Source organism: Neolewinella aurantiaca, from assembly GCF_008014675.1.
In the GTDB taxonomy this organism is placed as follows: Bacteria; Bacteroidota; Bacteroidia; order Chitinophagales; family Saprospiraceae; genus Neolewinella; species Neolewinella aurantiaca.
Genome location: NZ_VOXD01000002.1, coordinates 115,085 through 172,755, shown reverse-complemented (window position 1 = coordinate 172,755; position 57,671 = coordinate 115,085). Strand labels below are relative to the sequence as shown.

Below are 57,671 nucleotides of genomic sequence, written 5' to 3'. Positions count from 1 at the left end.
ACCCTGAAGAACCTCGCCTGGGAAGTAAGGCCGGAGGATGCCCCCGAAACTTCCACTACCCTACGGAGACTGCTCCTGCAGGATGACTTTGACCGGGCAAAATCCACGCTCAGTACCCTGAAGGGCAATCCCGGACTGACGTCCTTACAGTTGGCTTTTCAGGAAATGGAAAACGGCAAGCAGCAATCCCGGTTGCTGCTACCTTCCTTCCACTGGCACGGCACCAATAATCAATACCATGCGTGGATAAGCCGGTTGCTGAGTGGCGATCCCGGCGTTTCGCTTACCGACCGCAGGCCGGTGGGCTCCAAGATCGGCCGCGCCCTGAAGTGGACCGCCCTGCTGAACGGCCTGGCCATTTTGCTGGTCTACCTCATCTCTATCCCAACCGGGCTATACATGGCCGGGTACCGTGGCGGGTATTTCGACACCATCACTACCATTGGGCTTTTCCTCCTTTTCGGGATTCCTTCCTTCTGGGTAGCAACCTTGCTCACCAACTTCTTCACCACTCCCGCCTTCGGGATGGATTACTTCCCGAGTATGGGCTTCGGGGAAATTCCGGATGGATCGTCCTGGTGGCAAATCATCAGTATCCGGGGTGCGCATCTTTTTCTGCCGGTCCTCTGCCTGGCCTACCCCAGTTGGGCCTACGTGAGCCGCCACCTGCGCCGCTCGGCCAGCCACGAGCTCGATCAGGCTTACATCAAGACTGCCCGCCTGAAGGGTCTGTCACGATCCGCGATCCTCTGGCGGCACGTACTGCGCAATGCCTCCTTTCCCATCATCACTTTACTGGCCGGTATCTTCCCGGCCATGCTGGCGGGGAGTGTACTAATCGAGCGGATCTTTAACCTTCCGGGAATGGGCCAGCTTCTGTACGATGCCGCGCTTACCCGCGACTGGCCCGTTGTCATCATCGTCGTACTCCTCAACGGCCTCCTGACCGCTATTGGCCTGCTGCTGGCCGATCTCGCCTACGCCTTTGCCGATCCGCGCGTCCGGCTCAACGGCACTAAACCATCCGCCTCATGAAGAAGAAAGGATGGTTACGGAAGGCAGCAATCACCTGGCTGATCGGATTGTTTTTGATCGCCGTTTTCGCAGATTTCATAGCGAACGACCGGCCCCTCATCGCGAAGGCGGAGGGGGAACTCCGCTTCCCGGTACTCCACGAATACGGATCTGCGCTCGGCCTGACCGCTCCGTACCAACCAGTCGTCCGCAACTGGAAGCGGGTCGATACTGAATGGGCGTTATGGCCCGTGGTTCCTTACTCGGCCGGAGCAACCGACCTCAAAAACAGCAACTTCAAATCTCCGTTCGACGCGCAGGAGACCGGGCCCCGGGCCCGGCACTACCTCGGAACCGACAAGCTGGGGCGCGACGTATTGGCGGGCCTGATTGCCGGCTCGCGGGTAGCGATTTTTGTCGGCATTGGCTCGTTGCTGATCTCGTTGCTCATCGGGGTTCCGATGGGGGGCGTAGCTGGCTTTTTCGGCAACGATGGCTTACGCGGGTCCCGGGCGCGCTGGTGGGGCAGGTCTGTGGGCGGCCTTCTCGGCGTACTGTACGCATGGATCAGCCTGCTGCCCTACTTCCGGGTGGAAAGCTTTGGGCTCACCGTTGCACTGCTGATTACAGGATTCATCGTCGGTGGCTGGCTGCTCAGTTTGCTGCTCAGGTTGGTTCCGTTTTTTCGCAAGCCGACCAGCTTCCCGGCCGATTCCATTTTTCTGCAGGTGGTCGAACTCTTCGTCAACATCCCCGGCCTGGTTCTGCTCATTGCGTTGCTTGCGGTCATTAACCAACCTTCTTTGTGGATTGTGGTCCTCGTCATTGGGGTACTGCGCTGGCCGTACGTGGCCCGGCATTTGCGGGCCGAACTCCTCCGGATTCGCAGTCTTCCGTACATCGAAGCGGCGCGGATCAGCGGCCTCGGCAAGTGGCGAATTCTCTTCCATCACGCGCTGCCCAACGCACTCGGCCCGCTAATGATCGTGAGCGCCTTCGGGCTCGGAGGAGCTATCCTTCTGGAAGCCTTTCTCTCCTTTCTCGGCATCGGCATCCCAACCGATCAGGTAACATGGGGCAGTTTGCTGCGGGCGTCCCGCAGCCGGCCCGATGCGTGGTGGCTGGCGGTTTTTCCGGGAGTTTTGCTGACGTTTACGGTTCTGGCAGCCAATATTCTCGGAGAACGGAATTAGGGCGCGGTCGCAGGTGCAATGAAAGTTTTGGGGAAAATCGGTATGCCTGCGGGTTGAGCGTCTCCGGCGCGAACGGTGTTAATGCGATCACACCGGAGGGGCTCAACCCAGGCTTTCGACTTATTTGGAAACCTCCACCCATTTGCCCTTGACACCGGCCTTGATATCATCTGCATACATCGCTTCGCTTACCTGCGAAGGCAGGTAATAGCGGCCGGGGTACGTGGCGGTCATCCGCAGCGAGAAGGTTTTACTTTCGCCCCGGCGCAGGTTAAAGAAGGTGTACACACGGTCGTCCCGGAAATCGCGGTACTCGTAGTTGGCCTGGTTGTTGCCAGCATCAGCGCTGAGGCGGTCGTTGCTTACTTCCCAACCGGAGGGCAGGAGGCTACGCAGTGCAAGTTGCTGATAGTTCATCCCCAGAGAGCCGGGGTTCTTGACGGTATAGTTGGCTACAAAATCTGTTCCCGAACGAAGCGAGCTTACGTCGATCGCATTGCCGTCCTCATCGGTATACCGGACACTGAGGACAAGGTTTTCGTTGGTGGTTTGTTCTTCGCCCGGGCGGGGTTTTCCGCTGGTAATCACCGTTGCGTACAGCGTAGCGGAGCCCGTGTTTTTAACGACGAAGGAGGCACCATCGGCATCGGCGGGTAATTCGATCTGATAAACCCCGGTATTAGCTCCTACGGCTGATTTGCCGCCGGAAGGCGAAGTGAAATCGGCTTTCAGTTCCCGGTCATCGGCAACGCTCATTTTGCCGATGGCAACGAAGGCGAAGGCGGCTTCCTGCGTACTGAGCCAGCGGCGCTGGCCGATGCGCTCGGCGAGGCGAAATACCTGCTTCCCGGCCGCAGACTGGTCTCCCGCCGCAAGCTGAGATTCGAGGATCATGGCCATATCCCTGATGTCACTCCCGAAGGTATAGCCAAGTTCACGGTAAGCCTTCACGGTGGTTTCCGACCCACTCATCAGTTCATCGGCGGCAGATTTCTGGCCAACGATCGCGTAAGCCGCAGCGAGGTTGTAGATGGCTGGCGTCGGGAGCTCACTGGCTTTGCCACGAAGCCGGTTCATCGCTCCGATTTCGGCTTTACCCGCCAGGGCGAGTCCGTAAAGCCGGTAAGCCTGATCGAGTGAACGCTGCCGCTTGCTCGAGTAAAAGGGATCGTTGGACTCGCGCCAGTTGGCAGCGACCTTTGCCTGGAAACTCACCAGCTTATTCTTGAGATCGATGGGAACACTGAAGCCCGCCCGTTCCGCTTCGGTGATGAAGTGTAGCACGTAATTGGAAGCCCAGGGATGGGGATCGCGGTTACCGGGCCAGTAGGCCATTCCTCCGCCGCTTGTCTGGAAATTACGCATTTTCTCGAGGCCGGCAATGACGTTGTTTTTTCGCCGTTGCTCCTGCTCCGGGGTCAGTTCTATTACCTTATCGAGGTACAACTGCGCGAAGGCCGGAGAGGTGGTCTGCTCAACGCATCCGTACGGGTAGCGGAGCAGGTAGTTGAGGTGGCGCCCCAACTGCATCGCGGGCAATGCCGTTAACTCCAACATTGCATCCCGCGTGCCCGCCACACCGAAATTGCTGTAGGCGATCCGCTGCTCCTCGCCCGGAGCGATAGCGACCGTAGTGGAGCGCGTTACCGGTTCGTTGGGATGCCGCACGTCGATTTCGACTTCCTGGCTGGTGGAATTTCCGTTGCCGGAGCCACTCACCGCAAAGCGCGCGATTCCCGCCCGGTTGCCTACCTGAAGGGGGAAATAGGTCGTTTGGTTACCGGCTTTTGTGAACGCCATACTCTGCTGCGGGGCGGCAATGGTGACCAGTCCTTCACTCTCCTTTACGTCCAGGTTAACGTTCTTCACTTTATCGTTCATAGCGAAGACATTGACGGGCATTTCCACCCGTTCTCCCGGCCCGAGCACGCGCGGTAAAGTAGGCAACAACATCAGGGGTTGTACCACGGGAATACGCTCGGCGGCGCTGCCGTAGGCTTTGTCACTACTGCCCACTACCATTACCCGAACGGCACCGATGTAGTTGGGCAAATCGATGGCGTGACGCCCCGTTTTGCCACCCGCCAGTTTAAACGGTCCGAGGTGACGAACTACCGGTTCGAAACGGTTGGCGGTCTGGTCTTCGTTTTCTCCTTCCGAGGCATCACCGCCAATCGCAAGAACTTTACCGAAGTCACCGTTCAGGCTGCCGATTACGTATTTGTAGAGATCGAAAGTCCGGACACTAAGGGCTTCCTTAGCGAAAAACCGATCGTGCAAGTCGGGCGTCTGGAAGCGGGTAAGGCCTAGCAGACCTTCGTCGACAACGGCCAGCGTATAGGTCATCGGTTTTCCGTTCTGTTCGGTAATGCTCACCTCCACCCTTTCTTTGGGGCCCCATTCCTTGGCGGCGGTGATTTCTGGCTGAAGGACCGTTTCCGGGTCAGTAACGGTAACCGGTACCAGACCGTAGAGGCGAACCGGACGGTCGTTGGTGGTTTGCTCGTAAGGCTGCAGCAATGTGATGTTTGCGTAGACGGTCGGGACCATCCGCTCGTCGGTTTTAAAACTAACGGTTGTTTCTCCTGCTTTTGCATCAACCCAAAACTGCTCGATTGATCCGGCGGAGGTTTCGAGGCTTACCAACATCCGCCCTCCGGCACTGGTGGGCAGTTTGATGTTCACCTCTTCGCCAACGGAGACTTCATCCTGCTCGGCCACAGGCCGCAATAGTGATGCGGACTCCCGGTCGGTATCGTCCATATTGTAACCGGCGTAAAAGTACTGTCCGGTACAGTGCCCACCATCGTCGCAGACCCGCAGCAGGTAACGCCCCCAGTCGTCGAGTTTCACATCGATGCTTGCTGAGCCGTCCCCTCCGGTGGTAGCGGTAAAGGTTTCGAGGGCCTCAGTGTGGCGACTTCCCGAAAAGCGGGCAATGTTGTCGTGGTTGTCTTGCCACCAATAACGCCAGTTCACCCGGTAGAGACCAACGGAAAGCTTGCGCCCGCCGACGCCTTCACCTTTAGTATTTACTGCGGCCAGCTCCACCGTGGAAGGGGCCTGCATACTAACCCTGCGGGAACCCCAATCGTCTTTGGGGATATTAACGCCTGCATACACACTGTAGGGGTCGAAAGGGATTCGTTGGTTATCGATACTGAAATTACCGCCCTCTTCGAAGACCTTGGTGCTTACGCCGGCCGAGGCCGGCCCGGGGAGGGCGTCTCCGTCTACCGCGAGCGTGAAGCTCGCTCGCCCTTCGGCGTTGAGTTGGCCGTCGAAGACTTCTTCGGCCGTGACATGGTTAATTCTGCGGGACGGATCACTGAAGGTGTAATCGGACCATTTCGGGAAATCGGCCCGGCGCTCAGAGATGAGCGCGGAGACCGTTGCTCTGAGGTTGGAGGCCGGGGCGCCGTAAAGCCATTTACTGACCAGAGTAACGTTGCCGGAGCCGGGGCTCAGACCTCCCGCCGGGAGTTCAAGATCGATGGACAGGCGGTTGGGCTTGACGGTCTCGATCATAAGGGGGCAAAAGTATTGTTCTCCACCAGCTTTTATGGTAGCGACCCAATTGCCCGTTACATCTTTTTTGGAAGTCTGAAAGGTGAGTGGGTAAAGCCCGGAACCAAAAGCCGGCAGCACGCTGCGTCGTTCAACTACCCTGCCCTGGGCATCGGCAAGGGTGAACTCCACCGGGTAATTATCGGGCAAACGCTGCTGCTTGTCCTCGAGGACAAAATTGAGGAATACGGAGTCTCCCGGCCGCCATACTCCCCGTTCGGAGTAAAAGGCTCCTTTGATGCCTCCGGCCCCGTCTACCCCACCGATGCTGAAGCGGGAAAGCGGAAGAGCTGTTTCGCCGTTCAGGTTGAGGTAGGCTGCATCTCCGGCAACCGAGGTACCGACGATGATGGCGGGTGCCTCAGTGGTGGTCATCGTAACCCGACCATCGTGGTCGGTAGCTCCCGTGAAGATTTCCTGCAACTGTTGGCTGTAAGCCTTAATCGTTACTCCCGACCGACCGGTGGCGTTGAGCAGATCGGTAGCGAACACGACGGTAGAACGATCGGGATTGCGCTTTGCGATTAGCCCCAGGTTGGAGGAAAGGAGGTTCTGCGTAATGAAGTGGCTCCGGTTGTAATACGCCGGCGTACAGGGGTTGTCTTCGTCCCGCCAATTGAAATCATCGTAGTAACCGTGGATGCCGTAATAGTCGCCGAGACCAGTTTGGTTTTCTTTGAAGCCGAGCACAAAGTCCTCCGTTTCGTCTTCCGCCGATGCGAGGGGGCTGAGTCCGAAGTCTTCGGGGCCGACGTCGCAATCAGCAATGGCATCTTCCATTCCGAATCCGAGCCGGATCTGGTAAACGGCCGCTGCATCTTCACCGATGTACTTGCTCAGGTCGAGGGCGTAGCGGCTCCACCGCGAGGGGTTAACGGCTCCGCTGAGGCTGCTGAGCTCGACTCTCTCTTTGGCGATGATTTTACCGACATAACGCAGGCTCCAGTCGTCGCCCTGGGAGGAAAGCGAATTGTCCTGCAGGTAGCGACTAACGTTGTTGGCGTAGATTTTGACGATCTCCAGCCGGACGGCTTCGAGGCCAACGGCCTCGAACGGGTACAGGCGTCGTCCTTCGTGCGGGAGGATGTTTCCGTTTCCGACAACGCGCAGGTTGGGCTCGGTGCGGCCCAGGTTAACCTTCCACGAAGTTTCGCGGCCCAGGCGGAGCCCGGCGGAATTTTTGATGCCATCGGAAAGGCCGACGGTGATTTCGCCCAGGTTGTCGTCTTTTGGGTAAATGTAAAGGAGGTTTCCATCGATGCGGGTGGTATAACCTGAATTACCAGGGAAGCGAATCATTCCCTTGAGGTCCTGCCCCGTCTGCAGGGCATCGCTGAAGCGCACGAGGAGTGCAGCGTCTTCATTGTCCGATACCACAAGGCTTTCGACCCGGAAGTCTTCCGCGGCCGGAATCACGACGGACAGCTCTCCTTTGGATGCTGCAAATCCGGACTTGCCTCCGTCGTAGGCAATGATGACCGGCGCGGGGGATTCTCCGCGGTTCGGAGCAGATATGGTATAAGAGAAGTGGCGGTTATCTGCGCCTTCCGTTACCTCCACGTCGACAGCCTGACCACCCTGCTTTGCCGAAAGCATCGTCGCTATTTCAGCAACCGTTGTTGCATCGTTTGTCACAACCCTACCAGTCACCTGTACTTCGCCGGCTTTGGGTATATACAGACCATCAGAGACAACTTCGGCCCTGCGCAGAGGGGTCGAAAAAGTGAAGGTAAAATCCTCCCCTTCCGGCGTCCTGACTTTTGCCGTGTATTTTGCCCCGGAAGCCCAGCTATCCGCCGGAGTGAACGACAGCCCGGTTCCCTGGAGTACAGCTTCTCCTTTCACCTGTGGAGAGATCCTGATGAGATCATCCGCCGGCCCTTCGGGAACAGAAGTGAACTGAACATAAACTGCTTCGTTACGACCGATGACTCCCGTAGTATAAGCCTGAATCCCAGCAGGTACTTCGATGGCTGAGTCTACGCCCACTGCTTCATTGGCCGGCTTATCGCACTGGAACAAAAACAGAGAAATAAATACAAAAAATGGGATATACCGGATCAAAGATGGGTTCTTCATGTTGTATGGGTAATTATGTCTACAAAGTAAGCTTTAAAACGACAGGTTGCTGATGTAACGGCACACAAGCTCAAAATATGACCCAAAAGCTCCCGATTTTCCCCCTTCAGCTCGTTGTCTTCCCCGGAGAACAGCTTAACCTGCACATTTTCGAGCCAAAATACCGTGAGTTGATCGCCGACGTGGAAGCTGAGGGCATCACCTTCTGCGTCCCTACCGTCTTTGAAGGTCGCGTCCTGCCGATCGCTACTGAAGTTCAGCTCACCAAAGTCGTAAACCGCTACCCCACAGGCGAAAGCGACATCTCTACGCTGGGCAAAAAGATTTATTTCTTAGAACAACACGAAAGGAACATGCCCGGCAAAGGCTATGCCGGAGCACACTGCCGAGAGCTCGTTGCCGACTTCGACGAGGACCTCCAGCTCAACCGGCAAATTGTGAAGCTGACCCGCGAAATCTACCAGGACCTGCGCATCGACAAGGTTATTTCTGACGCTGAAAATGGCTTCAGAACCTACGATATCGGCCACTACGTCGGTCTCAAAGTGGAACAGGAATACGAGTTGCTCACCCTGCTCGACGCCAAAGACCGCCAGCATTTCCTCCTGAATCACCTGCACAATATCCACCCTGAGCTCAAAGAAGGACAAAAAATACAGGACCGGGCCAGACTAAACGGCCACTTTAAGCATTTGACGCCGCCCGAATGGTAGCCTGCCCACAACGACTAAGCCATGGTCACCACGAAGGCCACAAAACTCTGCTCCGGGTTGAATAAAGTTAACCCTGCGAAAAGACGGGCAACAATGCCACTACAGTCTTCAGGTTAGTTTGCAAAAAAGCGACCGGCCCCCAACCTTCGGGCTACCCTGAATGGTCACCTGAAGGCTGAGTGCCGGTCGCTGTATTTAGGGGAGAAATCAATCGGGAGAATACCTCGACTCCGCCCTGAAATCATCAATAACTTGTATTACTCTACCGCTGCCCGGGAGATAGTATTTCCGAACATGATAGCATTCATGAACAAGCGGTTAGAGCCGTACCAGAACGCCCGGAAGTTGGGGTTATCGGCAAAGCTGATCGTCCGGCCTCCCCGCGATCCGCTGACAACAATTGCAGCGGAGTTGGTGAGTTGATCCTCAAAGCCCCGGGGCGAATAGCCACTAAGCAAAGAGTTGGCCCGGTACACCAACGGCGAAGCGTACAGGTTTTTCGGCATTTCGAACATCGTATTACCACGCTTGAACATCGGGATTTCCGTCCGCTTCATCCCGAACATAAGTGGGTGGGTGAGGTCGCCTTCGGCCTCGTAGATAGAACCACCCAGGACTTTACCGCCCCGGTCGCGCGAAGCGCGGGAATACGGCCGGCGTGCGGTATCACCGGCGTCGGCGTCTTTGCGGCTCCGGGTTTTGAGGTTAGACAGCCCGTTGCCAGCGGCCCAACGGCCCGCATTCTTGAGGGTTATCAGCACGTTTCCGCTGCCCATCCATTCCTGGATGGCTTTCGTGCCGGAGCTGCCCAGGTCACTGTAATTCCCATCTACCATGATGATGGTGTTGTAGCGGCTCAGATCCGCCCGGCCAACTCGGTCCTGCGGCAGTTTGGTAACCGGCATGCCGAAGCGCTGGTCCAGTAAGTGCCAGGTATCCGCCACTTCCAGGCTATTGGCTCCACCTTCGATGATGAGTGCGATCTCCGGCTTACGGAGGGTCTGGTAGGCCGAACGGCTGCCCAGCATCAGGCCTTGTTCCGGGCTTCCGGTATCGACGCCGGCAACGTCGATATTCCACATTTGCGTAATATCGAGGATAAGGTTGGTCAGTTCCTGCGGGCCAACGGTCTGGTTGTTCGCTACGGGTACCATTGCGGTACCTGGGGCGAAAGTCTTTCCGTTCATAGCAAAGGCCTTATCGCTGACCTTCACGTTCACACCCGCCGCGAGCAGGTAATAGATCGCTTTGGGAGAATAGTAATCATCCGGTGGGATCAGGTAAGCGTAATCGGCCACCACCGGTGGCATTGGCACGGGGTAGTTTGCTTTGTAATCCGTCCAGTTGCCTCCCGGAATTTTGGTTGCACGTTTAGCAGGCAGGTTAAAGGCGTAGGGCAGGACGAAAGTAGAGACGTCGTAGAAGAGACTGTCTTCAAATTTCAGGATGGGTTCGAAGACGGCAGTGGTAAACGGAGTTTCTTCAACCCAGTATTGCACCTGCGTGCCCGCCCCCTGCTGCTTGATGTTCACGTCGTGACGTTCAATCAGGTTCATCAGTTCACGGGCCCGGCCGGGGTCACCATCAGAATCGACAACGTAACCGCCGGTGGAAACTCCATTGTGGTTGAATTCGCGCTGGTAAGTAAGCAACTCATCGCGCAGGTTAGCGAAGGCTTTGTGGGTGCTCAGTGCGGTTGCCACCTGGTTGCGTACGGTGAAGGCGAAGTCCATCAGCCCGTTCTCGGTTTCCTGCAAGTGACCGCGCGAGCTGGCCTGCTCGAAGAGAATACCGACACAGCCGTTGATGTCCGGGTAAGTGGATCCTTTGCCGTAGTAGAAATCGTCGTAGCCTTCGCCCGAGTAGTAGAGAGAGCCTATTTCGTCGAGTGCTTCGGCGTGGTACTCACCGATTTTGGCCGTCAGTTCCTGGTTCACTTTCGGGGTCATGGGGTGAATGCGCGTCGGTTCTCCCGGCATGAAGAAGAAGGTGGCGTCTTTGCCCATTTCGTGGTGATCGGTGAGTACGTTGGGCTGCCATTCGTGGAACTGCTTGATCCGTGCGCGGCTTTCAGGATGCTGTACGGGCAGCCAGTCCCGGTTGAGGTCGAACCAGTAGTGGTTGGTACGTCCGCGGGGGTAAGCCTCGTTGTATTCGCGGTCGTTACCGTCGGAGGTCATCACCTTATTTTTATGGCTGTTGACCCAGCTGGCGAAGCGGTTGAAACCGTCGGGGTTGTAGCAGGGGTCGAAAAGGATGATGTTATTGTCGAGCAATTTAGCCAACTCACTGTAGGGCGCGGCGGCCAGGTAGTAAGCAACCATCAACGCAGCATTGCCGCCACTGGGCTCATTACCGTGGATGCTGAAACCCTGGTACAGTACGGCGGGCACTTTGCTCAGGTCTCCGGACTTCATGCCACCGTTTTTCATGTTCCATTTCTCGTGCATCTCACGCATTTCCTCCAGCCGTGAGCTGTTTTCGGGACTGGTAACAATGAGGTTCAGCAGCGGACGGTCTTCGTAGGTTTTGCCGATTTCTTCCAGCGTCATCCGGTCGCTTTCGCTGGCGAGCAGGCGCATGTAAGCCTGTTGCAAATCGTGGCTGACGTGCCAGTCGCCCACCTGCCAGCCGAGGAACTCTTTTGGGGTAGTGATGGCGGGGTCGTAGTTCAGCTCGGGCAGGAAGTAAGTAAGGGGACGGTCCTCGTCGCTGTTGCTGGTCTGGGCCGCTATTTGGGCGGGGCCGCAGGTGCAAAGAATGGTCAGGAGGAGCAATGGTATGAAGTATGTTCTCATTTTGAGTGTTTGGTTTGGGAGGGTTAAGATATGATTTTGACGGGTAAGACGGGAGTTTGGAGTCGGGAGTCGGGAGTCGGGAGTTTGGAGAGTCTTGAGTCGGGAGTCTTGAGTCGGACAAGTCTGACGCATAGGATTCGATTTTAAGTTTTACGGAAATCATAATCACCGCCAACAGCTTGCGCTCCAAAACGCAGCGCGTTTTCACAAGCCCCTCCCCCGTGAGGTAGGGGTTGGGGTGGGGTTTTTACGAGAGCCTTGGAACCCCTCATACTCCCTCTCATCATCAGCACGCATACTCCGAGGGGAGCACCCCGTAGCGTTCCCGGAAGCGGGTAGAGAAATAGCTTGCTTTTTTGAAGCCCACCTCTGCGGCAACGGCCCCCAGTGTGGGCCGGGGCCGACTCTCGAGCAAACTACGGGCTGCTTCCAGGCGGATTTCGAGGATGAATTTATTCAGGGTAAGGCCGGTAATCGATTTTGTTCTGCGGCTCAGGGTCCGGGAACTCACAAAGAGCAAGCGGGCCAGCTCTTCGTTACCAAATTTCTCATCTTTCATATTTTCCTTCACCAGCGCTGAAACCTTCAGCAGCCAGGCCTCATCTTCCCGATTTAAGGGTTTTGTGTCTGCTTTGTCGGCTGCATAGTCCGTTGCCGCGGCACCAGATCGTGCCGCAACGTTGGTCAGTAGGTTACGCATTCTTTGTTTCAGCTCATCTTCTTCGAAGGGTTTGAGGATGTAGTCATCAATCCCGATCCTGAGTGCGTTGAGGCGATCACTCCTCGCAGAACGGGCCGAAAGGACAATAACCGGCAGGGAAGCGAGCAACGGCGATTTTTTGAGGTGGCGCAACAGCGTCAGGCCATCCATTACGGGCATCATGACGTCGGTCAGGATGAGATCGGGCAGCTCCTCCGGAGCTGCAGCCTGGAGCAGGTCGAGCGCCAGGCGACCGTTGGTCGCCGTACGAACGACGAATTCACCCGCCAAAACCTCGACGATGTACTCACGCAGCTCGGGGTTGTCTTCTACCAGGAGGATGGAAGATACTTCCGGCTTCCCTACGGGAAGCGGGCCAACGGGAAGGGTCTCCGGTACGGCAGCGGAGTCGATGACCGGCTCTGCTTGTTCCGACAATGCTGTGGGTAACGAGCAATGAAACCTGGTTCCTTCGCCGAGCGTACTTTCTACTTCCAGTTTTCCTGCCATGAGCGCGGCTAGTTCCTGGCAAATGGAGAGGCCAATCCCCGTTCCACCTTCTACCGGGTTGTTACCGTGGCGCGCCTGGTAGAACCGATCGAAAAGGAAAGGCAGGTCCCGTTCGTCGATCCCCGGCCCCGTATCGGCAACGGTAAACCTGAGTGTGTCTTCCGCAAACTCAGCCCTTACTTCGATCGCTCCCCCCGCGGGGGTGAACTTGATGGCATTGGAGACGAGGTTTTGCACAATCGTTTTTACTTTAGCCTGATCGATATCCCCTACTGTTTGATCTCCGATCCCTGACAAAAAAGACAGTTCGTTGCCGTATTGTAACGCCAGAGATTCATACTCCATAACCGCCCGACGGAGGAAAAGCAGTAAACGAGTCGGTTCACGGAATACTTCCAGCCTCCCGTCCTCCAGTTTTGAAAGATCGAGAATATCATCGATGAGTTGTTGAAGCTGGCGGCCACTGTTGTTTGCCCTGCGCAGGCTGTGGAAAGTATCGGGAGGCAGACCGGGGTGCTTGAGCAAACGATTTACAGGAGCCATGATAAGAGTCAACGGTGTCCTCAGTTCATGGCTCACGTTGGTGAAGAAACGGGACTTGAGCTCGTCAAGCTGTCTGAGTTCATCAGCCTGCTGTGCAATGATCGTTTTGTCACGTTCTATCTGTTGAGTGCGCTCCGTGACCAGGCCCCGTAACCGTCGGTTTTCCAGCCACGCGATACCACGTGCCAGAGCTATAGTGGCAACGACAAATAAAGACAAGAACCAGAAGGTGAGGTAAAACGGTCGCTTCATAATTACCTCGATGTCTTTCTGCTCCAGTAATTTCCCCTCGATCGTTCGGGCCTCTAACCGTAATCGGTGCTGTCCGTAGGGTAAATCGGCAAGCAGCATAGCGCCATTTTTTACCTGCAACGGCTGAGTGCCAGTGCCTCGGAATTCCCCCTCGATGAAGCAACTGGCACCCGGAGAGTATTGCTCCAGGAACCGGAGTGTTGCCCGTGGCTTCCCGGGTGAGAGCACAAGCGCTTCACCCTGTTTAATGACCTCGGAGGAAACGCTCTCCTCACGTTCTGCAACGACGTCGTAACGCGCTACGTCGATCAGGTTGATATAGCTCTCTTCCTGCACAAGCCGTTGCTGACGGTGAAAATCCCGGGGGTGAAACCGGGTGATTCCCTTCTGCCCACCAAAGTAAAGGTAGCCGTCATTGTGCTGGTAATGAGATATGCGGTTGTACTCCGAATCTGAAGTTCCGTCTGCTTCCCGGAAGACATTGACGTATTCGGTCTCTTTGTGGAATTGCACAATACCATCTTCGGTTGGGATCCACAAGTAGCCGAGGCTGTCTTCGTAGCTCGCGTGCATCACCATCGACGGAAAGCCGTCCGACAAGGTGTACTGCACCATCGGGAATGCTCCTTCGGGAGACCATTTCAGGAGACCTGCATCTCCGGAGGAAATCCAGAAAACACCGGCTGAATCGATGTAAAGATGGTGAACCGAACTGGCCGGCAGATAGTACTCGCCCGTCTGATCAGCGGAATAGACCGCCGTGATCTGATCCTTACCATCAAGTTTAAACAGGCCACCGTTTGTACTCAACCACAACGCTCCGTCCCCGGATCGGACAAAACCGTACACCAGGTTTACTGCTTCCCAGCGGGGATCGTTTATGAAAGGTAATACGGTAGACTTCTTTGTTTGAGGATTCGTCCGGAAAACGAACCCCTGGGTATTGGCCGACCAGATTGAACCATTTTCGGGGTCTTGCCAGATTTCCCATATTCCGGAATGAACAGGCCGATTGAGCGAGAAGGTGTCTGTCTGGGAATATTTCTCTCCGGAATGACGCATCAGGAACTGTTTGCGCGGTATACCATCGCCATCCGGTCTGGTTATTCCCTCCCATATCGCTCCTGAATCATCCCTGTAAACAGTTCGGTTTTGGGTTAGGAACACTCCACCACCAGTAGAAGAGTTATGATAGGGTTTGACTTTCGCTCCTCTATCCATCGCTACCCAAAGCCTGTTCTCAGCATCGAGGGTCATACCCCGATAGTTTCTCCCCGGCGAATCTAACCTGACAAAAAGGTTGGGTATAAAGGTGTACTTGAAAAGACCGGTGCGCTGGTTGATTGCGTACAGGTTGCCCATTCGGTCGGTAAAACTATACCTCCCCAGGTCCACGCCGGGAAGGCTTGTTGATTCATCGCTATCAGGTTTCAACATCAGCGTGCCTTCGGCGGTACGTACAAAATAATGATCGTCCGGGCCACCGATATGCGATAAGACAATATCACTTTCGTTCGCTAATTGGGGCAAAATCGTTCGCAGGTCGTTGAAAACGCGGTGCCCGTTTTCAACTTTCATGTAAAATCCGCTTTTACCCTGGTCATCCTGAAGCTGCCAGAACGGCTCGTCGTTCGCTTGCTGCATAGGGAAATACTGAGGGAGCGTGTAACCGGCAGGAGCGTTGAAATTATAGGGGACCACATCAGGAACCATCTTTCCTTGACGTGTAACCAAGTTCACCTTACCCGGGTCTGCCTTAAAGTGATCGCTGGTGAGCAGGAGCAGGCTGTCGGAAAGTGGGATACCACGAACTAAATCCCTGCCAGCCAACTCTGCCGGCAACTGCCTCACGGTATAATCATCTTTGGCTCGGTAATTGATCAGTTCCAAATCCGTATTGATAAAAAACAGGTCTCCGTTGGGGTATTGGCCATAAAGTTTTACATCCTCCAATAACCCCTGTAACTCTTCTGGCAAATACTCGCTGACGCTAATCGCTTTTTCAAGGTAGGGATCAAAAATGGTGTAGGCCCACTTTTCCCCAAAGCTGGCGATTCTGAAGCCATCCATCCCGTTCATCAGCCACAGGACCCCGTCGTGGTCTTCGAATACCTGCTGCACGTTATTACTGTGGATGTTGTGATCTTCTTTGGTGAAGAACCGAAAATTATGGCCATCAAAACGGTTGACGCCGTACCGGGTAGCCAGCCACAACAAGCCCCTGCTGTCTTCGTACAGACTGTTGACGGCGTTGTGGCTCAGTCCGTCTTTTGTGGTGAAATGCTCTGTCTTCACGGTATAAGTCTGACCATCCATAGACAGGACAGCCAACGAGTAGAACAAACAAAAAAGAAGGCTACGCTTTAGCGGCATAATTAAAATGAAGAAAAAGACGGCTACTGTTTACCGTCTGGTTTTTATGGATGAAGTAGGGTGCTGTAATTTTCTTGCCGTGTAAAGTTACACGATCACGATTTACCCGGCGAAAACGCTGATGCTTAGAACGAATCTGTTGCACAAAAGAGGCTAATACCTCCGACCGGGAATCACCTCTGGCTACCTTCGGCTCCAGCCACAAACACCAATAAAGTCAGTAAAACCGTCCTTTTTGTCTGTTTAGTGGCATTAGTTGTCGCATTTGTGGCCACAGGAAGCTGTAGGAAGACAAGACATTCGCCTTATCGTTGGGAGGTAGCATTGGTTACTCTCCTTTGGCTTATACCTACTCCACTTCTTGAGCCTTACGGGCAAAGTGAAACCTTTTCTCTATTCGCCTTACGGTGACCCAAACTTTTGATCTAAATGAAAATTCCTGCAATCAATCCTCTCATCTCTCTCTGCTCTTCCAACTCCCACTGCACCCTGCGGCCGCGCCTGATGGTGGCCCTGCTCGCTATGGCGCTTTCCTTTACCCTAAGCGCGCAGTGCCCTCCGGGAAACCTCACGATCAACTCTCAGGCAGAACTGGATGCATACGTACTGGCCTACCCGACTTGCACCAAAATCAGTGGCACCCTCCGTATTGAAGGTTCTAACGACATCACCAACTTGGATCAATTGTCTTTGATCACACAGATCGACGCGAACCTTCTCATCCAAAGCAACACCGAACTGCTTAACGTGGATGGCTTGAGTAACCTTACGGCATTCGCTAACACTATTCGTGTATTGGACAATCAAAAGTTAACCAGCGTAGCTGGTCTGGAAAACGTAAACGGAGCAGGCGAGTACAGGATACAGTTGAATAGAATGTTGACTGAAGCAACCTCACCAAACCTTACCGCAATGGGTACTATCATAATTGCGAACAACCAAAATCTGGTCACCTTTAATGGTCCGGAAAACCTGGCAGACATCTACGTCCCCTCTCTGGGCATCAACATTGAGAGTAATCCATCACTGACGACCATCAATGGTTTTGGCATGCTGGAAAATGATGCAGCCAATAATATTCAAGTCAGAAACAACACAGCCCTGCAAGCCTGCGATATTGAATTGCTTTGCCGCCAGATTGCTTTCGGGAACAGCCCTACCGTAACCAATAACGCCCCCGGCTGCCAGTCGCTGCAGGATGCGACCGACCAGTGCAACGGTGTCCCGATCATCATAAACTGCCCCACTCAGCCTATAGTGCTGAACGCCGACAATAACTGTGAGGCCGCAACACCTGATCTCGCGAGCATGCTCACCGTCATCGATACCGATAACAGCCAGGCCCAACTCTCTTTCAGCTCCGCCCCCCAAATCGGGGCAGCCCTCTCCGACGGCGATATGTTCACGGTAACCGTCACCGATCTCGATGCAAAAACGGATGATTGTGTGGCTACAGTAACATTAGTTGACGTTACCCCACCTACCGTATCTATTCCCAGCACAGCAAATGTCAATCTGGGAGCAAACGGAACGGCGACTTACTTTGTTCCCACCCCCCTTTTCACGATTACCGACAATTGTGTGTCAGGGTTTAACAATTTCGACAAGAGGTACGCCCGCGATGGTGGCCCTGTAAATAATGATCCTCGGTTTATCGTACTTGACTGCAATGACCTCGGCACGCCGGTCAATGGGTCTGTAACAGTGGAAGAATCAGGAGGCAACGAGACGACGGAGACCTTCGTGGTAACCGTCTTTGACGTTACCTCTCCCCAGGCCGTATGTCAGGACCTTACGGTAACCCTGAACGAACAAGGAGAAGGAATGCTCCAGGCCCTTGATTTCGACAATGGCAGTACCGACAACTGTGGCATTGCGTCCCGCTCGCTTTCGAAGAGCATGTTTACCTGTGACGACGTTGGAGCAAACAACGTTTCCCTGGTTGTTGTCGATGACAGCAACAACCAAAATTCCGCCTCTTGCACCGTCACGGTTCAGGAGAACGCTACCGTCAGTTGCCAGGCGCTTCCCGTAACTCTAACCGCCTTCAGCGGCAGTATCGCCGGCAAAAACAATATCCTGACCTGGACGGCCGCGCAGGAAGATGCCTTCAGCCACTACGAGGTGGAGCGGTCAGCCAACGGTACCGATGCCTGGGCCACTCTGGGCTCGGCAGCAGGTGCAATGCAAGCTCAACAAGAGCAGGGTTACAGCTACACCGACCTCGCCCCCCTACCCTTTTCTTACTACCGCCTGCGGATGGTAGACCTCGACGGCAGCTCTGCCTACAGCCCCATCGTACACCTGGAGCGAGCTATCTCCGGCGGAGAACTTAGCGTCTACCCCAACCCAACCGCGGGCCAGGTAACCATCAAACTGCCAACCGAAGAAGGTGAACAGGCCAGCCTTAAACTATTTGATTTATCCGGGAAGCTACTTTTTCAGACGAAGACAACTTCGTCACACTTTGAACAACACTTGAACATTTCCCCCGGCGTCTATCTGCTCTCCGCCGAAACTGCCTCCGGGAAATGGACGCGCAGAGTGGTAGTTAGGTAATACAATATGAGGTCGATCAGAGAAAAACGGCTAAAAACGAGCAGCGCTTTTAGCCCCTCCTCTATCCAACCATAAACAGAAATTTCAGCCGCTGACTTCAGCAGAACTGCAAGTCAGCGGCTAAAGCTCATCCCCGCTCAGAAGAGGAGCATTCCTGATTAATCTACAGTGAACTGCAAAATGAGTTTTCGTTCCGTAACTCCAATAACGTAACAAAACTGCTTTCGCCATTACTTTCCAGCGACATTAATCTCAATTGGTAAATTAAACTCTTGCTATAAGTAAAACGACCTCTTACCCAGACAGGGCATCCGTTATTTCCTCTCATCATAAAATAAACCTTTCATAATGACTAATACCAGAAGCATCGCCTTTATCTGTTTGCGGTCCCCAACACCTCCGTAAATGGACCCCACGAAACTTAGAAACTCTAAGTTACTTTCTCGATAGCTATAGAATATCGCTATCGAGGGAAAATTAAAACCCATTCATACTCCCTTGCTACCGGGGAGAAAATACCATTATGGCTGGCGTTTGGGTAGTAGCCCGTGCAATTCATTAAAAATGTCTTGCTGACTGATGGCTCCCTAAACGAAAGCTAAAAACGAGGTAAATCCTCACAAATCATTATGGCAAATTCAATCGCCGACAAGGACCTCAAGCAACTCCTTGATCAACAACTAGCAAAACGAGTAGAGCAAATCAGAACATTTTCTGAGTTGCAACCAGACCACCCTTTCACGCTCGTCAACAAACACATGCTCCAGCTTTCGGAAGAAACAAAATGGAATGCAGGAGGACTCATTACCATGACAGGTGTAATCTGGTGGGCTTTAAACCTGTCTGTAGACCTCTCTCCTCCTCACACCGTAATATTCAATGCTACCGGAGGGCCAGACTTTGATTTTGCGATTTTCACCTCTGTAGTAGACGGATACTTCCTGGTGGACCCATCCACACTCCAGGGTACATGCCAATTCCAAATGGAAGCGGTCTCCGGTGGTCTGGGTGAAGTCAGCCTCAACCTGTACGATAACAACTGGTCTCAAATAGCTTCTTTCGTAGGAGCAGCGGGAGGGCTCTCTCTCAGTAAAGTAGCTGGCGAAGGTAACATCAAATACTCCTAGACAGACATCTTACCGAATCTGGCTTCATTTCCCAGGCTGGTTTCAGAATCCAGGCTCTCTCACCTCTCAAGTGAGAGGGCTTATTCTTTTAATACAATTTAGTTTTTAAAGGTCCCCTGTCTCTTGCGCAATCGGGCTTAAGACGGGCCGCGTTTATCAATGTTGGGGAAATGTATTTTTGCTCACAAAACAGAACGCCCCTTCCCGGCCAAAGCCGGAAAGGGACGAAAATGGGACAAATAACAAAGTTTACAACTCAACCGCACGAACACGGTTGATGAGAGCCAGCGAATCGGTCTCGGCCATAGCCATGATTTCGAATATCTTCTCGCTGAAACCAGCCATGGTGGCCACCTTGTCCTCCGGAAACTGAAGGCTGCCGTAGCCCGCCAGGTCGACAGAGTAAAGGAATGGATCAGCACCAGTGCGCTTCCGGTAAGCGGAGAAGGCATCCTTCGGGCAGTGGCCCCCCTTCCAACCCTGCATGTCAGAGAAGATCACGATGCGGTCGTACTTACGCTTGGCCGCACCGAAGATCGCCTTGAAATCGGTACCATGCCCTACCTTGTTGTTCTTCTCGAAGTTCATCGCGAAGTCCAGAGCAGTCTGGCTGTTGCGGTACGGGATCATCCGGGCGGAGGTACCGAACTCCATCAGGTCGGCACCGCTGCGCTTCGCCAGCGCGAAACCGAAGAGGGCTCCGGTTTCGTTGCACTTGACATGGTGAGAACCAGCAACTCCACAGGCCATCGAACCGCTGTTGTCGATCACCACGAGGGTGTTGTCTAACTGCGGCATGTTGGCGCAGGCAAGGTCGGCGGCACGCTCGATGGCGTCCAGAACCTTACGCTCGTTGCGGTCGGTACCGGCAAACTGTTTGTAAGCGGTCAACAGGCGGAACGGCAGGACCTTGCTGCCGCGCAGTCGCTTCTCGTCTACCAGTTGTTCGCAGGCGAGGGGTACCAACTTGGGCGCCTGCGCGATGATGTTGCGGAGGTTACGCAGCAAAGCGAAGTAACCCAGCTTGTTTTCGCGCAGGAGGTCAGCCCAGGCGGAAGCCTTTCGCTTAGCCTTGTCCTTATCAGAGGTTGCCTCGGCACCGGCGGCGCTAAGCTTGGCCTCCCAGGTTTCGGTGTTCGTGAGGGTGCCATCCACGAGGGCCTGAAGGGCGGCAGCGTTGCGCTGGGTAGGAACGGGGTGGACGAGGTTGACCATGTCGACCAGCTTGATGTCCTTATTATCCGCGCGGTACTTGGCGATCTGGTAGCCATCGAAACGGTCGAAGGCGGCGGCGAAGCCCTTCTTCATCGCGTTGGTCAGCTTTCGCTCACCGATCAGTTTCAGGGCAGCCCGGATCTCCAGCATATCGTCGGGACGGACGACAATCTGGTCGTAGAAAGCCTTAGCATCGGGGTGGCCGGAGAGGCGCTTGCTCAGCAGCGCAGCGGCGGCATGGGTGATGGTCCGCATTCCGTACTCCTTGCGGGCGTAGATGGCGGCACGGGCGGCGAAGCCGGGCTCTACCTTTGCGATGAGTCCCATCAGTTCGCCCAGCGCGCCGTTGGCGTCGCGGTAGAACTGATCGGTCACGAAGCTGGTGAGCATAAGTGAAGCCAGACGGTATTCGGCGGAAGTTCGGTAAGCCTCGCCACCCGCACGGTTGATGGTGTCGGGGGCAGACTTCGCCTTGGAGAAAATATTGAAACGAGACATGTTTTGGGTGTTTATGTGAGTGCCCACCGCTACTGGCGGGACAAAAAACGGGTGGTTTCAGGTGTTTATCTATCCTTATAAAATATGCAGAGAAAACGGGAGGAGATTGCCCCGAAGGGCGTTCTACCGAAGTTAGCCGAAGCCACTTCTCGGTTTGGATGCGAAGTAACTCCTACTCCTGACTGCTGCATAAATCGTAAGCACACCGGTTATTTTCCGGCAGGCTGGATCATTGAATAAATGCACGGAGAAAACGGAAGGAGATTGCCCGAAGGCATTCTGACTGCGGTTAGCCGAAGCCACCTCTCAGTTTTTAGAGCGAAGTAACTCCTATCCTTACTGCCGTGCAGGTCTTTAAATTATCCGGAAGAAAAGCTTGGTGGCGTGGGGTTTCGGTTAAGAACGAAGTATCGCCTTCCATGACTGTCCGGATTTTTTCTGACGGATTTCTTAATGCTTTAATGCGCTGAATAAGTTTCGTTACTCCTTAAATTTAATTAAGAGAAAGGATTCCGGGGGCGGGTATAGTATCCGTGAAATACATCTGCCCACCGGGCTCGTCATGTCATTAAAGTCATAGTTCCGTTGAACTGGTCCAAAGATGCAGTTGGTAGTGCGCAGTCTTTCTGCGCAGTTAGGAGCGAGGCTCAAAAAAACCTGCCCTGCACCTGCGTGCGCGCCTGAAAACACACCCTATCCAGTATTACATAGCAGTCTGAAGACTGCGGAACAGGTTAAAAATCCGTTCGCATCAGGAAGCCGAACCATACATCCCGGTAGCCGTCTCCTCCTTTTTCCCAAAGATCGGCGTGATCGCCGTTCTCGACGATGTACAGGGTTTTGTCCTCCGAGGCATAGGCCTCGAACAGCGCGTGGGCGTGCGATACATTGATGTTGGCGTCGGCGTCGCCGTGGATGTGCATGATGGGCTGGGTAACCTTCCGTGCTGCCTCGACGGGGCGAACGGTAAAAGGCTCAAAATCAGCGATCCTGCCAGCCCGGTATAAAACGTAATCGGACAACCAGTGTGGCAGCGGCAGGCCGCTCAGGCGGCGGCCGTAAGCATTGGCCACTGCGGGCAGATCGGTGAAGGTGCTCTCGATGAGGCCGAAGCGGAGGCCGGGGTTTCCCGCCATACTTTGTATCGCTACCGCGCCCCCCATGGAATTGCCGTAGATGCCGGTGGGTAGTGTGGGGTTTCTGGCTTCCAGCCAGTCGATGGCTTTGCTGACGTCGTACTTCTCGTGGTAGCCATAGGTCAGGTACTCTCCGCCGGATTTGCCGTGGGCGCGCTGATCCCACAACAAGACGTTGTAGCCCGCTTTGACCAACTCGGCGACCGAGCCGAGGTAGACTTCTTTACAACTCCCCACACCGTGCAGCATAATCAGGTTGGCACGGGCCACCGTGGTGGCCGGCACGTAGAAGGCATCGAGTTCGAGGTCTTCAGCTACCTTGAATTTGAAATGCTCGTAGGGCAAACCAAAATCTGCCGGAGTGGTAGTGTTTGTCCGGCGGGGAGGTTGCAGAATGGCATAGGGCAACACATAGGTTGCCAACAGAAATACGGCCAGGACCAGAAGCAGGGCCAGTACGGCCAGGATTATCAGGGTTGTTTTCAGCATTTGCCTTGGGGTGAGCGGCAAGGTCGGGAAAAATTTGGGGAATGGAGGAAGCTTTTCCATCCAACAGCGCCGGGCGCTCGAAGACCCTGCGGGCGCTTCGAGACCCTTGGGTTGGCCAGCCCGCCCCAGAGCGAGGGTCTCGAAGCCCTCAGCGAAATTGAGCCGCAGGCGAAATTGAGTTGAGTCTTTGAGCGCCCGGTAGCTGAGGGCATAAAAAACTAAAGCCCACCTAAAAAAGGCAGGCTTCAGAATCTATATGAAGTAGGTTGAATCGTCAATACAACCGTTATGACGGGCGGTACGAAAAAAGGTCACAAGACGTGGTGAAAAGAACAACCCCGTTCGTGATCCTCCGCATGGCACCTGCGTTTGCGCCTCAATCATCGCCTCGGAGCAAGTATTCGTCGATAAGCCTTTGAGAATCCGGCCTTCTGTCCCAACTTACCGACGCACAAGCCCACATACCATGCGTAAGCTCATCTTCATTCTTTGTCTGTTTTCCTTTCTTGCCAACGCCCAGACGGAGCGTTTCAATGACTTCAAAGCCACCATACAACTCAACTCCGAAGGAGATGTGAAGGTGAGCGAACAGATTCGGGTAACCGCCAACGGCGACCAGATCGAGCGCGGTATTACCCGCCCTCTGCGGCGTGCGTCGATCGGAGACGATGGAGAAAGGGAGCAGGTAGACTATAAAGTCATTTCTGCTACCCGAGACGGGGCTCCTGAGGATTTCCATACAGAAAGCAAGCGCGGTTTCCGCACCGTTTACCTGGGCAGTAAAAAACGTAAACTAGAACCCGGTACTTACAGCTATCAACTTGACTACACCTCCGACGATCAAATCTACTTCACCGATAACACCAACGAATTGCGTTGGTCTGTCTTCAGTTCCGACCTGCGCCTCCCGGTAGACGCGGCAGCAGTTGAGCTGCAACTACCCTCCGGCTTAGATGTCCTCACCACCGCCTGCTACACCGGTGCAACAGGGAGCAACGATCAGTCGCGCTGCGAGGTCGTTCGCAGTGGCAACACACTCGCCTTTACCCTCAACCGACCGTTGGCTGCAGGCGAAGGGCTCACCATTGCGGCGGCCTTCCCGACCGGTTCATTTTACCAGCCTCCTCCTCCCCCTCCACCCACTCCCCTGCAGCAAAACGGTACGCTCTGGGCGAGCCTGTTAGGCATACTGGCCGCTTTAGTGTATGGTTACACCAACTGGAAAAAGTATGGCGTCGATCCTCCGTCCCCTCCCGTAGTCCATCAGTTTACCCCGCCGCGGGGCCTATCGCCGGCCAGTATCAGTTACCTCAACAGCGGTTACGCCAGCCAGACGCAACTGACCGCATCGCTTACCGCTCTGGCGGTGAAAGGCTACCTCAAAATCGAGGAAGAGAAGCGCAGCGGCTTCCTCTCCAGCAGAGAAATATTCATCCTCCGGCCGCAGAACAAAGCAATCGGGAATGACCTGCCGGCCGAGCAAGCCATCCTCTACGCCCACCTTTGCGATGCAGGAGACATAGAACTGGACGGAGAATTTGACGAGCGTTTGCAAACAGCCACCAACGAACACAACAACAACCTTAGCGAACAACACCGCGACTACCTTAAACAGGGAACCAACGGTTGGAAAGTATTGCCCTTCGCGCTGATATTACTGGCAACGGTAATTGTAGGGGTCTTCTTCATCAGCAACGCCAATGCAGCGGGCTTTGCAGCCTTTATCGGAACCATTTTATTGCTGACCGCCGGGTCGGGAATTTTTGCCTGGCTGATCCGCCAGCCCTCGGCAGACAAGGTCGCGCTCTGGGCCGAAATAAAGGGGATGAAGCAATACCTCAAATTGAGCGAAGAGAAACGCCGGGCCATCCCCGGTGCGCCAGAGATGACGCAGTCTTATTTCCAGTCTATCCTGCCCTACGCAATCGCACTAGGCATCGAGAACAACTGGGCCGCCGACCTCACCTCGGACGTAACTAGTACCCTACAGCAGGACAACCGCAACAACTCGATGTATATGGCCCCTTACCTGATGTCCGGCTTCGGCGGCCGGATGAATAGTGCCTACCAAAGTGCTGCTTCGCCGCCCTCCAGCGGCGGAGGTGGCGGATTCGCCGGCGGAGGTGGCGGCGTCTCGGGCGGAGGCGGTGGCTCCGGGGGATGGTAATCTTTTTACGGCGCGGACGCAGGTGCAAGGTTTTTGGAGTCTGGAGTCTGAGCCGGCGGGTCGCCAGTCCGATGCTTTGGGCCTTGCGCAGCCGGACCGAAGTTGGCCTGTCGACTTCCGCCTGAGGGGGGAGTTTTGGAGTCGGGAGTCGGGAGTCTAAGCTGGCGGGTCGCCAGTCCGATGCTTTGGGCCTTGCGCAGCCGGACCGAAGTTGGCCTGTCGACTTCCGCCTGAGGGGGGGAGTCGGGAGTTTTGGAGTCGGGAGTCGGGAGTCCGGAGTCTAAGCCGGCGGGTCGCCAGTCCAATGCTTTGGGCCTGACGCAGCCGGACCGAAGCTGGCCTGTCGACTTCCGCCTGAGGGGGGGAGTCGGGAGTTTTGGAGTCGGGAGTCGGGAGTCTAAGCTGGCGGGTCGCCAGTCCAATACTTTGGGCCTGGCGCAGCCGGACCGAAGTTGGCCTGTCGACTTCCGCCTGAGGGGGGGGTGGAGTCGGGAGTTTTGGAGTCGGGAGTCGGGAGTCCGGAGTCTAAGCCGGCGGGTCGCCAGTCCAATGCTTTGGGCCTTGCGCAGCCGGACCGAAGCTGGCCTGTCGACTTCCGCCTGAGGGGGGTGGAGTCGGGAGTTTTGGAGTCGGGAGTCGGGAACCATCAATGGGCAGAAGGTCGCCTCCTACGTTGAGATTCCCGTCGTGTTCCGGCACGGACTCGACCGATTTTAGGTATTGTTGGGTCCTATCCAACAAAAGCAGTGAAAAAAGCATCTGCTCAGCATGCCAGGACCGTCCCGACGACATACCAACGCGGATTTTGCAAATAATACAGGACTACTCCTTGCAGAACTCGGCTTGCTGGGAATAATGGCCATCATATTCATTGGCAATATTCAAAGTTGGTATGACAAGGGCATCTCAGAAAGAATGCCCTACTATAACTACGAAATTTCCAGCGATACGCTCTTTATCCCCGCCAGCCATATTCTCCACCTCGACCTAATAGTTGAGAACCGAATCTATTGCGAGGGCAAGCACATTGAGCTGATTCAACTTGAAGACCTGGTAAACAATCATCTTTACCGGGCAATTGATAAGGACACCATATTTTTCGTGTCCCTGCATTCAGAGCGAGCAGCGACCTACGAGACATATTTAGCGGTCAAGGATGTCGTACTTACTCAACAGAAAGGCCGACTCAACGAGCTTTCCCTTCAGATTTTTGGAGAGCCCTATTCTTCAGACATGCATGTTTCCAGGAAAAGAATACTCAGGCAACAACTGGAACTCGGCCTGCTGGAGTGGACGCTCAACGATAGCGGGCCTCAGTTGGTGGAAACCAGGAATGGTCTGTGGTAATTGAAGCTTAGCGGCTAAAGCCACCCCTCCTCAAAACTCTTCTTTGCACCTGCGTCCGCGCCCGTATATTTGCGGGGAATAAAGCCAATCATGACCAATACCACCACTTCCGCTTACCACATCGCACTTGAAGACGAGCACGGAGCACACAACTACCACCCGCTGCCCGTAGTGCTGAGCAAAGGCCAGGGCTGCCACGTCTGGGACGTGGAAGGCAAGCAGTATTTCGACTTCCTGAGTGCCTACTCTGCCGTTAACCAGGGCCACTGCCACCCACGCATTATCGATGTGATGGTGGAGCAGAGCCGTAAGCTCACCCTCACCAGCCGCGCCTTCCACAACGACCAGCTCGGCGAATACGAAAAGTACCTTACCAATTACTTCAAATTCGACAAAGTACTGCCCATGAATACCGGGGCGGAAGCCGTGGAGACGGCCATTAAGCTCTGTCGTAAGTGGGGATACGAGAAAAAAGGCATCCCCGCCGATCAGGCCCGAATCATTGTTTGCGGACAAAACTTCCACGGCCGGACCGTTACGATTATTTCCTTTAGTTCAGACCCTGACGCCAAAGGCAACTTCGGTCCTTACACCCCCGGTTTCGTCAGCGTCCCCTATGGCGACGCCGATGCCATGCGCGCAGCCCTCGCCGACGACCCGGAAACCATTGCGGGTGTTCTGGTAGAACCCATTCAGGGCGAAGCCGGCGTTTTTGTACCTCCGGCCGGCTACCTCTCCGCCATCCGCGACGCCTGTGCTAAGCACAACGTACTTTTTATTGCCGACGAAATCCAGACCGGCATCGGACGTACCGGAGGCCTGCTGCGCATCTGCGGCGACTGCTCCTGCGCCGGACACTGTGAACGCCAACCAGATACTTACCTCCGCCCCGACATCCTGATTCTTGGCAAAGCCCTCAGCGGCGGCACCTACCCGGTGTCAGCGGTACTGGCCGACAATGAAGTGATGGACGTTATCAAACCCGGTCAGCACGGCTCTACCTTCGGAGGTAACCCCGTTGCCTGTGCCGTTGCCCGCGAAGCCCTTGAGGTTGTCGTCGACGAAAAGCTAACCCAAAACGCCCGTCACCTCGGCAACGTCTTCCGCGCCCGGATGCAAGAACTCGTTGATGCTTACCCAGCCCTGTTCACCAAAGTGCGGGGCAAGGGTCTTCTCAACGCAGTCATCATCAACGACAGCGAAACCAGCAAAACAGCCTGGAACTTTTGCGTAGCGATGGCCGAAGCCGGTCTCCTCGCCAAACCCACCCACGGCAATATCATTCGCTTCGCACCACCGCTGGTAATTACCGAGGCACAGCTGAATGAGGCTTGCGACATCATTGCCGGAGTAGCGGAGGGGTTTAGTAAGTAGAAGGTAGTGGGTAGAAGGTAGTGCTTCCGCTGTGGCCGTGCAGCGCGAAGCGCTGCTGAGTCGGGCGTTTGGAGTCGGGAGCCGCGGCAGCACTACCAACTACACTCTGTCCGAGGCGCAACTGAGAAGTCCTATGGATGTCCCATCCGAATTCCGCCCGTCACGCCTGTAACGCATCCAACGCGCGGCAGCAATACCAACTACACTCTGTCCGAGGCGCAACTGAGAAGTCCTATGGATGTCCCATCCGAATTCCGCCCGTCACGCCTGTAACGCATCCAACGCGCGGCAGCACTACCAACTACACTCTGTCCGAGGCGCAACTGAGAATTCCCATGGATGTCCTATGCGAATTCCGCCCGTCACGCCTGTAACGCATCTAACGCGCAGCAGCACTACCAACTACACTCTGTCCGAGGCGCAACTGAGAATTCCCATGGATGTCCTATGCGAATTCCGCCCGTCACGCCTGTAACGCATCCAACGCGCGGCAGCACTACCAACTACACTCTGTCCGAGGCGCAACTAAGAATCCCCATGGATGTCCTATGCGAATTCCACCCGTCACGCCTGTAACGCATCCAACGCGCGGCAGCAATACCAACTACACTCTGTCCGAGGCGCAACTAAAATTCCCATGGATGTCCCATGCGAATTCCGCCCGTCACGCCTGTAACGCATCCAACGCGCGGCAGTACTACTAACTACACTCTGTCCGAGGCGCAACTGAGAATTCCTATGGATGTCCCGCCCGTAACGCATCCAACGCGCGGCAGCACTACCAACTACACTCTACCAACTACATACTACCAACTACGGCTTAGGAATAATCACATAGCCCGTCCGCGCCAAGCGCCCGAAATCGTCGTAGCTGATCCGGACGTAACCGGCATCGGCCCAGTGGCGACCGAAGATCCCCCTTAATTCGAAGGTGTTCGTATTGTCGTCGTAACCGACCACCGTGAGGTAATGCGTCTCGCCGGTTGGCGTGGCCGTGCTGTAAGAACTGGTACTGAGCGAGGTGAAAGTGTTATCGGTATTCAGTTCAACAATGATGGGGTTACCACGGCTTAGGGCCTTACGGCTTTCGAAGATCCGGTTACGGGGCCGCGTTTCGGGACGGAACAGGTAGCCGAAGTTAGAGATGGTATACTTCGGCACGGAGTACACTGCGGTTGGGATGGTTGCCGTACCGTACGGAACGATGGCCGCCGAGACGGTACCTTGTTGGATCAGAAAGCGCAGGCCATCTTCCATTGCCGGTTTTTTGCCCTGAGCGGCCAGATTCAGCGTCAGGTAATCCGGGCTGAGATTATCCTTATAGTTGTTGTTCAGGTTCTGGTAAAACTCTACCGCGCCGGCGAGCGCGTAAGCCCATTCCATCTGTGCACTGGGTGCCTGCCGGATCGGCATCATGTAACTTTTGATGTTCTGCCGTACCAGTTCTTCGCGACTGTTGCTGCCTATGCCGGGGATGTAGAACATCATTTGATCCAGCACCGCACTCCCCTCAAGGCCAAGTACGGCGGTGGTGTTTTTTTGGGTACTGTTGTAAGTAGGCTGGGCGCTGGCGCAGGTGCACACAAAGGACAGGAAAAGCAAGGTGAGAAGACCACGGTTCATAGCTCTGATAATAAGTTGGTAACGATAGACGCAGAGATAACGCCCGAAGACGGGTGTTTCGTTTGCCTTGTGCTCCGTGGTTTACGGAACGGTTATCAGGCAAAGGGCTGTGCCCGTAAGTAACAAATTGCAGGAATCCACGCGAATGGCGCAAGTGTCCTAGGGCCGGAGGTCAGTCTCTCGTAGCACAGGGGCTCGCCCCTGTGTTTTCGTTCGTGCAATTTGTTATTCACAGTGAAGACCGCCGGAAAGCGAACCCGTTGTAATTTAGCCTTTCATCAACCCAATCACCAGACATCGAAAACAGCAGCTCAAATATCGTCCGCCTTGCCCCTACTCCGTCGGGCTACCTCCACCGGGGCAACGCTGCCAATTTCGTGCTCAATGCAGCCCTGGCCGGCGAAGCCGGCCGCATCTGGCTGCGCATCGATGACCTCGACCGCGCCCGCTTCCGGGAAGAATACCTCGAAGACATCTTCCGTGTCGTTAAGTTGCTCGGCATCAAGGTAACCGACGGCCCTTCTTCCCCGCAAGACTTTCACGCCCGCTGGAGCCAGGAACACCGGATGAAAAATTACCTCTCCGCGCTCGATCAGCTCCGCGCCTCCGGCCTGCTCTTTGCCTGCCCCTGCTCCCGCAAAGAACTCGCTGCGGGGCGCCATCAACACGGTTGTCTTCAGGGCAAAGTTTCCCTGGAGGCAGAGAACGTCGCCTGGCGCATCAACACCCGCGACCTCGAGCCCGTCCTTATCCCCGATCTCATCGCGCCCGAAGGCTTCACCGTCGACCTCCACGCTGCGATGCCCGACTTCGTAGTCCGCAAAAAAGATGGCCGGCCGAGTTACCAGCCGGCCTGTGTGGTCGATGATGTTCTGTTCGGCATCAATACCGTCGGTCGTGGCCAGGATTTGCTGCCCAGTACGGCGGCCCAGGCCATCCTCTCGGAAATGATGGGCTTCGGGGACCTATTCCAACGCATCCGCTTTTTGCATCATCCTCTGATTACCGGAGAAGATGGCGATAAACTCAGTAAATCGGCGGGAGCGGAGGGCGTATCCGGGCTCGGCCCGGCGTTTAAGCCGGAAGTACTTCGGGCTACGGTTAATGGCTGGATTGGGAAATAACCGGTAACCTACTCGTTCATTTTCTTGAACATCTTCTCAGCGTAGCTCTTGGTGTACAGCGAAACCTGGCTTTCATACTTTCCGTAATCTCTTGCGCTAGGCTTCAGGGTACTTGTCGAATAGTAGTGAATGTCTGCAGGCATGACGTTTTTCAACTGAGTGTTTTCAATCCGCTTACCGTCCAACCAAACGCCGTACGTATCAGTATCCTGCCACGCAGTAAATTGCTTATTGGTAGGATGTCCTTTAACTGCCGGTGGCGGCGGCGGCGGTGGCGGCGGAGCCATACCGGGCGCTGCGGGAGGGGCCGGAGGAGCAGGCGGAGCTGTTACGGGTTGACCGGGTGCAGCGGGTGGAGCTGGTGGGGCAGGAGGAGCCTTTGGTCCAGCTCCGGGCGCTGCCGGAGGCAGAGGTGGCGGCGGTGGCGGAACATCGGGCCATGGGTAATTTTTCTGGGTAAACAGATAAACGTTCACACCTTCGTTGTCAGATCCTTCCGGACGTTTCAGCACATAATAGTGGCTAAAATCAGTGGCAGCGTAGTTGGCTAACTTACCATTGCCAGCCAGTTTATGGTCTACGTAGATTCGGTTATTTTCGTTGCTACCCCAGGCTGTCAGTTGCTTCGCCGTCGGGATGTTCTGTTGCATATCGCTGCTACGGTAGATCACCTGCTTGTTTGCTTTAGACGGCGGGGCGATCTGTGCGTAACTGGCCTGCCCGAAGCTTAGCAGTAACGCCAGCCACAGCACACCTGCTGTTAGTAATTTTGCCTGAGCACGCTGGCTCCGGACTTTGGGTAAATTCATCATCTGAAATCGTTTTTTAGTTAGGTGAAAGTCAACTCCACTACTCATTGCCGGCGAGGCCGGGTTACGCAGGGCTTTGAGTAATTGTTGTTGATAAAATGTACGATCTGCACCTCCCCGCAGCACCGCCTGGTCGGCGAGCAACTCGTGGTTGATCCGGATGGCACGTTCGTAGTACTGCAGCAGAGGGTTGAACCAGAACACCACCCGCAATGCGCCGATGAAGAGCCGGTCCAGGCTGTGCCACTGCCGGGCGTGTGCCAGCTCATGCGCCAGTACTTCCCTGGAAGGAGGCGTCGCAGCACTAAAGAATATGTAGTTGAGAAAAGTATGCGTAGCCACCGTTTCGGACAGGCCAACCAGCCATACCCCCGAAGGGTGTTTCTGTTTACTCACCCCTTTGCCACGGCGGTCACTGACGGCCCGCAGCGCCTTCACCATCCGTAATGCATACATCACCAGGCCAGGCAGGTAGAAACCGATTACCAGCACCCACAGCAGATCGCTCAGGGAATAGACCTCAGCGGTAGCGCTAAGGTTTGTCGGTTGGGCCATTTCGTTACGGTACAAGTCCAACAGGTAAACATTGTCGGCCGGGGAGAGTGCGTTTACCGCCTCAGCGAAGAGCTGCGGGACGGTCAATAGTGGTATGATCAGCGAAAGCACCAGGCTCCCCAGCAAATATCCGCGCTTCCAGTGTCCCATGGGCTCCCGGTCGAGCAGGAAACGGTACGCGAGCAAGGCGATCAACTGAATCGCCATTGTTTTCAGCAGGTAGGTCAGCCAGATCATTTCTTTTGCTTTAGCTGGTCATCGATCATTTGCTGAAGCTCCTCCAGTTGCTCACGGCTGAGGTCTGCACCGTCGGTGAACATCGAAGCGAAGGCCGTCGGTGAGTCCGCAAAAAAGTCCGAGATCATCCCCTTGACTTGTTTTCCGAAGTAGTCCTTTTTACTCACCAAGGCGTAGTATTCCCGGCTGTTGCCCCGCAGGTTAAAACCGACGACCCCTTTGTCCGTCATCCGCTTGATGAGGGTGGCAACGGTGGTTTTTGCCGGCTTTGGTTCAGGGAGCGCTTCCAGCAGGTCCTTCATGAAGCAGGGCTCCAGCTCCCAGAGGTACTTCATTAATTGTTCTTCGGTATTTGATAAGGGCATGGTCTACGTTTGTCGATTTTGTTCTACAAATGTAGACCCAAGATGCAAGACGCGCAAACTTTGGTGGGTGGATATCCGGTTTTTAACAGTTTTCCTTCCGCTGCAGAGGAAGGATCGAGATCAAAGAAGCTTCATCCCCCTATTGTTGCTGTGATAGTTTTACCTGGTGCGGTACAACCCGCACCGGGAAAAATACCGACCTTTGCGCGCCAATGCCAACATCGTTCGATACATTCTTCCATCCTTTCCCTGCACCTGCGGCCGCGCCCCCGCCCGATCGGTTCACGTTCCCTTTTCATTACACGCCCCATCCGCTTGCGTTACAGGCAGTGGCCTGCCTGCAGGATCACCTGCGCAACCAAACCGAATGGCAACACGATTTCGGACACAACAACGAGGTTGAAGTTGGCGCAAAGGGCAAAATGTTCGGCGTACTCGTGGTCGAAAATGAAGCCGGAGAGCTCGGTTTTCTTGCCGCTTATTCGGGCAAGCTTGCCAACTCCAATCACCTGCCGGGTTTCGTCCCGCCGGTCTACGATGTACTGTTGGCCGAGGGGTTCTATAAAAAAGGCGAGAAAGAAGTCAATGCCGTAAACGCCCAACTCGAAGCGTTGGAGCAAGCGCCGGAGCTCGCCTTAGCGAAGGAAAACCTGGCGCGCACGCAGGCACAGGCAAAGGACGAAATAGCAAAGGAAAAAGCCGACATCAAGGCCGCTAAGCAAGACCGCAAGCGGCAGCGCGAAGCCGCCCGCGCAACGATGTCACCCGAGCAGGTCACCGCGCTTGAAGAGCAGCTCGCCCGCGAATCCGTCGGCCGTCACTTCGGCATGAAGGACCTCGTTAAAGCCTGGGACAAACGCATCGAAACGGCCACCCGCGAGCTCGCGGTTCTCACCGATGAGATTACCCGGCTGAAGACACTCCGCAAAACCATGTCGAATGATCTCCAACACCGCATTTTCGCCGAATACCGCTTTCTGGACGCCAACGGAGAAGTCCGGGACCTGACCGATATCTTCAAAGACACCATCTTCAAAACGCCGCCCGCCGGCGCGGGGGAATGCGCCGCGCCCAAGCTCCTTCAATTCGCTTACCTCCACAGCTACAAACCCGTGGCGATGGCCGAATTCTGGTGGGGGCAGTCCCCGCGGTCCGAGATCAGGAAGCACGGCCACTACTACCCCGCCTGCCGGGGCAAATGCGAACCGATCCTTAGCCACATGCTCGTCGGGCTGGAAGTAGACCCTAACCCGATGCTCGAAAACCCCGCTGCGGGTAAGGAACTCCCGATCGTGTTTCAGGACGATCACCTGCTGGTGGTAAACAAACCGCACGAGTTCCTCTCCGTACCCGGCCGGAACATCGAAGACTCTGTTTGGCTGCGCATCAAACAGCAGTTTCCGGAAGCGACGGGGCCGCTGATCGTCCACCGCCTCGACATGAGTACCTCCGGTCTGCTGTTACTCACCAAAACCAAGGAGACCCACAAACTGCTGCAACACCAGTTCTTCAAACGATCGGTGAAGAAACGCTACGTGGCCCTGCTCGAGGGCGAAGTTGCGGGCGACGAAGGCATCATCGACCTGCCGCTGCGCGGCGACATCGAAGACCGGCCCCGCCAGATCGTATGCCACGAACACGGTAAAACCTCGCGGACACACTGGAAGGTAGTTGGCCGGGAGAACGGGCGAACCCGCGTCCACCTCTGGCCGGTGACCGGACGGACCCACCAGTTGCGGGTTCACTGCGCTCATCCGCACGGCCTCAATACTCCCATCATCGGCGACGACCTCTATGGCCAGCCCGCAGACCGGCTCCATCTCCACGCCGAATGGATCAGTTTTATTCATCCGCACACCAAAGAGGAAGTAAGTTTTGAGGTAAAGGCAACTTTTTGAGCTATTGGTGGCCTCTAAAAGACAAGTGTGTAGTTTAGGGTAAAACAGACCGACGGTATTAACCCAAAACGCATAGCGTTTTCACGAGCCCCTCCCCCGCGGGATAGGGGTAGGGGTTCAAAAGCAGTAAAGTCAAACTCCCTCAGATTACACAATCTACCTCCAAAAGAAACCGCTCACCCAACACGAGCCCAGACACCTCCGCTATGCCTACCCAGCCGACCTTACGTACCGATCGCCTTCTGTTGTCGCCGCTCGAAGTGGCCGATATTCCCCTCATTACGAAGTACGCCGCCAACAAAAATATTTCCCGGTACACCATGAACCTGCCGTATCCGTACGCCGAGGCCGATGCAGTTTTCTGGTTGAACCTCGCCAATACCGGCTACAAAAGTGGCACCCACCATATTTTTGCTATTCGTGCGCAAGAGGACGGCGCTTTTATGGGTGGCATCGGTCTGACGATGGTACCTGACGGGTGCCGTGCTACACTTGGGTACTGGATCGCGGAACCATTCTGGGGACAGGGCTTGGTAACGGAAGCGGCCCGGGAAATCGTTCGGTACGGTATCAGCGATTTAGATCTCAATAAAATCACCGCCACACACATTGCGGAGAACGTTGCCTCGGGGCGGGTTATGCAAAAAATAGGAATGTCCCTCGAAGGCGTTCTCCGGCAAGACATCCTCAAGGCAGGTACCTATCATGATCATGTTTGCTACGGCATCCTGTCCTCCGAGCTTCCACGGTGAACTCACTTTGCACCTGCGTCATCGCCCTTATTGTTCACCAGCTTCGGCGTCACTTCTTCGTTCTTTTCGTAGGCTTTTAACGCCCCCGCGGGCTGGGGTCGCACCTCATTTCTGTCTACCTCTACCATCTCCCTTCTCACCTTCACCGCGTGCTCATCGGGGATAATAGGGTTACCCTTCCACTGGGCCCAAACCTGGGTAAACTCAGCACCAAGGAAGAGAATCTGACTGTTGTAGTAAGTCCATACCAGCAGGGTGATCAGCGCACCGGCGGCGCCATAAGTGCTCGAGAAATCACTGTTACCGATGTAAAAGCCGATCAGGAAACGGCCCAGTCCGAAAAGCAGAGCGGTGAAGATAGCTCCCGCCCATAAATCCCTCCAGCGTGCCTGCGCGTCGGGCAAATAGCGGAACAGCAAAACGAAAATGAAAGCGGTCACTATGGTCGTTGCGGCCCAACTGGTGAAGCCGAGCATCAGAGAACTCAGAGCGGGGAAGAGCGCTCCGATCTGGTCCATAAAACCAATCACCAGGGCATTAATAACAAGGGTGATCATGAGCAAAAAGCCAAGTCCTACCACAAAGCCAAAGCTTAGCAGGCGCGTAAAAACGAAAGCGAGAATACCGTTCGTCGGAGTCGGCTGGATGTTCCAGATTTTATTGAGGCTGATTTTCAGGTTACCGAAAACACCGGTAGCAGCAAAGATGAGCGTTGCCACCCCGATGGTCGTCGCCAGTACTGTATCACCGGAAACATATGCGTTGCTGATGATCTCAGACAAAGAATTTGCGGCATCGCGGCCAAGGAGGCCTTCCATCTCGTCGTTCAAACGGCCACTGATGGCTTCCTGACCGAAAAAGTAACTGGCAACGGTGGTCGCCACTACCAACATGGGAGCAAAACTAAAAACCGTATAGTAGGCGAGTGCCGCGCCGAGGTTCAGCGCGTCATCGTCCATATACTGACTAATAACGTCCTTCGAAAAGGCAAAAATGCGTTTAAAGATGTTGGTTTCTTCCACGGATTAGGCTTTCCGTTGTAACGGAAGCCGGTGAATTCAGGTTCGGGTATCACGCCATAAACCAGGGAATATTGCCCCCTATTCACGACGCACTTCCTGACGGCCGAAACGTCGGACGTCCGCCCGCAGGTTCATAATGTGGCGGGCACGCAGGTGCAATACGGGTTGAAGAGCAATGTGAACGGCTGCGACTCCGGGTACCCTACCCTGCCAGTTCGGTAGATTCGGTTTCCTTGACGAGTAGCCACAACACGGCTGAAACGCCCAGTGTACCCGCCGCAATCCAAAAAATCAAAGACTTGTCGGATGCATGCTCAATGTATCCGCCAAGATTGGAAGCTATTATCTGAGGCAGCACAACGGAAAGGTTGAATAGCCCCATCATGAGTCCCATCCTGCGCTGATCGACGACTTCTGACATGATGGCGAAGGGAAGGCTCACAATAGCCGCCCAGCCCACGCCAACTACCGCCATGAGGACGAAGAAGGAAGTCACCGTTTGCCCGAGGTATACGATGAGCAGATAGCCGACGGCGCTTACGGCGATTGCCAAAGTATGGGTCTTCACCCGTCCGATCTTCTCAGCAATGGGTTCCAGCACCAACGCAGGAAGCAGGAAACCCACGGTATTGAGAATGGCAAAAGCAACTCCGATCGTAAAGCCGATATCATTGTTCTGTATGTCCGTCAGGGTTGCGTTGGAGTCGTATCCCATAATAACCTCTTTGATGTAGCCGAAGGTATAGATGAACATCGTCTGTACTCCCACCCACGTGAAAGCGTGCGCCAGACAGATTTTCAGAAATGCCGGCCAGTTGGTACCGCCGATCGGGACGGCATTGTCCGTCACGTGCGCATCGATGACATCCACGCCGACATCTGCGGCGGAAGCCACGCCGTCCTTCAGGTCTTCACCGTCAAGTTTTCGGGGTTCACTAATGAAAAAAGCAGGAAATACGGAGAAAAGAAAGACAATGACCGCGCCGGTATAGATAAGGAAGTAGTTGCTGACGAAAGCCCCGATCAGGTACGCAAGTACACCGAAGAACCCTGAGATGGTCTGCATCCAGGTGTAACCTTTTGTTCGTGCATCCCCAGCCGGCGTTACGTCGGCGATGATGGACCTGGCCGGATTGAAACTTATATTGATGGCAAGATCCAGCGTAAGGGCAACCGCAATTGCGATCCCGATGATGCTCTCTACGCCCAATGCCGTACCGATCACGCCCAGGTTGGGCAGTGCAAGAATCATCAGCGCGGCAATTATACCGCCAATGACGATGAACGGTCTGCGCCGGCCGCCCATGAACCATACATTATCCGATATGGCTCCGATGATCACCTGGCCGAGGATGCCGGCCACAGGACCAGCCAGCCAGACGTAACCGATTTCTTCGAGGTTGAGCCCGTATCTGGTGTTGAGAATCCAGCTTAGTGCGGCAATCTGCACGCAAAGCGCAAAGCCCATCGCTGTGGCAGGTAACGACAAAAGGGCATACGATGCCCGGGAGGGAGTTTGGTTTTTCACTACTTTCGAGTTTTGCTAAAATCAACTAAAAGTGAAGCTCCAGCGCCGGCACACTACTACCGGATTTGAACTTCAGGCCGGGAAGATAGCGCAAAGGCGACAACCACCGGGCCGGATCAGGGAAAAATGACAAATACGCCCTCCGTAAGAGCAGATCAGAGGCAAAAACCAAAAAGTATGACCGCCAGGCAGTATGTAAACCGGTGCTCTGTATCTTTGCCCCGCAAAACTATTGTCCATGTCTTCATCCACCGCTCCGAAAAGTTTTCTTCTGGTCACTGGCCTTATCCTTGTTGCTGCCGCCAGCAGACTGCTACCCCACTGGCCCAACTTTGTGCCTGTAGGAGCTATGGCGTTATTTGGCGCAGCTGCTCTACCTAAGCGCTGGCTGGCGGTCATCGTACCTGTTTTGGCCTTTTACCTGAGTGACCTGGCCCTCAACAACACCATTTATGCGTCGTACTACGAAGGCTTTTACTGGGGCATGAACTACTGGACTACCGGAGCAATCGTAGCGATGGCGGTTCTCGGCATGGGGCTGCTGCGTAACGTGAAATTCTCCTGGCTAAAGGTTGGCGGCGCAGCCGTTTCGGCAACCCTCCTCTTCTTTATCGTCACCAACTTCGGCGTTTGGGCCTCCGGGATGATGTACCCCAAGACCGGTGCCGGACTTATTGCTGCTTACGCCGCCGGACTTCCTTTTTTACTGAACAGCCTTGCCGCTAACGTCCTCTTTTCGGGTGTTCTGTTCGGCATTGCGCGGTACAGCGGCGTACCTACCGGCCAACCAGCTCTGGAGCACGCACGGTAATCGGTTAGCCTCCCGGTCAGGGAGCAGAGGAAATATTTCAGATGAGCTTCAGGCTACCTTTTTCAGCCTTTACGAGAGCCTCGAGTTCCTTGAGCCATGCATTGAACACCGGCAAAACCCGCCCGGCAACCGCGCGATTATCGGTAGTATCGCCCGCTTCGTTGGTAATCTCCTCGAGCCAGATGTTGGCCGAGGACTTGATTCTTACGCGGAGGTCTTCCTCCCAGTAAAACTCATCCATAAGGTCTTCATAGTCGAGACCGGGCCCAGGTAGGAGTTCCATCATTTTAAGCGCAGACCGGTGCTCAAGTTCATCGTCATGGTTTACAGGGGCAACGGTAATATCGTCTTCAAACTCAGCACCGCGGATATCCAGACCAAGGTACCGGACACGATTACGGAAGTACTTCGACTCCTCAACGTTGAGCAAACGCAGACGCTCCGTCTTGCGCTGCTCTATGCTCAGGTAGCGCTCTTTACCGTATTTCTCCAATAATGGCTCAATGCTCAAGTTGATATTTTCCTTGAAGGGTACAGCCACAAACATCCCGTACTCCTCCCCGATGCGGAGAAAAGCCTGTTCAAAAGCAACGATACGGTCGATGTATGTCTTCCGGTTTACCCTGATGGTAAGCTCGTAGGTGAAGACCGGACTTTCGGAAAGGTAGGAGGATAATGGTTTCTGCATGGCGCGAAGGTAGCACTTACAGCCGAGGGGCGACGCTCTGCGTCTCCGCTGCAACATCAACCGACCACCTTCACCTCTGGTGAATACTCGGGAGGGGCGACTACAAGTCGCGTAAACGAAGCGTAAGGTGCCCTTACAAAGCAAAAAACGCAGGCGAAGCTGAAGCTTCACCTGCGTTTTCAACGAAATCAAGAGCCGTGGCGGCAAGCAGAAAAGAGAAGCTTAACCAACCTTGCACCTGCGCCAGCGCCCGGAAAAATTATCCAACGGTAACCACCAGGTCATCCGTTTCGACGAGCGTTTTCTCCTTGAGCGCAATGCTCTGAACCTCTCCGTCGACCGGGCTGGTGATCGTGGATTCCATCTTCATCGCCTCGATAACGAAGAGAGGGTCTCCCGATTTAACCTGGTCGCCGACCTTTACGAGCACCTTGCTCAGGTTGCCCATCAGCGGGCTGCCCACCTGGCCAGCGCCAGCGGCTTTGACGTTACGCACAATTTCCTTCCCGGAGTTCCGGTCCTGCACCGTAATGCTGCGCGTCTGGCCGTTCAGGCTGAAGAAGACCAGTCGGTTACCCTGAGCGTCCGACTCGGTCATGTTCAGATACTTGATGGTAATCGTTTTGCCGGCACTCAGTCTTACCAGCACCTCTTCGTTCGGTTTCAGGCCGTAGAAGAATGCATGCGATGGAAGGTTTGCAACCTGCCCGTATGCTTCCTCGTGGGTGAAATAATCTGCGTAAACTTTCGGGTAAAGGAGGTAACTGAGCAACTGCTTATCGTCAGCCGGTGGTGTTCCGAACTGCTCGGTGTATTCTTTACGTGCCTCATCCCAATCGATCGGGTCGAGGTGGGCATTGGGCCGGTCGGTGTAGGGCTGTTCGTCCTTCAGTACCAGTTTCTGCACGTCGGTGTTGAAGCCTCCTTCGATCTGGCCGAGGTCTCCCCGCATGAGGTTTTTCACGCTGTCCGGGAAGTCGAGCTTCGCGCCTCTGCGGACAACATCTTCCGGGGTCAGGTTATTGCTGGTCATGAACATAGCCATGTCGCCAACTACCTTGCTGGAAGGTGTCACCTTGATCAAATTACCGAAGAGATCATTGGCCGCAGAGTAGTTCTTCCGGATGGTCGGGAACTGGTCTTCCAGGCCAAGCCCACGGGCCTGCGGGCGCAGGTTGGAGTACTGTCCGCCGGGAATTTCTGTGTCGTAGATGGTCGCAGTACCGGCCCGCAGTTCAGTCTCGAACGGGTAGTAGTAGCTCCGTACGGTTTCCCAGTAATCGGCGTACTGATTGAGCAACGGCAGGTTGACCGGGTTTTCCCGTTCGTGGCCCTGCATCATGGCCGCGATGGAGTTGTAGCCCGGCTGACTCGTCAGGCCGGAAAGCGGGTTGATCGCCACGTCCACTACATCCACTCCCGCTTCGATGGCCCGGAGGTAAGTCGCACTCTGGATGCCGGACGTATCGTGGGTATGGAGGTGAATGGGCAGGTCAACAGATTCCTTCAGCGCCTGAATGAGCTCGGTAGCGGCCAGCGGTTTCAGCAGGCCAGCCATGTCTTTGATACAAAGAATGTGCGCACCGGCATCTTCAAGCTGTTTGGCCAGTTTGGTGTAGTAATCTACCGTAAACTTCGTTTTTTTGGTATCGAGGATGTCGCCGGAATAGCAGATACACGCTTCGGCCAGGCTGTTGGTATTGTTGCGAACAGTGTTAATGCTCACTTCCATATTCTTCACCCAGTTGAGGGAATCGAAGATGCGGAAGAGATCGATCCCTCCCGTTTCACCGGTGATGTTCCCCTCTTCGTCGTGGATATCGAAACCGCGGGCCGCTTCCTCGATGAACTTCACGATCAGGTTGTCCGGGTATGCTTTGTAGCCAACCGCGTTACTGCCGCGCAACAGCATCTGAAAGATGGTATTTGGCATAGCCGTGCGCAGTTTCCTCAGTCGCCGCCAGGGGTCGGCGTGGAGGAACCGCATAGCGACATCGAAAGTTGCCCCACCCCACACTTCCATACTGAAGAGGTCGTGTGGTTGGTTCATAGCGTAGCTTCGGCCCACGTTGAGCATGTCCACCAGCCTCATCCGTGTGGCGAGAAGGCTCTGGTGACCATCCCTGAAGGTAGTATCGGTGTACTGAATTTTCTTTTCGTTCTTCAGCCAGTCGACGAAGCCATCCCGGCCCAGTTCCTGCAGCCGGTTACGGCTGCCTTTTGGCAGTTCTCCGAACTTATCGAAGGCCGGCACCTGCGGTTTCAGGAAGCTGCGTTCCGGATCGTAGTTTTTTACGTCGGGGTTGCCGTTGACGATCGTTTCGGCGAGGTAAGAAAGCAGGCGCGTTCCTCTGTCCCGGAACCCTTTCGGGGCCATCAGTTCGGGATGATCGGGGATGAAGCGGACCGTCGCTTTGCCTTTCTTGAAGTCATCGTTTTCCAACAGGTTGAGCAGGAAGCCGACGTTGGTTTTCACCCCGCGTACGCGGAACTCGCGCAGGGCGCGGTGCAAGCGGTCAGATGCTCCTTCCAGCGTCCGGCCGGAGCTGGTTACTTTCACGAGCAGACTGTCGAAGTAAGGAGAGATCACCGCGCCGGGGAAGGCCGAGCCTGCATCGAGGCGGATGCCCATACCCGAAGCGGAGCGGTAGGCAATCAGGGTTCCGTAGTCAGGCTTGAAGTCGTTCTCGGGATCCTCGGTGGTAACACGGCACTGAACGGCGAAGCCGTTGGCGACTACGTCGGATTGCTCGCGGATAAAAATCGTTTCGTGGCGCAGCGGGTAGCCCATCGTGACGAGGAATTGTGTGCGTACCAGGTCAATGCCGGTAATCTCTTCGGTGATGGTATGCTCTACCTGGATGCGCGGGTTCACCTCGATGAAGTAAATCGAGTCATCCTGATCTACGAGAAACTCGACAGTACCGGCGCAGTAGTAGCCTACTTCGCGGCCCAGCATCAGGGCGTAATCGTATAGTTTCTGTTTTACCGCTTTGCTCAGGTTAGGAGCAGGAGCCACCTCAACCACCTTCTGAAAACGACGCTGAACAGAGCAGTCGCGCTCGAAGAGGTGAACCAGGTTGCCGTGGCGATCACCCAGCAGCTGCACTTCGATGTGGCGCGGGTTCTCGATGAATTTTTCGAGGAAAATCGTTCCGTCACCGAAAGCCTTTTTGGCTTCGCTGGCGGCATCCACGACTTCTACCCGAAGGTCTTTTTCGTTGCGGACCACCCGCATGCCCCGTCCACCGCCGCCGGAGGCGGCTTTGATGATGACGGGGTAGCCGATTCTGGCCGCTTCGGAGGCTGCTACCTCGGGGTCGGAGATGTCTTTATCGCTGTCCTGGATCAATGGAACCCCAACCCGACGGGCCAGGTTTTTGGCGGCGACTTTATCGCCCAGCTGATCCATACTGTGTGGCGCAGGACCTACGAATTCAATACCTGCCTCGAGACATGCTCTGGCAAAATCTACATTTTCTGAGAGGAAGCCGTAACCGGGGTGAATAGCATCTACGTTCTTCTCCTTAGCCAGTTTTATGATGGCAGGAATATCGATGTACGGGCGCAGCGGCTCATCGTCGGGGCCAATCTGGTAGCTCTCGTCGGCTTTGTAGCGGTGAAGACTGTACCGGTCTTCGTAAGTGTAAATCGCTACGGTCTTTATCTTCAACTCACTGGCTGCCCGAAGGATACGAATTGCAATCTCGCCACGGTTGGCGACTAATATTTTTTTGAAACGAGTGATTGGGGGGACGGCCATAACTGAAATTTTGAGGGGTTAGGGCCAAGATAGTAAAGGAAGGTTTGGAAAGAAAGAGAAAACCTCCCTTCAACTTAGCTTTGGTGACCAACAATCTCTTTTTCTACGATTTTATATGGCGCGGACGCAGGTGCATGGTTCGGTTTGTTACTGCTCTGCCCTTCCTCCGCTACCCGGCACTTGCGTCCGCGCCGCCCGAATCACTCTTCCCGCCCCTGCAAATACCAACTGAGCAATCCGCCCAGAACGTCGACGGCGGTATGGATCAGGATAAGAGGCCAAAGCGTATTCGTACGCAGAAGGAAAAAGCCAAACAACACCGCCATCGCAATGATTTTCCCCACCGCCCGCCAGCCCTGGTAGATGTGCCCTACCCCGAACGCAATGGCTGGTCCCAGCAGAACCACCACCACCGCCCAGCCGGTATCGCCGAACAGCCCGGACAGGTAGTTGATCATGAAGCCACGGTACACTATTTCCTCCCCAACACCAGCCGCCAGGGCCAAAAAGAGAAAATGAAGGAACTGATAAGCGTTTACGGGCAGAAAGCCCAGCTTTTTGAACTCCTGCCGGGTCTCTTCCCTGCTTGCGGGGCTTCCGGCTTCGTAGTAAAGATCAAGCAGGTAAAGCACAAGAAACCCGACCAGCAGCAGAACTGCCGTCAGGTCGTACGGGAGTTTGCCCCACCCCAGACCAATCTCCGTGAGCGGACGGCCAGTCAGCAACCAGGTGACAACTACCGCAGCGGCCATTCCGTAGAGCAACAGGCCGTTGCTGTAATAAAGCCCGACTTTCATTTTCTCCGACCAGCGTATTGGGGTACCCTTACGTCTTCGGTTGCCGGTGACGAGAAGAATAACCGGCAGAACGATGCCGAGGAGCAGAAAGAGAATGTGGTCGGCCAGAGGCAAGAGCAAGTAGGATAAAAATGTAAAGGGTACGAGGGTTAACGTCGAGGTACAACGCCCGAAAGTAATACTAGGTTCCTTGCCCGGCTGATTTGAACAGCGAAATGACACAACCTGCTGTGCAAGGAAGCACGGGCCCGATCAATACCTGGCCAGCAATTCCCGCCGGTGCAGCAGGTATTCATCGCCGGCGTTGTACTTCAGGCCCTCCTCGACGTAGAAGCGGGCGCGGGCATAGTCTTCTGCGCGGAAGTAGTAATTGGAAGCAGCGATGAAGGCCGTCAGGGTCCAGATTTTACGGCTCTCGTTGATGGGAATATCAACCAGGGAATTGCGGAAGGTTCGCAGCGCATCTTCCCCTCCCGGACCGTTTTCTTCGGCAAAGACATCTCTCACCTTCCAGGCCAGTTCGCGCAGCAGCAGGTCTGCGAAGCGGTCTTGCCTGCGGATGAAGGGAAAATCCGTTGCGGCCGTCTCCACGGCCGAAGAAAAAGCCCTCCCCGTGGCGCGGCTGCGCCGCAACTGATCGATCACGATTTCCCCCAGGAGGTACTTCACCGTTTCGTTTTCAGGGTCTTCAGCGTAGAGGTTTTCGGCGATCCGCCGCGCTTCACTGATGTTGCCGTTGAGAAAGTGGTGGCTCAGGAGGCGGTATTTCTGAAGCCGGCTCATTTCTCCGGCCCATGTGATTTTGCCAGCGGGTGCGCGGTTGAGGTAATCGGCAAGGAGGTCGGCTGCTTCACCGATACGGCCCTCGGCGATGAGGAGACGCTGCTGTTCATCGAAGTGCTGTAAGAGTGCAGCAGGCAGGTATTTATTGTCAGGAGCTTCAGACCACTGCTGAAAGAGCGTGGGGATGTCGCCTTCTACTTCAGGCCGGTTGATGGCCTTTATCTGCAGTTCGGCTGCTTTGCGGAGCACCAGGAAAGCGGGACGATCCTCTTTAGAGAGCGCGTTTTCCAGCAGTTCCACCGCCAGGGTGTAGTCTTTGGCGCTGTACGCTGCCTGGGCGCGCCGGAACTGCATAAATGCGGTCAGCTGACCAAAGGACAGCTTTTTTTCCGGCTTGTAATAATAACGCTCGAAGAGCTCGTCTACCTCTTTGTTGCTCATGTTCGGCAAATCGGCCAACAGGGTGGCGCGCAACAGCTCGAGGTAATTGCGGCGAAAGGCGAGCTCGGCGTTGTCTTTGTGTTTTTGGTGACCGGGTTGGTACACAACGGTATTGACCCGGTCGGGATCGGCCACCAGGTATGCTTCCCAGTGATCGACGTAGCCTTCATACTCTACATCGAACTCTTCGAAAGCCAGAGCGGTGAGCAGCGCGGCCGTTGCGTCGTTATACCTTCCGGTCAGGAAGGCGTCGGCCAGGCGGGCGTCGGGAGCATAAACGCGCAGGTAGTCGTCTTCGAGCCTCGAACTTATTTTTTTGATCCTCTTTTTTATGGATTTCCGACCGACTTTGTCGTTCTCCAGCACGTCGAAAAGCAGGCTTACCCTTTGGTAAAGGAACTGGCGTTCGTTCACTGTTGGGGCATCGTCTCCCGGCAGGAGAAGACGCAGACGACTGCTGAGGGCGTCGGCCTGCAGGCTGGTCGTAAAGGCAAGTAAAAGGATAATCTGGAGATAACGCATTTCATTTAGTTGATCGTGGTCTGCTTTAAGACGGACAGGGTTACGTTTGGTTACTGCGGTCCGGTGGTCCGGTCCGGTTCCGACGCTGTGGCCCGCAGGGCCATCGGGTTTGCTCCTTCACGTTACTTTGTGGCCAGCGGGGCTCGGCAGCGGGTGCAAAGAAAGTTAAAATGCAACGTTCGTTGCTGCCCGCAAGAACCTGCCCGGGCACCTGCTGCCGAGCCATAATTACCGTAGTAAGCGGGCTACGTAAGTTACAACGTGCCCGGCGCTACATTCTTTCCCCGGCCTACTTGTACTTTTCTGTGTACAGTTTCGCGTGATGGTACACGTGACCGCTGATGATAAAACCGAGGGCCCGTACCGACGCCGAACCACCACTAACGGTTCCCATTCTTAACAGGTCCGGTTCGGTAAAACTCTTGAACAACGCAATAGTACCCGACCTTACCGTCCGGAACTCCTCGATCATATCCCGGAAGCGCCGGTCGGAAACGTCGGCAATGTCGGCGTAGTCATTCTGCTCGTAACCAGGCAGCGGAGTCTGGTCTCCCCGCGCAATGCGCAGGGCCCGCGTACTGAAAATCCGTTCGGTATCAATTATGTGCTGCAACGACTGAGCAATGGTCCACTTTCCCGGAGCGTAAGCGTAGCTCACCCGGTCTTCGTCGACGTGAATGAGGTAGTCCGTAAGCTGAGCGGCGCTCTCGTTCAGGGCCGTCATGATACCGAGGTCGCCTACATGCGCGACGTAGCCTGCATAAAAAGCGTTGAATTCATCGGGACGGAGGTCAGTTGTGCGTGACATAGGTGGTAATTTTTGGCGAAGTTACAGCGAAAGCAGAAAGCAGAAAGCAGAAAGCAGAAAGCAGAAAGCAGAAAGCAGAAAGCAGAAAGCAGAAAGCAGAAAGCAGAAAGCAGAAAGCAGAAAGCAGAAAGCAGAAAGCAGAAAGCAGAAAAAAATTGATGGGGGCCGGAACTCCAAATAAGAACCGGTTAAATTCTATTTTTTCTGCGCTCTGCTTTCCGCACTTTGATTTCCGTACTCCGTTTTCTGCACTCTGTTTTCTTATCTTGCCCCTAATTAACAATTAATCACCCCAGATCATGACAAACATCAAAGGCCCGGCGATTTTCCTTGCTCAGTTTATGGGCGACGAGGCCCCTTTCAACTCTCTCGACGGCATCTGTAAGTACATGGCCGACCTCGGCTATAAAGGCGTTCAGGTTCCGACCTGGGACAGCCGCCTGATCGACCTCGAAAAGTGTGCTTCTTCTAAAACTTACGCCGACGAACTCAAAGGCAAGGTCGCAGAGCACGGCCTGGAGATCACCGAACTGGCCAGCCACCTTCAGGGCCAGCTCGTTGCCAGCCACCCGGCTTACTACAAAATGTACGAAGGTTTCGCCCCGGCCGAAGTAGCCGGTAACCAAAAAGCCACCCAGGAATGGGCCGTACAGCAAATGAAATGGAACGCAAAGGCGAGCCAGAACCTCGGCATTTCCGCTCACCCTTCCTTTTCCGGCGCCTTACTCTGGCCTTACCTCTACCCCTGGCCACAGCGCCCCGCCGGCCTGGTGGAAGAAGCCTTCGGCGAACTCGCCAAACGCTGGACGCCCATCCTCGATGTATTCGATGAGTGCGGCGTAGACGTTGCCTACGAGCTCCACCCCGGCGAAGACCTCTTCGACGGCACCAGCTTCGAGCGCTTCCTGGAAGCAACCAATAACCACGCCCGTGTAACGATCAACTACGACCCGAGCCACTTCGTCCTCCAGTGCCTGGATTACCTCCAGTTCATCGATATCTACCACGAGCGCATCTCCGCTTACCACGTGAAGGACGCCGAGTTCAACCCCACCGGTCGCCAGGGTGTCTACTCCGGTTATTCCGGTTGGGCTGATCGCGCCGGACGCTTCCGCAGCCTCGGCGACGGGCAGGTCGACTTCAAATCCATCTTTACCAAACTCGCTCAGTACGGCTACGACGGCTGGGCCGTTTTGGAGTGGGAATGTGCCATCAAATCCAGCGCCCAGGGCGCGGCCGAAGGCGCGCCGTTCATCACCGATCACCTCATCCAGGTCACCGAGCGGGCCTTCGACGACTTCGCTGACGCAGGTACGGATGCGGAGACCAACCGGAAGATTTTGGGGCTGGGGTAAGGGTTGAGGGTCTCCGACCCGATAAATTCATCCTGTTTTTAAGGCACCCGGTTAAAACCGGTGCTGTGTAACGAAGCTCTTCGAACTGGTAAAGGGACCCCCTGGCCAGTTCGGAGGGCTTTTATCTTTGTGGTATGATTAGATTTATTGGGGCTGTTCTTATTGGGTTATTGTTGCTTACTTGTAAGCAAAAGGATGCTGTCTATTCAACTACTGAATGCTTCCAATTGCCTACTGGGACGCATTTGCCGAGATTGGCTAAAAGTCAAACTGAATTATGGCTTTCGTATGTTAACTCTTCAGGAAGCAATATTGATACTTTGGCAATCTATTCGTTTGATGGAAATCGATGGATGGGACCAGACTTAGAGATATACGGCGAAAACTGGTTCATCAACTGGGCCGATTTTCCGTCTGTTGTACCTGTCGATTCATTTATGGAGTCATCGTACTACTTCTACCACTGGCTACAGTATTCCGGTGAGGGGACTTATGATTACGATATAATGCACAATTTGCAATTCCCCTTTTCTTCTTCTCTCCCCGGGAAACTCCACCAGGACACAGTATCCGCCGAACACGGTTTCCTCTCTTCCGCCTCACTTCCCGGCGGTGGCTTACAGGTGAGCTGGCTGGATGGGCGGTTTACCAAGCAGGATACGGGCGCGGACGCAGGTGCAGGCGATGGTCACGACCACGGTCATGGTGCCGGCGGAGCGATGACCCTCCGGACGATCAGTCTTTTGTCCGATTCCACCAGCGTAGAACTCGACCACCGGGTCTGCGACTGCTGCAACACGGCTACGGTGGCCACCGACAGCCTTATCATGGTCGCGTACCGCGACCGCTCCGAGCACGAGATCCGCGACATCGCGTATGTGACCAAACCCACCTCCGGCAACGAATGGTCTACGCCCAAACTAGTGCATGCCGACAATTGGGAAATCAACGGCTGTCCCGTCAACGGCCCCGCGTTAGCCGCCAACGATGCCGGAAACATTGCCGTCGTTTGGTACACTGCACCTGCGGACCGCGCCCAGATCAACTTCGCCCGCTACAACCCCGTCACTAAAAACTTCAACGCCCCCACCCTGCTCGACGGTCAGGCACCGCTGGGCCGTGTAGACCTACAACTGGCCGAAGACGGCACTGCCTACGTCACCGGGCTCACCACAAAAGAAGGCTCCGATGACGCTTCGCTCACGCTCTGGACCATCTCTTCCGCCGGAGAAGTCAAACGGGAAGAACTAACAAAAACCTCCGCCGCCCGCTCCTCCGGCTTCCCGAAAATTGCTTTGTTCGAAAACAAACTCTACTGGGCCCGAACGGTGGTTGGCGCAGAGAAGGGAGAACAGTTCGTGGAGGTCTGCTGGCGGTGAATCAAGCGTCAGGAATCTCCACCCCTTCCGGCAAAAACGGAGATGCATCTCCCCCACCCTTAATGATCTCCCGCACGATCGTGGAACTGATGTGTGAGAACGCCGGTTGGCTGATCAGAAACACCGTCTCCAGCCCTTCCCCTACGATGTCGTTGAGTTGAGAGATCGTCTTCTCATAATCGAAATCGCTTGCGTTCCGCAAGCCACGGAGCAGGTATTTGGCGTCGATCTTGTTACAGAAGTGAGCCGTCAGACCTTCAAAACTAGCCACTTCTACTTTGGGTTCATCCGCAAAAACGGCTTGCAACCACTCCAACCGCTGTTCCAGCGGAAATAAATATTTCTTCTGGCTGTTGACACCTACGGCCACTACGATTTTATCGAATAAAGGAACGGCGCGGCGAACGAGTTCGGCGTGGCCGGTGGTGATGGGATCGAATGATCCGGGGAATACGGCGGTTTTCATGGGGGAAAGTTAAGGTTTACGGCCGAGGAGTTATACTCCGGACTGCGATCTCTGGAATTCGTCGTAAAACTCCTCAATCATTAACGTACCGCACCCTACCTTGTGGATCATGCAGCACGACCTCAACCACCCCCGCACCATGAACGGCTGGGCGCTTTTCGACTGGGCCAACTCGGCCTTCGCGCTCGTGATCACTACGGCTATCTTTCCGCCTTACTTCGAGACGGTGGTCGACGAAGAGTTTTCGGTGCTGGGCATCGGTTTCAGCAACAGTTCCTGGCTGGCCTTCACGATCAGTATCAGCTACCTCATCATTGCGGTGCTCTCGCCCCTGCTGTCCGGTATCGCAGATGCGGGCGGTCGGCGGAAGTTTTTTCTCCAGGTTTTCACCACGATAGGAGGTATTGCCTGCCTCAGCTTGTTCTGGTTCCAGGACATGAACGACCTTGCGCTGGGGACGTTCGGCTTCTCGTTGGGGCTCATCGGCTTCGCCGGAGGTTTGGTTTTCTACAACAGCTTTTTGCCCGTCATTGCTACTCCGGACCGGTTCGACAAGCTCAGCGCAAAAGGTTTTGCGATGGGGTACATCGGCTCGGTTTTGCTGCTCGTCCTCAACCTCGCGATGGTCCTCAAGCCAGAATGGTTCGGCATTCCGGATGCGGGCATGGCCACGCGGCTGGCCTTCGTTACTGTTGGCCTCTGGTGGTTACTGTTCGGCTATATCGCTTTCTCCCGCCTTCCGCAGGACCTGCGCAAAAAAAGTGCGGGCATCGCGGATGTCAGCCGTAAGGGCTGGGAAGAGTTCAAATCTGTGTGGCGCAGGGTGAAAGCTTCACCGCCAACGCTGCGGTTCCTCGGCGCTTTCTTCAGCTACTCTGCGGGCGTACAGACCGTGATTTTTCTGGCTTCGCTCTTTGCGGCAAAGGAGTTGGGTTTCGAGACCAGCGAATTGATTCAGGTTGTCCTGATCCTCCAGATCGTCGCCATTGGCGGCGCGTATTTGGCCGCGTCGGTGAGTAAGCGGTTTGGCAATAAAACAGCCATTTACTTCCAACTGGTAATCTGGTTCCTGATCTGCCTGGCGGGCTACTTCGTGCAGGGCAAAACGACTTTCTACGGCGTTGCCGCGGCGGTTGGCCTCGTAATGGGAGGCATCCAGAGTATGAGCCGGAGTACCTACGCCAAACTTATTCCCACAAGGGAGGACGTAACGAGCTATTTCAGTTTTTACGACATCCTCGAAAAACTGGCCATCGTTGGCGGCACTTTCATCTTCGCCCTGCTCGACCTTATTACTGGCAGTATGCGGCTCAGTCTGCTCGCCCTCTCCTTTTTCTTTGCCCTGGGAATGATCATCCTCTGGAAGTTTAAACTGCCCGAGCAGACCGCTGAGAATCCTGCAACAGACCTTTTTGGATGACCTTTTCACCAGGGCGCGGCCGCGGGATGCAATGGAGGCTTTTCAGAAGCAGTAATCCTCCATTCGGGAGCCTGAAGGTTACTGAATGGAGGTAGACCCACATAAAACCAAAAGCCCCACCTTCCATAATGGAAAGTGGGGCTTTTTGCATTTGTAAAAGAAGGGCAGAACCTATTCCTCTTCAGCTTCTGCGGCAGCAACTTCAGCCTTAGAAGCCATTGGCTTCTTGCTCAATTCTTTACTGCGCTTAGCTGCTTCTGCTTTCTTCTTAGCAGAAGCAGACTTAGCTGATTTCTTGGGCTGAATCATAACGTTCATCCGGCGTTTCTCCATCTTCGGCATGGCTTCTGCCTGGCCGAGATCTTCAAGCTCCTTCATGAAACGAAGCAGTAACAGTTCGCCACGGTCCTTGAACACGATGGAGCGGCCACGGAAGTGAACGTAGGCCTTCACCTTTGCACCGTCTTCGAGGAAGCCGCGCGCGTGGCGCACCTTGAATTCGAAATCATGGTCGTCGGTATTAGGTCCGAACCGGACTTCCTTAACTACGGTCTTTACCGTATTAGCCTTCAGTTCCTTTTCCCGCTGCTTTTGCTGGTAAAGGAATTTCTTGTAGTCGATAATTTTAACAACCGGTGGTTCAGCGTTTGGGCTGATCTCTACGAGGTCAAGATCAACTTCACGGGCCCACTGCTTCGCGCGGCGGGAATCATGAACCTGTCCCGGACCGATATTAAGGTTGAGCTCAGTTGAAATGTCAGCTACGTTGTCGCCCACCAGGCGTACCTCGGGGCTACGGATCATGTCATTGATCCGGTGTTTTGGTGCAGTATCTTCTCTGCGGAAAGTGCGTTTGCGGCCGCCGCCTTTACGTCTACCCAAAAAATTGTTGTGTTTAATGAAAAAAAGGGAGGATGCCGGAGGTCTTGTTTTCAGCCGTCCTCCGCAAGGGCTGCTCTCCTTAATAAAGAATTTATACGGGTATAAGTTCTGGAGTGTTAACAAAATTAAGGAGAAATCAGCGATTTGCGCCTGGAAATCAGCATTTACCGCAAAAAAGGCACCTTTTAGGACAACTGTTCTTCGCGTCAGGTTATCGTGCAGGGCGAAATAACCGGGGCGCTGAGACGTACAGAACCGATCTTCAGGTTCCTCTGCAGCTTATTTTGAGGTGTGTCCTTCGGCACTCAGGAGCAAGACCAGGCCCTGATTAACAGCACTATACCTCTGGCTGCAAAATAAAAACAGCCCCGGAATCAGCGTTGCTGTATCCGGGGCTGTTACGGTGATTCAAATCGTTACCGGTTGAACCTTACTGTTACTATTCAGAGGCAATTGCTGTCTCCTGCACAATCGTGAGTCCGTCACCTTCCTCATTCAGGTTAGCGACCAGTTTGGAGCCACCTTCGGGGTTGTTGTTGAGGATGAATTCGGCCAGCGGGTCTTCAATGTACTTCTGGATAGCACGGTGCAACGGACGTGCACCAAACTGAGGATCGAAACCTTTTTCGGCTACGAATTTCTTCGCTTCGTCGCTCAGCGTCATGGTGAATTCCAAACCGTCCAGGCGCTTGTAAAGATCAGCAAGCGCGATGTCGATGATCTTGAAGATGTTCTCCTGGTTGAGGCTGTTGAAGATAACCACGTCATCGATCCGGTTGAGGAACTCAGGAGAGAACGTCCGTTTCAGCGCGTTGTTGATTACGGCCTTGCTGTTCTCTTCTGCATTTTCGGTGCGGGCTTTGGTCGCGAAACCAACTCCCTGGCCGAAGTCCTTCAACTGGCGTACACCGATGTTGGAGGTCATGATGATCAGGGTGTTCTTGAAGTCTACCTTACGGCCCATGCCGTCGGTAAGTTGTCCGTCGTCGAGCACTTGCAGGAGGATGTTATAAACATCGGGGTGAGCCTTTTCGATCTCATCAAGCAGGATGACGCTGTAAGGCTTGCGACGAACTTTCTCGGTCAGCTGGCCACCTTCTTCGTACCCCACGTATCCGGGAGGCGCACCGATGAGGCGGCTGACGGAGAATTTCTCCATGTACTCAGACATGTCGATACGGATCAGGCTGTCTTCGCTGTCGAAGATATACTTCGCCAACACCTTGGCCAACTCAGTCTTACCGACACCAGTAGGGCCAAGGAAGATGAACGTACCGATCGGCTTGCTGGGGTCTTTAAGACCAACGCGGTTGCGTTGGATAGCCTTGGTTACCTTTTCGATGGCACTATCCTGACCAATCACCGCACCCTTCAGGTCTTCGGCCATTCCGACGAGTTTCTTGCTCTCGTTCTGAGCAACCCGGTTCACGGGGATGCCCGTCATCATGGACACTACTTCGGCAATGTCTTCTTCGTTGACGGGGTAACGGGCATTGCGGGATTCTTCCTCCCACTTCACCTGAGCCTCCTCGAGCGAACGCTGAAGTTTGCTTTCCTGATCGCGCAGATCGGCAGCTTTTTCGTACTGCTGGTTCTTGACGGCGTTGTTCTTTTCCACCTTCACCTCTTCGATCTGTACTTCGATCTCTTCGATGGATTTCGGTACAACGATGTTTTTCAGGTGAGTACGGGCTCCGACTTCGTCGAGAACATCGATGGCCTTATCGGGCAGGAACCGATCTGTGATGTACCGGTCGGAGAACTTCACACAAGCCTCGATGGCATCATCGGAATACTCCACGTGGTGGAAGTCTTCGTACTTCGCCTTGATGTTATTGAGGATGTGTACAGCTTCCTCTGCACTCGGCGGGTTGACGAGCACTTTCTGGAAGCGACGATCGAGCGCGCCATCTTTTTCGATGTGCTGGCGGTATTCATCCAGCGTAGATGCACCGATGCATTGGAGCTCACCCCTTGCCAGGGCAGGCTTAAAGATGTTGGAGGCATCCAACGATCCGGTTGCGCCACCGGCACCAACGATGGTATGGATTTCATCGATGAACAGGATCACGTCGCGGCTTTTTTCGAGCTCGGTCATAATCGCTTTCATCCGTTCTTCAAACTGGCCCCGGTACTTGGTACCGGCTACCAGTGCTGCCAGATCGAGCATCACGATGCGCTTATCGAAGAGGGTTCGGCTGACCTTCTTTTCCTTGATCCGCAGGGCGAGACCTTCAACGATGGCGGTTTTACCGACACCGGGCTCACCGATCAGGATCGGGTTGTTCTTCTTGCGGCGGCTCAGGATCTGGCTGACGCGCTCGATTTCAGTTTCCCGGCCAATAATCGGGTCGAGTTTATCACCGTCGGCAAGGGCGGTAATATCGCGGCCGAAATTATCGAGTACCGGAGTACGGCTCTTGTTGTTGCCGGCGCCCTTGCGCTGGCCACCCTGAAAGCCGCGGCCCTGATCGCCGTCGTCTTCATATTGTTCTTCTTCCCCCGGCGTCTCGTTGAGCGGGAGGTTGATGTCTTCGGTAAAATCTTTTTCGTCTTTCACGTAATCAAGTTCAGCTTTGTAGATGTCGTACTCCACCTCAAACTGGCCCAGAATTTTGGTTGCGGGCAGTTCCTTGTTACGGAGGATGGACAAGATTAGATGTTCGGGGCTGACCACTGAGGTTTTCAGTGCTTTCGCTTCAAGAAAAGTGACCTTCAGTACACGGTCAGCTTTGTCGTTAAGTGGCAACTGCGAAATAGTATGGCCACTTGCCTGCCCACCGTTGCGGTGAACATTCTGGCGGATGGTGTCCTTCAGAGCCTGAATATCCACGGAAAGATTTTTCAGTACGCGGGCAGCCAGGGTATCGGGCATAGACAGCACACCGAGCAAAAGATGTTCAGGGCCCACATAGGCGTGCCCCATCTTTTCGGCTTCCATCTTCCCCCGGGCCATGGCCTTTTTTATTTCAGGGTTGAATTCTCTTTGGCTAGGATTCATTTTAATAAATTTTCTTGTTTCGTATCAGGCCTACTAAAGGCCACAGTCTTTGAACCCGTGCTTACATACGTAGTATTGATAGCTTTTGGGTGGCGCGGCCGCAGGTGCAACGTCGGAACGTTGAAGCAAAGTTTGGCGAACGAGACCTAAATGTAAGGTCTAAAGAGGAATAACCGTGCCATCGCACTGACCTGACAAAAATACCTGACATATCGCCGTCGCATTTCTCTCTCCAATAAAAAGAACGTGTTCCGGGTTAGTTGGTTGTGGTAAAGCTGAACTCAAAGCCATTTTTAAGGGTTTCGTAAATTGGCAGCGGGATAAACCAGCCATATGGCACGTTTTGTGCTCTCTAAAAATACTAATACCACGCAAACACTACCTTTGCGAAAAATAATAACGTATGAAATTCAGTATCGACAAACAGGAACGCTACACCCTCATTAAGCCTCTGGAAGAAAACCTCAACTCCGCAGTAGCTCCTAAGCTCAAGTCAGAGTTCGTGATTCTGGCCAATGAAGGCATCACTAACCTTATCCTCGACCTTAGTGACGTTCACTACGTTGATAGCTCGGGCCTTAGTGCCATTCTTACCGCCCGCCGCCTGTGGAGCAACCTCGGTACTTTCGTTGTTACCGGAGTAGATCACCCTGCCGTAAAGCGACTGGTTGAAATCTCCAAAGTAGATTCCGTTCTTACTATCCTTCCTACCGTTTCGGAAAGCTCCGACTTCATCATGATGGAAGAGCTTCAGCGTGACCTTCAGAGCGAAGGTGAGGAGTAATAGTTTGTTAGCCCGTTAGTTCGTTAGTCTGTTGGAGCTCTTGCTGCAACTTTTTGAAGGGCTAACGAACTAACTGCCTAACAGACTAAACTATGCGTTTCGAACTCATCCTCCTCGGCACCTCCGGAGGAGCACCAACAGCCGTCCGGAATTGTTCCGCCGCCATGCTGCGCACGGAGACAACGGACGTACTTATTGACTGTGGTGAAAACACCCAACGCCAGTTACTGAAAGCAGGACTGGGCATGGGGAGAGTTTCCGACATTCTGATCACCCACCTCCACGGCGATCATTATTTCGGGTTAGCTCCCTTGCTTTCCTCACTATCCATGCAGGGCCGCTCCAGGCCGCTTTCTATTACCTCCCCTTTGCACCTGCGGCCGCGCCTCGAAGCGCTGCTTGAACTGGACAAGTACCCGCTCAGCTACGATCTGATTTTTCATACCGTGTGCGCTGAAGCACCCGTTCAGCTGCCTGGCACCGGTGATCTCGAAATCTTCGCCTTCCCGCTTCAACACCGGATCGAGACCAATGGCTATCTCCTGCGCGAAAGGCAACGGGAAGCCAACATCCGCAAAGAAGCGATTGCGAAATACGACCTCCCCTACACTGCAATAAAGGCCATTAAGGCAGGTGCCAACCACGTACTTCCCGACGGGACAGTAATCCCCAACGCTGATTTGGTCTCCCAACCTCCCCCACCCCGTAGCTACGCGCATTGTTCCGATACTGTATACTTTCCGGAGCTCGCCGGGTATGTTGCAGGGGTGAATTTGCTGTACCACGAAGCTACGTTTCTTGAAGACATGGCCGAGGATGCTGCCCTCAAGGGGCATTCCACCGCCAAAGACGCTGCACGTACCGCCCTTGCGGCCGGGGTTGGGCAACTCGTACTCGGGCATTACAGCACGCGCTACGAATCATCGGCAGGACACGAAAATGAAGCCCGAAAGGTATTCCCCAATACGGTTGCGGCCGATGACCTTTACCGCTTCACGGTTCCTTTTCAGAGCAGATGATGTGGCAAAACACTCCGCTCTCTGGTTTAGTCCACCCGGTAGTTAAATTGCCCTTCTCCTGTTTCCACTTCTCCCGTTAGCGGATTGGTTACCACAACCTTTGTCTTTAGCCTGTGGTCCCCGCGTTTTCCTGCCGGAGCTTTGAACACCGCGATACCGTCCAGGCCAATTTCGAGCTCCTGGCCACCGACCGTAAGCTTCACGTTCGCCGGGTCAAGGGCGTTGCTGTAACTACCAATTGCCACCCGGGCGTTGAGGGAATCTCCACGCTCGTAGGCGCAGCGATCAGACATAAAGAGGGGAAAGAACTGATCGAAAACATACACTCTGCTGCAGGTTATCGACATAGCATCCAGAAGGATATCCTTGAGATAGTCAAGTGTTATCATCTGCGCCATATCGCGTTGCAAGGCAGGAGGTAATTGATGGGGGATTACGGTCAGGTCATCGAGCGAGATCACCGCTGAATCCTCAATTTTGCCGCATTTATATTTAGCGTCGTCTTCGCTCAGGTCCATAGACAGGTGATGCTCCGTCATCATGGCGACGTAATCCGAAGAGACTGCTTCGATCAGCGCAAGGGCTTGTTTTCTAAAGTCATTATCATTGTCGTCATTTGTCAATTCGTCGTAGGCCGCATAGTTCTTAAGGACGAAATGTAGCAGTGGCGCAAACCGCGCTTTACTACCATCCCTCATCAATTCCTCGTAGCTCCTGATTTGCATCTCCAGCATTTCTTCCTGATTAGCGATGGCTGCTTGGTTAGTCGCGCTGAGGCTTGCCGACAGCTTCGTTAGTTCCTCGTTGCGTTCGTAACGCTGCCAGGCGTACACAGCGCAGAACTGGACCAGAAGTAAAGAGATAAAAATCAAGGCGTAGCGGCGGGGCATGGGCAGGTGGAATTTTGCTGATTCAACGGTGCCAGCGAACTTGATGTTGCCGCGTTAACAGAGTTTGGGGAACAGCCGGTTAGCAGGGGCATCAAACCGGGTTTGCACATGCTACGCCAGGCCCCAAAGTCATTCACTTCATTGGCGTAGGGTTCAACCCTCTGAAGTAGCGTTTTGCGCGGCGTAATGATCGCAATACTCCCGTACGATGCACACCTGACAGTTCGGTTTACGCCAGTGACAGACTTTCTGGCCGTGCCGCATAAACCCCTGGTGACTGTCGTACACCCTTTGG

At 54.6% G+C, this 57,671-nt stretch carries 37 protein-coding genes (2 of these 37 running past the window's edge); 17 read left to right on the top strand and 20 right to left on the bottom strand.

Annotation, left to right across the window (positions count from 1 at the left end):
- Positions 1-1,035, top strand: the 3' portion of a protein-coding gene (locus tag FUA23_RS01880; protein ID WP_147929008.1) for an ABC transporter permease. The gene continues 345 nt to the left of window position 1, outside the view; only the last 1,035 of its 1,380 coding nucleotides appear in the window; the start codon falls outside the window, past its left edge; its stop codon occupies positions 1,033-1,035.
- Positions 1,032-2,207, top strand: a complete 1,176-nt coding sequence (locus tag FUA23_RS01875) for an ABC transporter permease (protein WP_147929007.1) — start codon at positions 1,032-1,034, stop codon at positions 2,205-2,207. The genes FUA23_RS01880 and FUA23_RS01875 overlap by 4 nt, the downstream gene beginning before the upstream one ends.
- A gap of 120 nt (positions 2,208-2,327) precedes the next feature.
- On the opposite strand, the gene FUA23_RS01870 is transcribed toward FUA23_RS01875, so the two are convergent.
- Positions 2,328-7,853 (bottom strand): alpha-2-macroglobulin family protein, encoded by a 5,526-nt coding sequence (locus tag FUA23_RS01870; RefSeq protein ID WP_147929006.1) that lies wholly within the window; start codon positions 7,851-7,853, stop codon positions 2,328-2,330.
- Between the two features lie 77 nt (positions 7,854-7,930).
- On the opposite strand from FUA23_RS01870, the gene FUA23_RS01865 reads away from it, so the two are divergent.
- Positions 7,931-8,566: an LON peptidase substrate-binding domain-containing protein gene (locus FUA23_RS01865; RefSeq protein ID WP_147929005.1), complete on the top strand. Its 636-nt coding sequence runs from the start codon at positions 7,931-7,933 to the stop codon at positions 8,564-8,566.
- Between the two features lie 257 nt (positions 8,567-8,823).
- On the opposite strand, the gene FUA23_RS01860 is transcribed toward FUA23_RS01865, so the two are convergent.
- Complete coding sequence (locus tag FUA23_RS01860) at positions 8,824-11,364, bottom strand: M14 family zinc carboxypeptidase (RefSeq protein ID WP_147929004.1); 2,541 nt, start codon at positions 11,362-11,364, stop codon at positions 8,824-8,826.
- Positions 11,365-11,650: 286 nt separating this feature from the next.
- On the bottom strand, positions 11,651-15,742 hold the full coding sequence (locus FUA23_RS01855; protein ID WP_147929003.1) for an ATP-binding protein: 4,092 nt from the start codon (positions 15,740-15,742) through the stop codon (positions 11,651-11,653).
- Between the two features lie 429 nt (positions 15,743-16,171).
- Here FUA23_RS01855 and FUA23_RS01850 point away from each other — a divergent pair, with 429 nt between their 5' ends.
- On the top strand, positions 16,172-18,301 hold the full coding sequence (locus FUA23_RS01850) for a T9SS type A sorting domain-containing protein (RefSeq protein ID WP_147929002.1): 2,130 nt from the start codon (positions 16,172-16,174) through the stop codon (positions 18,299-18,301).
- A 629-nt stretch (positions 18,302-18,930) separates the two neighbouring features.
- On the top strand, positions 18,931-19,428 hold the full coding sequence (locus FUA23_RS01845) for a hypothetical protein (RefSeq protein WP_147929001.1): 498 nt from the start codon (positions 18,931-18,933) through the stop codon (positions 19,426-19,428).
- A gap of 249 nt (positions 19,429-19,677) precedes the next feature.
- On the opposite strand, the gene FUA23_RS01840 is transcribed toward FUA23_RS01845, so the two are convergent.
- Both FUA23_RS01840 and FUA23_RS01835 read right to left on the bottom strand, forming a co-directional pair.
- Entirely contained in the window at positions 19,678-21,141 is a 1,464-nt protein-coding gene (locus tag FUA23_RS01840) for a TROVE domain-containing protein (RefSeq protein WP_147929000.1), read from the bottom strand.
- A 734-nt stretch (positions 21,142-21,875) separates the two neighbouring features.
- On the bottom strand, positions 21,876-22,766 hold the full coding sequence (locus FUA23_RS01835; RefSeq protein ID WP_187270848.1) for an alpha/beta hydrolase: 891 nt from the start codon (positions 22,764-22,766) through the stop codon (positions 21,876-21,878).
- A gap of 466 nt (positions 22,767-23,232) precedes the next feature.
- Between FUA23_RS01835 and FUA23_RS01830 the strand changes: the two genes are divergently transcribed.
- The 3 genes from FUA23_RS01830 to rocD all read left to right on the top strand — a co-directional run bounded on the left by FUA23_RS01830 (position 23,233) and on the right by rocD (position 27,654).
- Positions 23,233-24,933, top strand: a complete 1,701-nt coding sequence (locus tag FUA23_RS01830) for a DUF2207 domain-containing protein (protein WP_147928998.1) — start codon at positions 23,233-23,235, stop codon at positions 24,931-24,933.
- A 915-nt stretch (positions 24,934-25,848) separates the two neighbouring features.
- Complete coding sequence (locus tag FUA23_RS01825; protein WP_147928997.1) at positions 25,849-26,280, top strand: hypothetical protein; 432 nt, start codon at positions 25,849-25,851, stop codon at positions 26,278-26,280.
- 90 nt (positions 26,281-26,370) lie between these two features.
- Positions 26,371-27,654: an ornithine--oxo-acid transaminase gene (gene rocD, locus FUA23_RS01820; RefSeq protein ID WP_147928996.1), complete on the top strand. Its 1,284-nt coding sequence runs from the start codon at positions 26,371-26,373 to the stop codon at positions 27,652-27,654.
- An 813-nt stretch (positions 27,655-28,467) separates the two neighbouring features.
- On the opposite strand, the gene FUA23_RS01815 is transcribed toward rocD, so the two are convergent.
- On the bottom strand, positions 28,468-29,277 hold the full coding sequence (locus tag FUA23_RS01815; RefSeq protein ID WP_147928995.1) for a C1 family peptidase: 810 nt from the start codon (positions 29,275-29,277) through the stop codon (positions 28,468-28,470).
- 296 nt (positions 29,278-29,573) lie between these two features.
- Here FUA23_RS01815 and FUA23_RS01810 point away from each other — a divergent pair, with 296 nt between their 5' ends.
- Positions 29,574-30,401, top strand: coding sequence for a glutamate--tRNA ligase family protein (locus FUA23_RS01810; protein WP_319923257.1), 828 nt, complete (start codon positions 29,574-29,576; stop codon positions 30,399-30,401).
- An 8-nt stretch (positions 30,402-30,409) separates the two neighbouring features.
- On the opposite strand, the gene FUA23_RS01805 is transcribed toward FUA23_RS01810, so the two are convergent.
- Both FUA23_RS01805 and FUA23_RS01800 read right to left on the bottom strand, forming a co-directional pair.
- Positions 30,410-32,002, bottom strand: coding sequence for a M56 family metallopeptidase (locus FUA23_RS01805; protein ID WP_147928993.1), 1,593 nt, complete (start codon positions 32,000-32,002; stop codon positions 30,410-30,412).
- The gene (locus FUA23_RS01800) at positions 31,999-32,367 is read right to left on the bottom strand and encodes a BlaI/MecI/CopY family transcriptional regulator (RefSeq protein WP_147928992.1); all 369 of its coding nucleotides are present in this window, start codon (positions 32,365-32,367) and stop codon (positions 31,999-32,001) included. The genes FUA23_RS01805 and FUA23_RS01800 overlap by 4 nt, the downstream gene beginning before the upstream one ends.
- A gap of 212 nt (positions 32,368-32,579) precedes the next feature.
- Between FUA23_RS01800 and FUA23_RS01795 the strand changes: the two genes are divergently transcribed.
- Entirely contained in the window at positions 32,580-34,265 is a 1,686-nt protein-coding gene (locus tag FUA23_RS01795; protein ID WP_147928991.1) for an RluA family pseudouridine synthase, read from the top strand.
- Positions 34,266-34,471: 206 nt separating this feature from the next.
- Complete coding sequence (locus FUA23_RS01790) at positions 34,472-35,017, top strand: GNAT family N-acetyltransferase (RefSeq protein WP_147928990.1); 546 nt, start codon at positions 34,472-34,474, stop codon at positions 35,015-35,017.
- Positions 35,018-35,019: 2 nt separating this feature from the next.
- Here FUA23_RS01790 and FUA23_RS01785 read toward each other — a convergent pair whose 3' ends face one another.
- Both FUA23_RS01785 and FUA23_RS01780 read right to left on the bottom strand, forming a co-directional pair.
- Complete coding sequence (locus tag FUA23_RS01785) at positions 35,020-36,039, bottom strand: YihY/virulence factor BrkB family protein (protein WP_147928989.1); 1,020 nt, start codon at positions 36,037-36,039, stop codon at positions 35,020-35,022.
- Positions 36,040-36,241: 202 nt separating this feature from the next.
- Complete coding sequence (locus tag FUA23_RS01780) at positions 36,242-37,507, bottom strand: MFS transporter (protein WP_147929100.1); 1,266 nt, start codon at positions 37,505-37,507, stop codon at positions 36,242-36,244.
- A gap of 298 nt (positions 37,508-37,805) precedes the next feature.
- Here FUA23_RS01780 and FUA23_RS01775 point away from each other — a divergent pair, with 298 nt between their 5' ends.
- Positions 37,806-38,378, top strand: coding sequence for a DUF6580 family putative transport protein (locus FUA23_RS01775; protein ID WP_147928988.1), 573 nt, complete (start codon positions 37,806-37,808; stop codon positions 38,376-38,378).
- A gap of 37 nt (positions 38,379-38,415) precedes the next feature.
- Here FUA23_RS01775 and FUA23_RS01770 read toward each other — a convergent pair whose 3' ends face one another.
- From FUA23_RS01770 to FUA23_RS01750, 5 genes are all read right to left on the bottom strand, one after another.
- Positions 38,416-39,066, bottom strand: coding sequence for a hypothetical protein (locus FUA23_RS01770; protein ID WP_147928987.1), 651 nt, complete (start codon positions 39,064-39,066; stop codon positions 38,416-38,418).
- 259 nt (positions 39,067-39,325) lie between these two features.
- The gene (locus tag FUA23_RS01765; RefSeq protein ID WP_147928986.1) at positions 39,326-42,829 is read right to left on the bottom strand and encodes a pyruvate carboxylase; all 3,504 of its coding nucleotides are present in this window, start codon (positions 42,827-42,829) and stop codon (positions 39,326-39,328) included.
- A 200-nt stretch (positions 42,830-43,029) separates the two neighbouring features.
- Positions 43,030-43,746 (bottom strand): CPBP family intramembrane glutamic endopeptidase, encoded by a 717-nt coding sequence (locus FUA23_RS01760; RefSeq protein WP_147928985.1) that lies wholly within the window; start codon positions 43,744-43,746, stop codon positions 43,030-43,032.
- 132 nt (positions 43,747-43,878) lie between these two features.
- Positions 43,879-45,372, bottom strand: coding sequence for a hypothetical protein (locus tag FUA23_RS01755; RefSeq protein ID WP_147928984.1), 1,494 nt, complete (start codon positions 45,370-45,372; stop codon positions 43,879-43,881).
- 289 nt (positions 45,373-45,661) lie between these two features.
- Entirely contained in the window at positions 45,662-46,180 is a 519-nt protein-coding gene (locus FUA23_RS01750; protein ID WP_147928983.1) for a DinB family protein, read from the bottom strand.
- A gap of 299 nt (positions 46,181-46,479) precedes the next feature.
- Between FUA23_RS01750 and FUA23_RS01740 the strand changes: the two genes are divergently transcribed.
- Positions 46,480-47,535, top strand: a complete 1,056-nt coding sequence (locus FUA23_RS01740) for a sugar phosphate isomerase/epimerase family protein (protein WP_147928982.1) — start codon at positions 46,480-46,482, stop codon at positions 47,533-47,535.
- 353 nt (positions 47,536-47,888) lie between these two features.
- Entirely contained in the window at positions 47,889-48,914 is a 1,026-nt protein-coding gene (locus FUA23_RS01735; protein ID WP_147928981.1) for a hypothetical protein, read from the top strand.
- Position 48,915: 1 nt separating this feature from the next.
- On the opposite strand, the gene coaD is transcribed toward FUA23_RS01735, so the two are convergent.
- Positions 48,916-49,380: a pantetheine-phosphate adenylyltransferase gene (gene coaD, locus FUA23_RS01730; protein ID WP_147928980.1), complete on the bottom strand. Its 465-nt coding sequence runs from the start codon at positions 49,378-49,380 to the stop codon at positions 48,916-48,918.
- A gap of 109 nt (positions 49,381-49,489) precedes the next feature.
- Between coaD and FUA23_RS01725 the strand changes: the two genes are divergently transcribed.
- Complete coding sequence (locus FUA23_RS01725; protein WP_147928979.1) at positions 49,490-50,800, top strand: MFS transporter; 1,311 nt, start codon at positions 49,490-49,492, stop codon at positions 50,798-50,800.
- Between the two features lie 171 nt (positions 50,801-50,971).
- On the opposite strand, the gene infC is transcribed toward FUA23_RS01725, so the two are convergent.
- Together infC and FUA23_RS01715 are read right to left on the bottom strand one after the other, a co-directional pair.
- Positions 50,972-51,682 carry a translation initiation factor IF-3 gene (infC, locus tag FUA23_RS01720; protein ID WP_222706977.1) on the bottom strand — a complete coding sequence of 237 codons (711 nt, stop codon included), beginning with the start codon at positions 51,680-51,682 and terminating at the stop codon, positions 50,972-50,974.
- Between the two features lie 439 nt (positions 51,683-52,121).
- Positions 52,122-54,683 carry an ATP-dependent Clp protease ATP-binding subunit gene (locus FUA23_RS01715; protein ID WP_187270847.1) on the bottom strand — a complete coding sequence of 854 codons (2,562 nt, stop codon included), beginning with the start codon at positions 54,681-54,683 and terminating at the stop codon, positions 52,122-52,124.
- A gap of 403 nt (positions 54,684-55,086) precedes the next feature.
- On the opposite strand from FUA23_RS01715, the gene FUA23_RS01710 reads away from it, so the two are divergent.
- Complete coding sequence (locus FUA23_RS01710; RefSeq protein WP_147928978.1) at positions 55,087-55,467, top strand: STAS domain-containing protein; 381 nt, start codon at positions 55,087-55,089, stop codon at positions 55,465-55,467.
- Positions 55,468-55,559: 92 nt separating this feature from the next.
- Positions 55,560-56,486, top strand: coding sequence for a ribonuclease Z (locus tag FUA23_RS01705; RefSeq protein ID WP_147928977.1), 927 nt, complete (start codon positions 55,560-55,562; stop codon positions 56,484-56,486).
- 26 nt (positions 56,487-56,512) lie between these two features.
- Here FUA23_RS01705 and FUA23_RS01700 read toward each other — a convergent pair whose 3' ends face one another.
- A complete protein-coding gene (locus tag FUA23_RS01700) occupies positions 56,513-57,376 on the bottom strand; it encodes a hypothetical protein (protein ID WP_147928976.1) in 864 nt (287 codons plus the stop codon).
- 153 nt (positions 57,377-57,529) lie between these two features.
- Positions 57,530-57,671: the final stretch of an endonuclease III domain-containing protein gene (locus FUA23_RS01695; protein ID WP_147928975.1), read on the bottom strand. 557 nt of this gene lie beyond the right edge of the window; only the last 142 of its 699 coding nucleotides appear in the window; its start codon lies beyond the right edge, outside the window — the gene reads right to left on this strand; its stop codon occupies positions 57,530-57,532.

Coding starts and splice junctions, on each gene's coding strand:
- FUA23_RS01875 (WP_147929007.1), top strand. CDS start 1,032: ATGAAGAAGAAAGGATGGTTACGGAAGGCAGCAATCACCTGGCTGATC.
- FUA23_RS01870 (WP_147929006.1), bottom strand. CDS start 7,853: ATGAAGAACCCATCTTTGATCCGGTATATCCCATTTTTTGTATTTATT.
- FUA23_RS01865 (WP_147929005.1), top strand. CDS start 7,931: ATGACCCAAAAGCTCCCGATTTTCCCCCTTCAGCTCGTTGTCTTCCCC.
- FUA23_RS01860 (WP_147929004.1), bottom strand. CDS start 11,364: ATGAGAACATACTTCATACCATTGCTCCTCCTGACCATTCTTTGCACC.
- FUA23_RS01855 (WP_147929003.1), bottom strand. CDS start 15,742: ATGCCGCTAAAGCGTAGCCTTCTTTTTTGTTTGTTCTACTCGTTGGCT.
- FUA23_RS01850 (WP_147929002.1), top strand. CDS start 16,172: ATGAAAATTCCTGCAATCAATCCTCTCATCTCTCTCTGCTCTTCCAAC.
- FUA23_RS01845 (WP_147929001.1), top strand. CDS start 18,931: ATGGCAAATTCAATCGCCGACAAGGACCTCAAGCAACTCCTTGATCAA.
- FUA23_RS01840 (WP_147929000.1), bottom strand. CDS start 21,141: ATGTCTCGTTTCAATATTTTCTCCAAGGCGAAGTCTGCCCCCGACACC.
- FUA23_RS01835 (WP_187270848.1), bottom strand. CDS start 22,766: ATGCTGAAAACAACCCTGATAATCCTGGCCGTACTGGCCCTGCTTCTG.
- FUA23_RS01830 (WP_147928998.1), top strand. CDS start 23,233: ATGCGTAAGCTCATCTTCATTCTTTGTCTGTTTTCCTTTCTTGCCAAC.
- FUA23_RS01825 (WP_147928997.1), top strand. CDS start 25,849: ATGCCCTACTATAACTACGAAATTTCCAGCGATACGCTCTTTATCCCC.
- rocD (WP_147928996.1), top strand. CDS start 26,371: ATGACCAATACCACCACTTCCGCTTACCACATCGCACTTGAAGACGAG.
- FUA23_RS01815 (WP_147928995.1), bottom strand. CDS start 29,277: ATGAACCGTGGTCTTCTCACCTTGCTTTTCCTGTCCTTTGTGTGCACC.
- FUA23_RS01805 (WP_147928993.1), bottom strand. CDS start 32,002: ATGATCTGGCTGACCTACCTGCTGAAAACAATGGCGATTCAGTTGATC.
- FUA23_RS01800 (WP_147928992.1), bottom strand. CDS start 32,367: ATGCCCTTATCAAATACCGAAGAACAATTAATGAAGTACCTCTGGGAG.
- FUA23_RS01795 (WP_147928991.1), top strand. CDS start 32,580: ATGCCAACATCGTTCGATACATTCTTCCATCCTTTCCCTGCACCTGCG.
- FUA23_RS01790 (WP_147928990.1), top strand. CDS start 34,472: ATGCCTACCCAGCCGACCTTACGTACCGATCGCCTTCTGTTGTCGCCG.
- FUA23_RS01780 (WP_147929100.1), bottom strand. CDS start 37,507: ATGGGCTTTGCGCTTTGCGTGCAGATTGCCGCACTAAGCTGGATTCTC.
- FUA23_RS01775 (WP_147928988.1), top strand. CDS start 37,806: ATGTCTTCATCCACCGCTCCGAAAAGTTTTCTTCTGGTCACTGGCCTT.
- FUA23_RS01770 (WP_147928987.1), bottom strand. CDS start 39,066: ATGCAGAAACCATTATCCTCCTACCTTTCCGAAAGTCCGGTCTTCACC.
- FUA23_RS01765 (WP_147928986.1), bottom strand. CDS start 42,829: ATGGCCGTCCCCCCAATCACTCGTTTCAAAAAAATATTAGTCGCCAAC.
- FUA23_RS01755 (WP_147928984.1), bottom strand. CDS start 45,372: ATGCGTTATCTCCAGATTATCCTTTTACTTGCCTTTACGACCAGCCTG.
- FUA23_RS01750 (WP_147928983.1), bottom strand. CDS start 46,180: ATGTCACGCACAACTGACCTCCGTCCCGATGAATTCAACGCTTTTTAT.
- FUA23_RS01740 (WP_147928982.1), top strand. CDS start 46,480: ATGACAAACATCAAAGGCCCGGCGATTTTCCTTGCTCAGTTTATGGGC.
- FUA23_RS01735 (WP_147928981.1), top strand. CDS start 47,889: ATGGGACCAGACTTAGAGATATACGGCGAAAACTGGTTCATCAACTGG.
- coaD (WP_147928980.1), bottom strand. CDS start 49,380: ATGAAAACCGCCGTATTCCCCGGATCATTCGATCCCATCACCACCGGC.
- FUA23_RS01725 (WP_147928979.1), top strand. CDS start 49,490: ATGCAGCACGACCTCAACCACCCCCGCACCATGAACGGCTGGGCGCTT.
- FUA23_RS01715 (WP_187270847.1), bottom strand. CDS start 54,683: ATGAATCCTAGCCAAAGAGAATTCAACCCTGAAATAAAAAAGGCCATG.
- FUA23_RS01710 (WP_147928978.1), top strand. CDS start 55,087: ATGAAATTCAGTATCGACAAACAGGAACGCTACACCCTCATTAAGCCT.
- FUA23_RS01705 (WP_147928977.1), top strand. CDS start 55,560: ATGCGTTTCGAACTCATCCTCCTCGGCACCTCCGGAGGAGCACCAACA.
- FUA23_RS01700 (WP_147928976.1), bottom strand. CDS start 57,376: ATGCCCCGCCGCTACGCCTTGATTTTTATCTCTTTACTTCTGGTCCAG.